Raw genomic sequence first — 56254 nt, 5'->3', positions numbered from 1 at the left:
CTGACCGTGGACTTCCAGTCCGAGACCACGCCCAACGACGTGGTCACGGTGATCGCCACCGAGCCGCTGACCGACAACGAGCACTGGTCGGTGCAGCAGAGCGGCGAGTGGATGCTCTGGTGGCGCGGCGAGATTCTCGACCAGGGCCGCGTCTGAGAGGGGGACCCCCATGTTGCGCAGCTACATCCGCCTGGTGCTTTTCGCTCTCGGCCTGCTGGTCGGGGTGCAGGTGCCGGGCTTCATCAAGGACTATTCGATCCGCGTCGACGCCCACCGCCAGGAGGCGCTGCAGGCCCTGGAGGGCTACCGCAACACCGCCGGCCAGTACTTCCAGGGCGACCTCGACGCCCTGGTGGCGCACTACCGCGGCAGCCCGGACCCGGTGTTCCAGCGCGACGGCGACAACGTCGAGCGCCTGCTGCGCCGCGCCAAGCTGTTCGACAACGAATGGCAGGCCCTGCAGGGCCCCTGGTACGCCCGCGCCTGGCACCTGCTGAGCGCGCCGAACCGCGAGCTGCTGCAGGAAACCCTGGACGGCTACAGCTACCAGGTGGTGCTGGCGCCGGAAGCCATCGGCTGGGCCCTGGGCGGCGGCTTGCTGCTGGCCTGGATCGTCGAGCTGCTGATCGTTTCGGTCGGGGCCCTGGCGGGGTTGGGTGACAACCGCAATGTGGCGCGCCGGCATTGGAGTTGAACGCCGCGCGGGACGGGGAGTGCGGTCAGGCGGCGGATAACCGCGAACGGTTATTCGCCCTACGTCCATGATGGTCCTCGCGTAGGGCGAATAATGCCACGGCGTTATCCGCCGTTTCCTCAGCCCCGCGCCGCGAGGGCCCGTTGGTTGGAGGCGTAGATGTTGTCGCGCTCCAGGGCCTTGCCGCTTTCCACGGCCGCCAGCCATTGCGCCGTGCTGCCCACGGCGGCGAAGGACGACTGCAGCACCACGCTGAACACCCGGTGGATTTCCTCGGCGCTGGCCGCGCCCGCGCTGTTGGCGTAGGGCAGCGAGCCGCTGGCGTCGTCGAGGAACTCCACCTGCCAGCCTTCGTGGGCGGCCTGGCGGGCGGTGGAGTCGTCGCAGTTGTGCGTCATGTAGCCGACGATCGTCAGGGTGTCGACGCCGCGCTCGCGCAGCCAGTCGCCCAGCCCGGTGCCGCTGAGGGCGCTGGCCTTGCTCTTGTCCAGCAGCAGGTCGCGGGGGCGCTCGGCCACCTGCGGGTGCAGTTCCACGCCGTGGCTGCCGGGGGCGAAGATGGGCGCGCCGGCGGGGGCCTGGTGGCGCACCACCACCACCGGGATGCCGGCGGCGTGGGCGGCGTCCATGGCGCGCAGGATGTTCGGCAGCGAGTCGCCGACCGGCGGGTATTCGATGCGCAGGTTGCCGCTGAAGTACTCGTTCTGCACGTCGACGACGATCAGGGCGCGTTTCGGGGCGTTGCTCATGCTGGGTGTCTCCGCTGGAGTGGGGGTGGGGCCATTCTGCGCAGGGGCCGGCGGTCGGCGTGAGTGGCCCGCAAGACAGCTTTCGCTAGAATCGGGCCAAACCCTTGCCCGGAGGATGCCCATGCAAACCCACCGCGTGGCCGTGGTGGCCTTCGACCAGATCAGCCCCTTCCACCTCTCGGTGCCCTGCCTGGTGTTCGGCGAGGGCGACCCGGGCGGGGCGCGTATTCGCTTCGAACTGCAGGTCTGCGCTGCCGAGCCGGGGCCGCTGAACACCACGGCCGGTTTCGCCATCGATACGCGCCACGGCCTGGAGGCGCTGGAGAGCGCCGATACCCTGATAGTGCCGAGCTGGCGCGACCCCGCGGAGCCGGCGCCGCCGGCCCTGCTCGATGCCCTGGTGGCCGCCGAGGCCCGCGGCGCGCAGCTGGTGGGCCTGTGCCTGGGCGCCTTCGTCCTGGCCGAGGCCGGCCTGCTCGACGGGCGCCGCGCCACCACCCATTGGCTGTGGGCGGAATTCTTCGCCCGGCACTATCCGCGGGTGCAGGTGGAGCCGGACGTGCTCTACGTCGACGATGGCCCGATCCTCACCTCCGCCGGCACCGTGGCCGGCATCGACTGCTGCCTGCACCTGCTGCGCCAGCGCTGCGGCGCCGGCCTGAGCAACCAGCAGGCCCGCCGCCTGGTGGTGGCGCCACACCGCCAGGGCGGCCAGGCGCAGTTCATCGAGCAGCCGCTGCCGGCCACCGCGCGGGACAACCGCCTGTCCGGCCTGCTCGACTGGGTGCGCGAGCGCCTGGACCAGCCCCACGACCTGAACAGCCTGGCCGAGCGCGCGCTGATGAGCCGGCGCAGCTTCAGCCGGCACTTCCGCCAGCTTACCGGCAGCACCCTGGGCGACTGGCTGCGCGGCGAACGCCTGGCCCTGGCGCAGCGGCTGCTGGAATCCACCGAGCAACCGATTCCGGAGGTGGCGAGCCTGGCGGGCTTCGGTTCGGTGGCTTCGCTGCGGCAGCATTTCAGCGCGGCGCTGGGGGTGTCGCCGAGCGCCTATCGGCAGGCGTTTCGGGGGTGAGGTCGCTGTAGGCGCGGATTTATCTGCAATCGGTGCGCGGGATCGGCCCATCGCGGACGGAGTCCGCTCCTACGATCGTGCTTTCCTGGAGCTGTAGGAGCGGGCCCTGCCCGCGAATCGCGCGCAGGGCGCGCTCCTACAGGGAATGGCGTAGGTGGGGCAGCGTAGGAGCGGACTCCGTCCGCGATTATCCGCCCCGCGGGGCGCACGCCCCTGGCTCATTCCGCCAGCGCCTTCTCCGGCAGCTCATTGCGCCGGTAAGGGAACACGTCTATCACCTTGCCCGCCCGTATCTGCGCCTGCAGGCCCTTCCAGTAATCGGCGTCGTAGAGGTCGCCGTGCAGCTTGGCGAACAGCCGGCGCAGCTTCAGGTCGACGAACAGGAAGCGCGGGAACTCCTCGGGGAACACGTCCATCGGTCCCACCGAGTACCAGGGCTCGGACGACATCTCGTCCTCCTCGTAGCGCGGCGGCGGGATGTGGCGGAAGTTCACCTCGGTGAGGTAGCTGATCTCGTCGTAGTCGTAGAACACCACGCGGCCGTGGCGGGTGACGCCGAAGTTCTTCAGAAGCATGTCGCCGGGGAAGATGTTCGCCGCCGCCAGCTGCTTGATGGCCAGGCCGTAGTCGTACAGCGCCTCGTGCACCTGGGCCTCGGTGGCGTGCTCCAGGTAGAGGTTGAGCGGGGTCATGCGGCGTTCGGTCCAGCAGTGGCGGATCAGCACCACGTCGCCCTCCAGCACCACGGTGGAGGGCGCCACCTCCAGCAGCTCGGCCAGGCAGTCGGGGTCGAACTTGCCCACCGGGAAGCGGAAGTCGGCGAACTGCTGGGTGTCGGCCAGGCGGCCGACGCGGTCGTGGTTCTTCACCAGCTGGTATTTCTGCACCACGGTGGCGTGGTCGACGGTCTTGGCCGGGTTGAAGTTGTCCTTGATGATCTTGAACACGGTGTTGAAGCCGGGCAGGGTGAACACGCTCATCACCATGCCGCGCACCCCGGGGGCCATGACGAAGCGGTCGTCGGTGGTCGCCAGGTGGTTGATCAGGGCGCGGTAGAACTCGCTCTTGCCCTGCTTGTAGAAGCCGATGGAGGTGTACAGCTCGGCGATGTGCTTGCCCGGCAGCAGGCGCTTGAGGAAGGCCACCAGCTCCGCCGGCACCGGCACGTCGACCATGAAGTAGGAGCGGGTGAAGGAGAAGATGATCGACACCTCCGCCTCGTCGGTGATCACGGTGTCGAAGCGGATGCCCTGGCCCTCGCGGTGGATCAGCGGGAACACCAGCGGCCACTGCTCGTCGGGGGTGTACAGGCGGCCCACCAGGTAGGCGCCCTTGTTGCGGTAGAACACCGAGCCGATCAGCTCCAGGGCCAGGTCCGGGTCCTTGCACACCCAGTCGGGCAGGTTGCTGTGCAGCAGGGCGTCCAGGCGCGCCAGGTCGCCTTCGGCGTCCTCGTAGGGCACCTGGAAGCGGTAGTCGGCGAAAACCTGCTGCAGCGCCCGCCGCAGGTTGCCCTGGGGCCGGTAGAGGCGGGTGTGCGGGTCGCGGGTGTGGGCGCGCAGCGACGGCCGCGTGGTGTGCACGAACATGGTGCCGTCGCTGATGTTGTCGTGGCTGAACAGCCCGCAGAAGATCGAGTTGAACCAGGTTTCCGCCAGCTCGTCGTCGTTGCGCGGGTCGATCAGGCCGATGTAGGCGCTCTTGATCAGCGGCCAGCGCTCCACGTCCAGCAATGCCCCCGGGTCGAAGTCGGCGGTGACGCGGGCCACGGTCTCGCCGACCTTTTCCTCGTAGAGGTTGATGCGCTCGGCGGAGGTGCGCTGGATTTCCTGCCACTGCGCCCGCTCGAAGCGTTCCTGGGCGTCGTCGGTGATCTGCTTGAAGCGCTCGCGGTAGATGTCGAAGCCGTCGAGGATGGTCTGGGCGATCTGGGCGTGGAGCATGGCGCGCCTCTCGTGCGAGTCCTGTGCAGCGAGCTTAGCCAGACTCCGGGGGCGGCGAAAGCGCCGTGGGTGACCGGGCGGTCGGGGAAGCGGGGGCGCTGCCGCCCCCGTCCGTTCAGCGTCGCTCGGCCAGTGCCTCGGCGCGCTCCGGCCGCGGGCGGAACACCAGCAGCAGGCCGAGCACGATCAGCCCCATGCCCAGCAGGCTGAGGGCGCCCAGGCGGTTGCCGAAGGCCAGGTAGTCCAGCAGCGCGGTCACCGCCGGCACCAGGTAGAACAGGCTGGTGACCTGCACCAGGTTGCCGCGCGCGATCAGCCGGTAGAGCAGCAGGGTGGCGCCCACCGAGATCAGCAGGCCCATCCACAGCAGGCTGGCGATCAGCTCCAGGCTCCAGTCGAAGTGCAGCGGCTGCGTCGGCAGCAGCACCAGGCACAGCGCGAGGCCGGCCACGTACTGCAGCGGCAGGCTGCCCAGCGGGCTTTCGCTCAGGCCCTTCTGCAGGAGGGTGCCGAGGGTGATGCCCAGCAGCGCCAGCAGCGCGCAGCCCAGGCCGGCGAAGGACAGCCCGGCGAGGCCCATGCCTTGCCAGACCACCAGTACCAGCCCGCCCAGGCCGAGCAGCAGCCCGGCCAGGCGGGTGGCGCCGAAGCGCCGTTCGGTGAGCAGGCCGGTGAGGATCGGCTGCACGCCGAGCAGGGTGGCGATCATCCCCGGGGTGACCTGCAGTTGCAGGGCCCAGACGTAGAAGATCGGGTAGAAGCCCAGCAGCACCAGGCCGGTGAGCAGGGCGCGGCGGCGCTCGCGCGGCTGCCGCGGCAGGCGCAGGCCGAGCAGCGGGCCGAGGGCCAGCAGGGCGGCCAGGGCGATGGCGAAGCGGCCGATGAGGAAGGCCAGCGGCGAGGCATGGGCCAGGCCCCACTTGGAGGCGATGGCGGCGCTGCTCCAGAGCAGCACGAAGAGGCTGGAGCTGGTCACGCCGACCAGGGTGGAAGCGTTGATTCGGGACATGTCGTCACCTGTCTTGCAAGCGGTGGCCGGCTGGCGGGCAGGCGGCCGGGTGCAGTCCGCGGCGCGCGGACGCGGCGGCGATGCGTTCAGGAAAGGCGCTGGGGCGCTGTCAGAAAGCGCTGGCGCCCGGCGGCGGGCAGGCCGCTACGCACGGGGGCGGAGGCGCTGCGACAGCAGCGGCGACGGGAGGCGACAGGTGGGCGACGGCACCACGCGGGCGCGCACCGGCCTCGCCGCGGGCGGCGATGGAGAGGGCGAGGTTCGCGTGGGAGAGGGGCATGGCCGGGCTCTGGCTGGTGGTGGCGTCGAGGCAGACTATAGCGGCGCCTGTGGGCGAAGGCGAGGGGGAACGAGAGTTTCGCGCCAGGCGCGCGAGCCCGGCGACGATTCGCCAGGCAACGGGCCCCCGCCGCGGCGGGAGCCCGTGGGGCCTTACTTGCCGGTCTTGACGTTGGTCCAGATGCGGGTGCGCAGGCGGTCGATCTTCATCGGCATGGACTGCAGGGCGAACAGCTTGGCCATCTTGTCCTGCGGCGGGTAGATCGCCGGGTCGGCCTTGATCGCCGCGTCCACCAGCGGCTCGGCGGCCAGGTTGCCGTTGGCGTAGTGCACGTAGTTGCTGATGCCGGCCATGACGTCGGGGCGCAGCAGGTAGTTCATGAAGGCGTAGGCGGCCTTCTCGTCGGGCGCGTCGGCCGGCATGGCGACCATGTCGAACCACAGCGGCGAGCCTTCCTTGGGCGTGGAGTAGTGGATCTCGATGCCGTTGTTGGCTTCCTTGGCGCGGGTGGCGGCCTGCAGGATGTCGCCGGAGAAGCCGACGGCCACGCAGATGTTGCCGTTGGCCAGGTCGCTGACGTACTTCGAGGAGTGGAAGTAGGCGATGTAGGGGCGCACCTTCAGCAGCGCCGCCTCGGCCTTCTTGTAGTCCTCGGGGTTCTGGCTGTGGTGCGGCAGGCCCAGGTAGTTCAGGGCGATGGGCAGCAGCTCGGGGCCGTTGTCCAGCACGGCGACGCCGCACTTGGCCAGCTTCTGCATGTACTCGGGCTTGAAGAACAGGTCCCAGGAGTCGACCGGTGCATCTGCGCCCAGCACTTCCCTGACCTTGGCCGGGTTGTAGCCGATGCCGGTGGTGCCCCACAGGTAGGGGAAGCCGTACTGGTTGCCCGGATCGTTGACCTCCAGGGCCTTCATCAGCACCGGGTTGAGGTTCTTCCAGTTGGGCAACTGGCTCTTGTCCAGCTTCTTCAGCGCGCCGGCCTGGATCTGCTTGGCCATGAAGTGGTTGGACGGCACCACGATGTCGTAGCCGGACTTGCCGGTCATCAGCTTGCCATCCAGCGTCTCGTTGCTGTCGTAGACGTCGTAGGTGGTCTGGATGCCGGTTTCCTTGCCGAAGGTGGCGACGGTGTCCGGGGCGATGTAGTCGGACCAGTTGTAGATCTTCAGTGTCTCGGCCTGTGCGCCGGCGGCGCCCAGGGTGAAGGAAAGCGCGAGGGCACTGGACAGCGGTGCGGTCGTTTTCATTGTTGTTTCCTGACGGCAAGCGGTAGTGGCGCGGCCGGGGTTGGGCCACGGCTGCTCAAGGAATAACCGGATTGCCGGAGGATGTGGAGGGGGCGCGGTTGCCCGCGGGTCCGCAGACAGTGGCAAAGGGCCGCCGGGCGGGGCGCCGCCCCGGAGCGGGGCGGCGCGCAGGGCCTACTGGACCATTTCCTGTTCTTCGAACACGCCCTCGAAGAGCATGCTCGACAGGTAGCGCTCGGCCGAGTCGGGCAGGATGACCACGATGGTCTTGCCCTGCATCGTCGGCTCCTCGGCCAGGCGCACGGCGGCGGCCATGGCGGCGCCGCAGGAGATGCCGCAGAGGATGCCTTCCTCGTGCATCAGGCGCTGGGCCATGCTGCGGGCCTCGTCGTCGCCGACCAGCTCGACGCGGTCGACCATGGCCAGGTCGAGGTTCTTCGGCACGAAGCCGGCGCCGATGCCCTGGATCTTGTGCGGTGAGGGCTTGACCTCCTCGCCGGCGAGGGTCTGGCTGATCACCGGCGAGCTGGTCGGCTCCACCGCCACCGAGAGGATCGGCTTGCCCCTGGTGTTCTTGATGAAGCGCGACACGCCGGTGATGGTGCCGCCGGTGCCGACGCCGGCCACCAGCACGTCCACCGCGCCGTCGGTGTCGTTCCAGATCTCCGGGCCGGTGGTCTTCTCGTGGATCGCCGGGTTGGCCGGGTTGTCGAACTGCGCCGGCATGAAGTACTGCCCGGGGTTCTCGGCCACCAGTTCCTCGGCCTTGGCGATGGCGCCCTTCATACCCTTGGCCGGCTCGGTGAGGACCAGTTCGGCGCCCAGGGCCTTGAGCACCTTGCGCCGCTCCAGGCTCATGGAGGCGGGCATGGTCAGCACCAGCCTGTAGCCGCGTGCGGCGGCGACGAAGGCCAGGCCGATGCCGGTGTTGCCGGAGGTCGGCTCGACGATGGTCATGCCCGGTTTCAGCCGGCCGCTGGACTCGGCATCCCAGATCATGCTGGCGCCGATGCGGCACTTCACCGAGTAGCCGGGGTTGCGGCCCTCGATCTTGGCCAGGATGGTGACGCCGCGCGGGGCCAGGCGGTTGATCTGGACCAGCGGCGTGTTGCCGATGGACTGCGCGTTGTCTGCGAAGATGCGGCTCATGATGGGTGTCCTTGTGGATCGATGCTGACCCACCAGCCTATTCCCCGGCGCCCTGGCCGTAAAGCCGTGAAACCGGCGGAAAGATCGGTCCCGCGACGGCGGCGGGATGCGAGGGTGGAGCGGCGCCGACGGCGTTCGACGAATGGATTGGCGGCCGTGCATTCAGTGACTGAATGCCATGCCTGCGTTCACACTCGCCCGAACTGCGCGGTATAGTCGCAGTCTGTCTCCCTGTTCCCGCAGCCCGGGCCGCGGCCCGGCCGATACCGTTCGAGGATTCCCCGATGAAGTTCGAAGGCACCCAGTCCTACGTCGCCACCGACGACCTCAAGCTGGCGGTCAACGCCTCCATCACCCTGCAGCGCCCGCTGCTGGTGAAGGGCGAGCCGGGCACCGGCAAGACCATGCTCGCCGAGCAGCTGGCCGAAGCCTTCGGCGCCAAGCTGATCACCTGGCACATCAAGTCCACCACCAAGGCCCACCAGGGCCTCTACGAGTACGACGCGGTGAGCCGCCTGCGCGACTCGCAGCTGGGCGTGGACAAGGTCCACGACGTGCGCAACTACATCAAGAAGGGCAAGCTCTGGGAGGCCTTCGAGGCCGACGAGCGCGTCATCCTGCTGATCGACGAGATCGACAAGGCCGACATCGAGTTCCCCAACGACCTGCTGCAGGAACTCGACAAGATGGAGTTCTACGTCTACGAGACCAACGAGACCATCAAGGCCAGGCAGCGCCCGATCATCATCATCACCTCGAACAACGAGAAGGAGCTGCCCGACGCCTTCCTGCGCCGCTGCTTCTTCCACTACATCGCCTTCCCCGACCGCGAGACGCTGCAGAAGATCGTCGACGTGCACTACCCGGGCATCAAGGCCTCGCTGGTCAGCGAGGCGCTGGACATCTTCTTCGACGTGCGCAAGGTGCCGGGCCTGAAGAAGAAGCCCTCCACCAGCGAGTTGGTGGACTGGCTGAAGCTGCTGATGGCCGACGACATCGGCGAGGCGGTGCTGCGCGAGCGCGACCCGACCAAGGCCATCCCGCCGCTGGCCGGGGCCCTGGTGAAGAACGAGCAGGACGTACAGCTGCTGGAACGTCTCGCCTTCATGAGCCGCCGCGCTTCGCGCTGAATTTGACCGGCTCTTCGTAGGAGCGAGCTTGCTCGCGAAGCTCTTTGCGGGTTCGCAGGGTTCGCGAGCAAGCTCGCTCCTACAAGAGCAATGCTTCATGAGAGGGTGCAGCCATGCTGCTCAACCTGTTCAACGAAATGCGCGCGACCAAGGTGCCGGTGTCGGTGCGCGAGCTGCTGGACCTGATCAATGCGCTCCAGCAGCGCGTGGTGTTCGCCGACATGGACGAGTTCTACTACCTCGCCCGCACCATCATGGTGAAGGACGAGCGCCATTTCGATAAGTTCGACCGGGCCTTCGGCGCCTACTTCAAGGGCCTGGAGAAGCTCGACGACCACCTCAAGGCGCTGATCCCCGAGGAATGGCTGCGCAAGGAGTTCGAGCGCCTGCTGACCGACGAGGAGCGCGCGCAGATCCAGTCCCTGGGCGGCCTGGACAAGCTCATCGAGGAGTTCAGGAAGCGTCTCGAGGAGCAGAAGGAACGCCACGCCGGCGGCAACAAGTGGATCGGCACCGGCGGCACCAGCCCGTTCGGCTCCGGCGGTTTCAACCCCGAGGGCATCCGCGTGGGCGATGCCGGCAAGCGCCAGGGCAAGGCGGCCAAGGTGTGGGACCAGCGCGAGTACAAGAACCTCGACGACCAGGTCGAGCTGGGCACCCGCAACATCAAGATCGCCCTGCGCCGCCTGCGCAAGTTCGCCCGCGAGGGCGCGGCGGAAGAGCTGGACATCGACGGCACCATCGACCACACGGCGAAGGACGCCGGGCTGCTGAACATCCAGATGCGCCCGGAGCGGCGCAACACCGTGAAGCTCCTGCTGCTGCTGGACATCGGCGGCTCGATGGACGCCCACGTGAAGGTCTGCGAGGAGCTGTTCTCGGCCTGCAAGACCGAGTTCAAGCACCTGGAGTACTTCTACTTCCACAACTTCATCTACGAATCGGTGTGGAAGAACAACCTGCGCCGCGGCAACGAGCGCACCGCCACCTTCGACCTGCTGCACAAGTACGGGCCGGACTACAAGGTGGTGTTCGTCGGCGACGCGGCCATGGCGCCCTACGAGATCACCCAGGCCGGCGGCAGCGTCGAGCACTGGAACGAGGAGGCCGGCTACGTGTGGATGCAGCGCTTCATGGAGAAGTACAAGAAGCTCATCTGGATCAACCCCTACCCGAAGGACACCTGGAACTACACCGCCTCCACCAACCTGGTGCGCGAGCTGGTGAAGGACCAGATGTACCCGCTGACCCTGCGCGGGCTGGAAGAGGGGATGCGCTTCCTTTCGCGTGGGTGAGCCCACTGCACTGCGCCAACCATCGCGCTCCCCTGTAGGAGCGCGCCCTGCGCGCGAATCGCGGGCAGGGCCCGTTCCTACAATTGCCGCCTTTGCCTTGCCAAATCCCATGCCCGCGACGGTAACATCGCGGGCACGGCGCAGCGCACCGATGGGCAAGACATGACTGGAACCAGCTTCTCCCGCAACACCTGGCTCAACTCCCTGCACATGACCACGCTGACGGTTTCCCTGCTGGAAGCCGAAGGCCATGAACGCGACAGCATCCTCGAAGGCAGCGGCATCACCGCCGCCGACCTGGTGGACCTGCGCCGGCTGGTCAGCCCCTGGCAGGAGCAGCAGGTGTTCGCCAACGCCGAGCGCCTGGCTGCCGAGCCCGCCCTGGGCCTGCGCCTGGGCCTGCGCACGCGGATTTCCGCCTACGGCCTGCTGGGCTATGCGCTGCTCTCGGCGCCGACCCTGGGCGAGGCCCTGCGCATCGGCCTGAGCTACCCGGTGCTGCTGGGCACCTACTTCCACCTGTCGCTGCAGGTGGAGGGCGAGGTGGCCTGGCTGGTGGCCACCGGCTACAGCGAGGACGAGGCCCTGCGGCCGTTCAACACCGAGCTGTGCCTGGGTTCGATGAAGGTCACCTGCGGCGACCTGCTGGGCCAGCCGCTGGAGCTACTGTGCGCGGAGTTCGACTATGCCGGCCCGCCCGAGCGCGAGGCCGCCTACGCCGAGGGCTTCGCCTGCGACCTGCGCTTCGGCGCCTCGCGCAGCGCCTTCGGCTTCCCCGCCACCTGGCTGGAGCGCCGCCTGCCACTGGCCGACCCGGTGACGCACCGCGAGATGCTCGAACAGTGCCGCCGCCAGAACGTCGACCTGGCCGCCCGCCGCGCCTGGCTGGACAAGGTCCGCGGCATCCTCGGCGAGCGCCTGCAGTCGCCGCCGGGCCTGGAGGAACTGGCGCGGCGCCTGAACTGCTCCTCGCGCAGCCTGCGCCGCCACCTGCAGCAACAGCAGACCAGCTACCAGCAACTGCTCGACGAACTGCGCTTCGCCCGCGCCAAGGAGCTGCTGCAGGACGGCGACATGCCCATCTACCGCATCGCCGAGGAACTCGGCTTCAGCGAAACCGCCAGCCTGCGCCACGCCTTCCAGCGCTGGAGCGGCCAGCCGCCGAGCCATTTCCGGGCCTGAGTGGCACCCACCCACGCCATTCCAACCCGTAGGGCGGATAACGCCTATGGCGTTATCCGCCGTTGTCGTCGGGCAGCGGTGTTTCGGCCAACGGCGGATAACCGCGAACGGTTATTCGCCCTACGCAATTCCACCTGCGCCATTCCCATGTAGGAGCGCGCCCTGCGCGCGATTCGCGGGCAGGGCCCGCTCCTACAGGAGGCACGGTGCCGGGAATGGCGTAGGAGCGGATCTTATCCGCGATAGCCGAACGTACCGGCGGGCACGGCTTCTCGTAGGAGCGAGCTTGCTCGCGAACGGAACCCCGCAGCGGAATCTGTTCGCGAGCAAGCTCGCTCCTACGAAGAGCAGCCCGGCGCGGCCTGCAAGACAGTTGTTCCTACGACCGACCCCTCATGGCCGCGCTTCGAGGATCAGGTTGAACGGCGTTTCCGCCGCCCGGCGGAAGCGCCTGAAGCCGGCTTCCTCGAACACCGCGCGCAGCCTTGCCTCGCCGGCCTGGGCGCCCAGGCCCAGGCCCACTTCCTGGGACAGCGAGTTGGGTGTGCAGATGAAGGTCGAGGCGGCGTAGAACAGCTTGCCGATGGGCGTCAGGTTGTCCTCCAGGCGGTCGCCGGCGTAGGGCTCCACCAGCAGCACCGTGCCGTCCGGCGCCAGGTGGCGCAGGGCGTGGCGGGCGGCGCCCACCGGGTCGCCCATGTCGTGCAGGCAGTCGAAGTAGCAGATCAGGTCGTACTCGCCCAGGTAGTCCTTGGCGCTGGCCCTGGCGAAGCTCACCCGGTCCTCGACGCCGGCCTCGCGGGCGCGCTGGCTGGCGGTTTCCACCGAGGGGGCGTGGTAGTCGAAGCCGGCGAAGCGCGAGGCCGGGAAGGCCTGGGCCATGATCACCGTGGAGGCGCCGTGGCCGCAGCCGATGTCGGCCACCTGGGCGCCGCGCTGCAGCTTGGCCACCACGTCGTCCAGCGCCGGCAGCCACTCCTCTACAAGATGCGCGCGGTAGCCGGGGCGGAAGAAGCGTTCGGTGCCGCGGAACAGGCAGGGGTGGTGGTCGCCCCAGGGCAGGGCGCCGTCGCCGCGCATGGCGGCCACCAGCTTGTCCTTGTCCTGGTACAGCGAGGCCAGCACGCCGGCGCCGCCGGCCACGTACACCGGCGAGTCCTCGACGGCCAGGGCCATGGCCTGTTCCTCGGGCAGGCGGAAGTTGCCGCCTTCGTGTTCCAGGTAGCCGGCGGCGGCCTGGGCGCTGAGCCATTCGCGCAGCAGCCGCGGGTTGCAGCCGGTGCGTTCGGCCAGGGCCTGCGGGCTTACCGGCTGGTTGTCGGCCATGGCCCGGTACAGGCCCAGTTCGTCGCCGAGGATGACGTTCGCCAGCATGGCCGCGCCGCCCATGTCGGCGACCAGGCGGCCCATGAAGTCGTTGAGTTTGGCTTCGTCCATGGTAGCTCCTCCGCTGTCGGGCGCCCGCGCGGCGGCGGGGCTCCGGGTGGATGGCGGGAGGTGCCGGTTCTCCGTACGCGAGGCGAACGACGGGGCAGGGCAGGCGCCGGCCCGGGACGGGCGCGTGCCGGCAGCCGCGGTTCGCGCGTCATTGCCGGCCCGGGGCGGGCGGCCCCTCGGCGGGGCGTCGTTTCAGTCTAGCGCTGCGGCCGCGGCGGGTGGCGCCGGCCGACGCCCGGCGTCAGCGGGCGGCTTCGCCCAGACCGCCGTTGCGCATGATCTGCGCGATGATCGGCACCGGCGTCATCAGGTGGTTGCGCATCATCTCGCTGGCGCGCGCGGCGTCGCGGGCGAGGATCGCCTCGACCAGCGCGGCGTGTTCCTGGCGCTTGAGCTCCAGGGCTTCCTCCGAGAACACCGTGTGCGTCAGCCACAGGTGGCGGTAGCGCTCGGCCTGGTCGAACAGGTAGGTGCGCGCCTGCAGCAGGTGCTTGGAGCCGCAGCCCTGGGCGATGGCCGTGTGGAAGGCCTTGTGCCGCTCGTCCCAGACGTCCAGGCGCTGCTCGCGGGTCTTCACCTCCACCACCTTGGCCAGGGTGTGCGAATGCGCCAGCACCTGCGCTTCCCAGGCGTCGTCGCCGCGCTGGATGGCTAGGCCGACGATCATCGCCTCCAGGTTGGCGCGGGCGTCGTAGATGTCCTTCATCTCCTCCAGCGACATGGGCGCGACGCGGTAGCCCTTCTGGCTGATGGCGACCACCAGGTGCTCGGCCACCAGTTGCGACAGGGCCTCGCGCAGCGGGCCCACGCCCAGGTCGTAGCGCTCCTTCAGGGTGCTCATCAGCAGCTTCTCGCCCGGTTTGAAGACACCGCGGATGATGTCCTTCTTGAGCCACTCGTAACCGCTGACGGCGGAGTTCTGTCGGGGGGCGATCGCTTCCAAATCCAGCTCCTGTGGGGATTTGCGCTGGATCATACCCAAATGTCGTATGGACGAAAAACAATAGACAAGGCGAGTGTTTGTCGCTGAAAAATAAAAATGTAGACATTTTTAGTTTGTGGCGATATTTTTCTCCTGCCCGCCTGATCCAGGTCATTGCCGGACGGCGCCAACCCATCATTGCCAGGACACCGCCATGAACGCCTTCACCTCCATCCAGGACCTCGCCATGCCCCTGCCGCTGGAGACCCGCGGCTACTCGGTAGCGCCTTCGGCGCAGTCGCCGCGCCTGCTCGAGCTGACCTTCGCCCGCGAGACCGTGCAGGCCTTCGTCGAGGCGGTGGCGCAGTGGCCGGTGCAGGCCCTGGAGTACAAGTCGTTCCTGCGCTTCCGCGTCGCCCAGATCCTCGACGAGCTGTGCGAAGGCACCCTGCGCCCGGTGCTGCTGAACACCATTCTCGACCGCGCCACCGGCGGCATGCTGGTCAAGCCCGAGGGCCTGGACGACGTGGCCCAGGCCGAGGACATGGTCAAGTTCTCCACCGCCATCGCGCACCTGGTCGGCCGTTCCAACTACGACGCCATGAGCGGCCAGTTCTACGCCCGCTTCGTGGTGGTCAACAGCGACAACTCCGACAGCTACCTGCGCCAGCCGCACCGCGTGATGGAGCTGCACAACGACGGCACCTTCGTCAACCAGATCACCGACTACGTGCTGATGATGAAGATCGAAGAAAAGAACATGGAAGGCGGCAACTCCCTGCTGCTGCACCTGGACGACTGGGCCGAGCTGGACGAGTTCTACCGCCACCCGCTGGCCCGCCGCGAGATGCGCTGGACCGCGCCGCCGAGCAAGAAGGTCAGCGAGGACGTGTTCCACGCGGTGTTCGACTGCGACGCCGAAGGCCGCCCGACCATGCGCTACATCGACCAGTTCGTGCAGCCGAAGGACTTCGAGGAGGGCATCTGGCTGAACGCCCTGTCCGACTCCCTGGAGACCAGCCCGGCCAAGCTCTCGGTGCCGGTGCCCCAGGGCTGCTTCCTGCTGATCAACAACCTGTTCTGGCTGCACGGCCGCGACCGCTTCACCCCGCACGAGGGCCTGCGCCGCGAGCTGATGCGCCAGCGCGGCTACATCGCCTACCAGAAACCGCTGTACCAGCGCGGCCAGTAATCCCCAACGCGTCACCCTTTCCACAGGGGAGGGCCGGCTGGCGAAGCGTCCGCGCACGACCTCCGCCGCCGGCCCCTCCTGTGGAGTTTTTTCAGCTGAGCCAGTGCGCGAGGTAATGGCTGTGTACGATTTCATCATCATCGGCGGCGGCATCGTCGGCATGTCCACCGCGATGCAACTCACCCAGGTCTACCCGGACGCGAAGATCCTCCTGCTGGAGAAGGAATCCGGCCCGGCGCGCCACCAGACCGGGCACAACAGCGGCGTGATCCACGCCGGTGTCTACTACACCCCCGGCAGCCTCAAGGCGAAGTTCTGCCTGGCCGGCAACAAGGCCACCAAGGCCTTCTGCGACAAGCACGGCATCCGCTACGACGAATGCGGCAAGCTGCTGGTGGCTACCAACGAGCTGGAGATGGAGCGCATGAAGGCGCTCTGGGAGCGCACCGCCGCCAACGGCCTGGAGCGCCACTGGCTGAGCGCCGGCGAGCTGCGCGAACGCGAGCCGAACATCGTCGGCCTGGGCGGCATCTTCGTGCCCTCCAGCGGCATCGTCAGCTACGCCGAAGTCACCGCCGCCATGGGCCGCGAGTTCCAGGCCGCCGGTGGCGAGATCCGCTACAACGCCGAGGTGACGGCGCTGGACGAGCGCGCCGACGAGGTGGTGGTGCGCACCACCGACAACGAGTTCCGTGGCCGCTACCTGGTCACCTGCTCGGGCCTGATGGCCGACCGCATCGTGCGCATGCTCGGCCTGCAGCCGCAGTTCATCATCTGCCCGTTCCGTGGCGAGTACTACCTGCTGCCCAAGCAGCACAACCAGATCGTCAACCACCTGATCTACCCGATCCCCGATCCGTCCATGCCGTTCCTCGGCGTGCACCTGACGCGGATGATCGACGGCACCGTCACCGTCGGCCCCAACGCCGTGCTGGCGATGAAGCGCGAGGGCTACCGCAAGCGCGACATCAGCCTCTCCGACATGTTCGAGACCCTGACCACGCCGGGCATCCTCAAGGTGCTGGCGAAGAACCTGCGCCCGGGCCTGATCGAGATGAAGAACTCGCTGTTCAAGGGCGGCTACCTGAAGGAAGTGCAGAAGTACTGCCCGAGCATCGTCAAGGCCGATCTCACCGAGTACCCGGCCGGCGTGCGCGCCCAGGCGGTGTCGCGCGACGGCAAGCTGATCGACGACTTCCTCTTCGTGAATACCAAGCGCAGCGTCAACGTCTGTAACGCGCCGTCGCCGGCCGCCACTTCGGCCATCCCGATCGGCGCCTACATCGTCGAGAAGGTTCGCGAACAGGTCGCCGCGCAGGGCGGCAACTTCGTCAAGGCCGCCACCCCGGACATCACCCTGGACAGCAACCTGCGGGCCGCCGGCTGAGCCGCCCGCCACCGATAACGAGGAAGACAGCGTGCAACTCAAAGACTCCAGCCTGTTCCGCCAGCAGGCCTATATCGACGGCGCCTGGGTGGATGCCGACAACGGCCAGACCCTGAAGGTCAACAACCCGGCCACCAACGAAACCATCGGCAGCGTGCCGAAGATGGGCGCCGCCGAGACCCGCCGCGCCATCGAAGCCGCCGACCGCGCCCTGCCGGCCTGGCGCGCGCTGACCGCCAAGGACCGCGCCAACCGCCTGCGCCGCTGGTTCGAGCTGATGATCGAGAACCAGGATGACCTGGCCCGCCTGATGACCATCGAGCAGGGCAAGCCGCTGGCCGAAGCCAAGGGCGAGATCGCCTACGCCGCGTCGTTCCTGGAGTGGTTCGCCGAGGAAGCCAAGCGCGTCTACGGCGACATGATCCCCGGCCACCAGCCGGACAAGCGCCTGATGGTGATCAAGCAGCCGATCGGCGTCACCGCGGCCATCACCCCGTGGAACTTCCCTTCCGCGATGATCACCCGTAAAGCCGGCCCGGCCCTGGCCGCCGGTTGCACCATGGTGCTCAAGCCCGCTTCGCAGACCCCGTATTCCGCCCTGGCCCTGGCCGAGCTGGCCGAGCGCGCCGGCATCCCCAAAGGTGTGTTCAGCGTGGTCACTGGCAGCGCCGGCGAAGTCGGCGGCGAGCTGACCGGCAACCCGATCGTGCGCAAGCTGACCTTCACCGGCTCCACCGAAATCGGTCGCCAACTGATGGCCGAGTGCGCCAAGGACATCAAGAAGGTCTCCCTGGAGCTGGGCGGCAACGCGCCCTTCATCGTTTTCGACGATGCCGACCTGGATGCCGCCGTCGAAGGCGCGCTGGTTTCCAAGTACCGCAACAACGGCCAGACCTGCGTCTGCGCCAACCGCCTGTACATCCAGGACGGCGTGTACGACGCCTTCGTCGACAAGCTCAAGGCCGCCGTGGCCAAGCTGAACATCGGCAATGGCCTGGAGCAGGGCGTGACCACCGGCCCGCTGATCGACGCCAAGGCGGTGGCCAAGGTCGAGGAGCACATCGCCGATGCCGTGAGCAAGGGTGCCAGGGTCGTCTCCGGCGGCAAGCCCCACGCCCTGGGCGGCACCTTCTTCGAACCGACCATCCTGGTCGACGTGCCGAAGAACGCCCTGGTTTCCAAGGACGAGACCTTCGGCCCGCTGGCGCCGCTGTTCCGCTTCAAGGACGAGGCCGAGGTGATCGAGCTGTCCAACGACACCGAGTACGGCCTGGCCGCCTACTTCTACGCCCGCGACCTGGGCCGCGTGTTCCGCGTCGGCGAGGCGCTGGAGTACGGCATCGTCGGCATCAACACCGGGATCATCTCCAACGAGGTCGCCCCCTTCGGCGGCATCAAGGCCTCGGGCCTGGGCCGCGAAGGTTCGAAGTACGGCATCGAGGACTACCTGGAAATCAAATACCTGTGCATCGGCGTGTAACGCGCGTCCATCCACCCCATTCCTGACCTGGAGACAGCATGAACAGCAACCAGAGCCTGCAACAACGGCGCATGGCCGCCATCCCGCGCGGCGTCGGCCAGATCCACCAGATCTACGCCGAGCGCGCCGAGAACGCCACCATCTGGGACGTGGAAGGCCGCGAGTACCTGGACTTCGCCGGCGGCATCGCCGTGCTCAACACCGGCCACCTGCACCCGAAGGTGATGGCCGCCGTGCAGGCGCAGATGGCCAAGCTGACCCACACCTGTTTCCACGTGTTCGGCTACGAGGGCTACGTGGCCCTGGCTGAGAAGATCAACGGCATGCTGCCGGGCGACTTCGAGAAGAAGACCCTGCTGGTGACCACCGGTGCCGAAGCCGTGGAGAACGCCATCAAGATCGCCCGCGCCGCCACCGGCCGCAGCGGCGTGATCGCCTTCACCGGCGCCTACCACGGCCGCACCCACTACACCCTGGCGCTGACCGGCAAGGTGGTGCCGTACTCCGCCGGCCTGGGCCTGATGCCCGGCGGCGTGTTCCGCGCGCAGTACCCGAATGCGCTGCACGGCGTGTCGGTGGACGAGTCGATCGCCAGCATCGAGCGCATCTTCAAGAACGACGCGCAGCCGCGCGACATCGCCGCGATCATCCTCGAGCCGGTGCAGGGCGAGGGTGGCTTCAACCCGGCGCCGAAGGACTTCATGCAGCGCCTGCGCGCCCTCTGCGACGAGCACGGCATCGTGCTGATCGCCGACGAAGTGCAGACCGGCGCCGGCCGCACCGGCACCTTCTTCGCCATGGAGCAGATGGGCGTCGCCGCCGACCTGACCACCTTCGCCAAGTCCATCGCCGGCGGCTTCCCGCTGGCCGGCGTGGCTGGCCGCGCCGAACTGATGGACGCGGTGGCCCCGGGCGGCCTGGGCGGCACCTACGCCGGCAACCCGATCTCCTGCGCCGCCGCCCTGGCGGTGATCGAGGCCTTCGAGGAAGAGAACCTGCTGGACCGCGCCAAGGCCGTGGGCGAAATCCTCGGCGCCGGCCTGCGCCAGATCGGCGAGCGCCACGCCAGCATCGGCGAAGTGCGCATCCTCGGCGCCATGGTCGCGGTGGAGCTGTTCGAAGCCGACGGCCAGAGCCCGGCCGCCGAGCTGACCGCCAAGATCGTCGCCAAGGCCCGCGACAAGGGCCTGGTGCTGCTGTCCTGCGGTACCTACTACAACGTCCTGCGCATCCTCGTGCCGCTGACCGTCAGCGACGCCGACCTGCAGCGCGGCCTGGGCATCATCGGCGAGTGCTTCGACGAACTGGCCTGATTCCGCTTGCGCGTGCGCCGCGGCCCCTTTCCCTGAAGGGGCCGCGCCGAAGAGAACAAAGACGGACCCCGTACCCGCCCGTGCCCACGCACGGGCGGGCCGGGCCACTTCCGCCGCAGGGACGCAGCTCTACAAGGTGAGACCATGCAACAGCTCAACAAGAACAACCTGAGCCATGGGTTGAAATCGCGGCATGTGACCATGCTGTCCATCGCTGGCGTAATCGGCGCCGGCCTCTTCGTCGGCTCCGGCCGCGCCATCGCCGAGGCGGGCCCGGCGGCCATCCTCGCGTACATCCTGGCCGGCGCCCTGGTGGTGATCGTCATGCGTATGCTGGCCGAGATGGCCGTGGCGTCGCCCGACACCGGCTCCTTCTCCACCTACGCCGACCGCGCCATCGGCAAATGGGCCGGCTACACCATCGGCTGGCTGTACTGGTGGTTCTGGGTCCTGGTGATCCCGATCGAGGCGAACATCGCCGCCACCATCATCAACAGCTGGGTGCCGCAGCTGGACATCTGGGTGCTGTCCCTGGCCATCACCCTGCTGCTCACCGTGACCAATCTGTTCAGCGTGAAGAACTACGGCGAGTTCGAGTTCTGGCTGGCGCTGGTCAAGGTGATCGCCATTGTCGGCTTCATCATCCTCGGCGCCTGCGCCATCCTCGGCCTGCTGCCCAACACCGGGGTCAGCGGCGTGTCGCGCCTGTGGGACAACGGCGGCTTCATGCCCAACGGCTTCGGCGCGGTGCTCAGCGCCATGCTGATCACCATGTTCTCGTTCCTCGGCGCGGAAGTGGTGACCATCGCCGCAGCCGAGTCCGACGCGGCCGAGAAGCAGATCTCCAAGGCCACCAACTCGGTGATCTGGCGGATCACCCTGTTCTACATCCTGTCGATCTTCATCGTCGTCGCCCTGGTGCCCTGGACCGACCCGCGCCTCGCCGCCGACGGCTCCTACGTGACCGTGCTGGAAATCCTCGGCGTGCCCAACGCCAAGGCGCTGATCGACGTGGTGGTGCTGACTTCGGTGACCAGCTGCCTGAACTCCTCGCTGTACACCGCCTCGCGCATGCTGTTCTCGCTGAGCAGCCGCGGTGACGCGCCGGCAGTCGCGCGGGTGACCAGCCGTGCCGGTACCCCGGTGGTGGCGGTGCTGCTGTCGACCGCCGCGGCCTTCGCCACGGTGATCGCCAACTACCTGGTTCCGGCCCAGGTGTTCGGCTTCCTCATGGCCAGCTCCGGCGCCATCGCCCTGCTGGTGTACCTGGTGATCGCCATCTCGCAACTGCGCATGCGCAAGCGCATGGATGTCGAGGGCAAGGCGCCGCAGTACCGCATGTGGCTGTTCCCGTGGCTGACCTGGGGCGTGATCCTGTTCATCGTCGGCGTACTGGTGCTGATGCTGCTGCGCCCGGACCACCGCGTGGAAGTGACCGCCACCGCGCTGCTCAGCGTGCTGATCGTCTGCTCCGGCCTGCTGGTCACCCGCCGCCGTGCGCGTAGCGAGCAGGGCTCCACACGCCTGAGCGTGGCTGAGCGCTGATGGCTCTTCGTAGGAGCGAGCTTGCTCGCGAACGGCTCCTCGCTCCTACAGGTTTCCGTGAGGCACGTAGCTCAACCGTAGGAGCGGACCTTGTCCGCGATAGCCAGCCATCCCGGCGCGATTCGCGGATGAGATCCGCTCCTACAGGTTGCCCGTATGCCGTGCCCTTGTAGGAGCGCGCCCTGCGCGCGAAATCGCGGGCAGGGCCCGCTCCTACAGGTATCTGTTAGTCCCAAATGAAAACGGGGCGCCCAAGGGCGCCCCGTTTTTCGTTTCGTCAGGCCAGCTTCAGCAGCACCATGCCCGCCACCAGCAGGCCCAGCCCAAGCCAGCCGCGCCACACCAGGCGCTGGCCGAACAGGGCCCAGCCCATGGCCACGGTGGCGAGGATGCCGAAGCCGCCCCACACCGCGTAGGCCACCGACAGCTCGATGTCCTTCACCGCCTGGGCCAGGGCCGAGAAGGCGCCCAGCACGCAGAGGATGGAGGTGACGCCGAGGGCGCGCCTGCGGAAGCCGTCGGAATACTTCAGCAGCAGGTTGGCGATCACCTCCAGCACTATCGCCAGGCCCAGCCAGGCGAACGGAATCCAGTTCAGGCTCGGCATGTGACGGCCTCCTCTGCGGACGGCTCGCGCTTGCTGCGGGTGCCGGACTTGACCAGCAGGATGCCGGCGATCATCACGGCCAGGCCCAGGACCTTCTCCGGGGCCAGTTGCTCGCCCAGCCAGGCGACGCTGACCAGGGTGATGAGGACGATGCCGATGCCCTCCCAGAGGGCGTAGGCCACGCCCACAGGCACGCGCTTGATGGCCAGCGACAGGAAGTAGTACGACAGGCCGACCATGGCGTACATCAGCAGGTGGCCGTACAGCGGGGCCAGGGTGGTGGTGAGTTTCATCGAGGTGGTGCCGACCACTTCGAAACCGATGGCGGCGAACAGATAGATCCAGGAACGCATGATCGAGCCCTCCCTTGGGCAAGCCGCCGCCCTCGCGAATGGACGCGGGGCCAGGCGGAAAAGTCGGAACGGGGAGGTGACGCTGGGCGAGCGGCGAGACGCGCGTGCGCATCGTCACCAAAGACGTGACTTCGGGGAGGGCGCTAGAGGTCGCCGGTCCAGTGGCGCTCGCGGGAGACCAGGCGGGAAGTGAAGCGGGTTTGGATCGTTGTGTTCAACATAATGAACACTATATTGCCTGAGTTTAGGATGATTGGCAAATCGATAGGCTCAGACAATGGGCTGATGGCGATCGGTTCCCTTGTTTCTTGACGTGGGCCGTATGTGGGATAGCGGGTGTTCAAAGTGGCTGTGCAATATTTTGTTCATTCGCCCGGCGCCCTCGTTCCCGCCATCCCGCTGGGCAAAACCGCCAGAAAGGAGTAGCCTTCATTTGATGGTTAGTTTTTCATCATTTGAGGAGGTCGCATGTTGGCCATCAAGACGGAAGATCGTCGTCGCAGCGACTCGCCGTCCCCGGTGTTCTGGCACCTGGTGCACGGCCATGCCAGCCTCACCGAGAGCCAGCGGCTGCAGCACATCCGCCACGGCTTGAGCTGGCGCTGGGTCGAATCGGTGCGGGACACCTTCCGCATCAGCGGCCCGGGCTTCGTCGAGCTGTTCAACATTTCCCTGTCCACCTACGAGCGCAAGAAGAAGGCGGACCAGGACCTGGACGCGGTGACCTCGGAACGCCTCGACCGCCTGGCTTCGGTGGCCGTACTGGCCGAGCAGGTGCTCGAGGACAAGGACGCCGCGACCCAGTGGCTGGGGCGCCCCAACGACGCCCTCGGCGGCCAGACGCCGCTGAGCCTCTGCGATACCGAAATAGGCGCCAACCAGGTACGCCGCGTGCTGCACGCGCTGGAGTGGGGCGGGGTCGCCTGATGCGGGCCTGGCGAGTCGCGAAAGCGACGCGGGCCACCGACCTCTCCGGCCAGGGCGCGGCCATCCTCGGCGGGCGCTGGAACGACCGTGACCTGCCCGTGGTGTACCTGGGCCTGACGCCGGCCATCTGCTGCCTGGAAACCTTCGTGCACGCCAGCGGGCGGCCGGCCTTCGCGCTGAAGATCACCGCTTTCCGGCTCCCGGAAGGCGACGACCTCTACCTCAGGCCCGACCCCCGCGAACTGCCCGATGGCTGGAACAGCCTGCCGGCGGACCGCCCGAGCATGGACTACGGAACCCGCTGGCTGCGGGCCGGCGAGCAACTCGGGCTGATGGTGCCCTCGGCCGTGCTGCCGCTGGAGTGGAACATCCTGCTCAACCCGCGGCACCCGGCGATCGCCCAGGTGAAGGTCGAGGACAGCTACGACTTCCTCTATGACGAGCGGATGTTCCAGGGGCGTGCCTGAGCCGATGGGGAAGGTGAGTCAGCCGTCGTAGTGGTAGCGGCATTGCACGATGAAGAGTTGGCCGTCTTCGAACAGATAGACCAGCCGGTGTTCGTGGGTTATGCGGCGGGACCAGAACCCGGTGAGGTTACCCTTCAGCGCTTCGGGCTTGCCGGTGCCGCTGAAGGGGGTACGCAGGCATTCGCCGATGAGCCGGTCCAGGGCTGCGGATATCTTCGGATCCTGGCCCTTCCAGTACTGGTAGTCGTCCCAGCCGTGATCGGTGAAAGCCACCGAAACCGTCTTGCGGGCGCCGGCCTTGTTACGTTTCTTCTGCGTTGTCACTGATGCTCAATTCCCTTGGCGCGCTCTTGCCGGCTCGCAACTGCTCGATGGATTCATGCAGCCGTTGTGCGTTGGCCGAGGACTGCAGCAGGTACATGGTCTCGCGCATGCCGTTGTAGTCCTCCAGCGAAAGCAGGACGACAGGTTCGCCTCTTTGCCGGGTGATGACAGTCGGCTCATGGTCGCGGCATACGTCATCCATGGCCTGTTTCAGGCTGGCTCGCGCTTGGCTGAATGTCAGAATTTGCATGGCGGGTACCTTCTGGCGAAGCCAGGGCTGATTGAATCTTCCGACGGGAAAAGAGTGCGGAGGGCGGGTCCGGTGCTGGACGAGATGATTGTACAGAACGTTGTACTTTGATCAAGCGCAGCCATTGGTGCCCGCCAGTCCCGCTGCGTGCTATGGCTGATCCACCAGCCCCGCCGCCAGCCGCCCAACCTCCGCCAGCACCGCTTCGCGCTTTTCCGCCGAGGCCGGGCTGCCGGTGAGGTAGGCCGCCACCAGGATCGGCGCGCGGCCCGGCGGCCGGAGGATGGCTACGTCGTTGCTGGTGCCGCGCTCGCCGGTGCCGGTCTTGTCGCCGACCTTCCAGAGCGGCGGCAGGCCGGCGCGGATGCGCTTGTCGCCGGTCTTGTTGGCCGCCAGCCAGGCGTCCAGCTGGGCGCGTGAGGCGGGTTGCAGGACGTCGCCCAGCAGCAGGCGCTGCAGGGTGGCGACCATCGCCCGCGGGGTGCTGGTGTCGCGCGGGTCGCCGGGGAGGGCTTCGTTGAGCGTGGGCTCGTTGCGGTCCAGGCGGCTGACCTCGTCGCCCGTGCTGCGCAGCCAGTCGGTCAGCCCGGCTGGGCCGCCCAGGCTGGCCAGCAGCAGGTTGGCGGCGCCGTTGTCGCTGAGGGTGATCGCCGCCTCGCAGAGTTCGGCGACGCTCAGGCCCGGCTTGCCGACGTGGCGTTCGCTGACCGGCGAGTAGGGCACCAGGTCGCCGCGGCCGTAGACGATGCGCCGCGCCAGCTGCTCCTCGCCACGGTCGACGCGGGCCAGCACGGCGGCGGCGAGCAGCAGCTTGAAGGTGCTGCACAGCGGGAAGCGCTCGTCCTCGCGCAGGCCGAAGCGGCGGCCGTCGCCGCTGTCGAGCACGGCCACGCCCAGGCGCCCGCCGCTGTCGCGTTCCAGTTGCTTCAGGCGCTCCACGGCCGGCACGGCGCCGGCCCGCGCGCCGCCGGGGAGCAGCCCGGCCAGTGGCGCCAGCAGCAGCGCACGGTTGATCTGTCTTCTGTTGAACATGCTGCCTCCTGGTCGAGGGGCGACTATCGGCCAGCCGGGCAGGGCGCGGCAAGCGGCCACGCCCATCGGTTTTTCCCGGCCGCCGCCGTAGCGCTTCTACCCTCAAGGGAGGCAGGCGCCGAAGGCAGATTCTTGCAACCTTTGCTCCGGGCCGTGGCTCGAACCCGATGACTGCCGTCGCAGCGGCGCCTTCTCCCCGGCGAAGGTCGACCGCCCGCGTGCCGAACCCGCCCACGGAAAAGGGGACCACCCCATGTCCAGCAAGGCCCCGTCGTTGCTCGACGCCTACCGCCAGGTGCGGCGGCGCAGCGAAGAACTGATCGCCCCCCTCAGCGCCGAGGATGCGGTCACCCAGTCGATGCCCGATGCCAGCCCGGCCAAGTGGCACATCGCGCATACCACCTGGTTCTTCGAGACTTTCCTGCTGCAGCCGCACCTGCCCGGCTACCAGCTGTTCGACGCCCACTTCGGCTACCTGTTCAACTCCTACTACGAGGCCCTGGGCGCGCGCCAGCCCCGGCCGCAGCGGGGGATGCTGACGCGGCCGCCGCTGCACCGGGTGCTCGACTACCGGCTGCACGTCGACGAGCACATGCACAAGTTGCTGGCCCGGGCGCCGGATGCCGGGCTGGAGGCCCTGGTGCGCCTGGGCCTGGCCCACGAGGAGCAGCACCAGGAACTGCTGCTGATGGACATCCTCCACCTGTTCAGCCTGTCGCCGCTGGCACCGGCCTATGGCGAGGGGCATGCGCCCTCGGCCTGCGGGCCGCAGCGCTTCCTGGCGATCCAGGGCGGGCTGCTGGGCATCGGCCATGACGGCGAGGGCTTCGCCTTCGACAACGAGGCGCCGGCGCACCGCTGTTTCCTGGCGCCGTTCGAGATCGCCGAGTCCCTGGTGAGCAACGGCCAGTGGCTGGCGTTCATCGAGGATGACGGCTATCGCCGCCCCGAGCTGTGGTTGTCCGACGGCTGGGCGAAAATCCAGGAGGAGGGCTGGCAGGCCCCGCTGTACTGGCGCCGGCAGGACGACGGCTGGCACGAATTCGGCCTGGCCGGCCTGCGCCCGCTGGACCTGCAGGCGCCAGTGCTGCACGTCAGCTACTACGAGGCCTGCGCCTACGCCAGCTGGGCCGGCGCGCGCCTGCCCACGGAAATGGAATGGGAGGTGGCCGCCCGCGACGGCCGCCTGCGCCAGCTCTACGACGCCGCCTGGCAGTGGACGCAGAGCGCCTATGCGCCTTACCCCGGCTTCCGCCCCGGCGCCGGTGCGGTGGGCGAGTACAACGGCAAGTTCATGGTCAGCCAGATGGTCCTGCGCGGCGGCGCCTGCATCACCCCGGGCGGGCACTCGCGGCCCAGCTACCGCAACTTCTTCCACCCGGAAAAGCGCTGGATGTTCGCCGGCCTGCGCCTGGCCCGCGACCTGCCGGAGCAGGCCGCGCTGGACCCGCGCGCCCGCGAGCTGGCCGAGGACCTGGAGGCGGGCTTCTCGCTGACGCCGCGGCAACTGTCGCCCAAGTACTTCTACGATGCCGCCGGCTCCGAGCTGTTCGAGGCCATCTGCCGCACCCGCGAGTACTACCCCACGCGCAGCGAGACTGCCCTGCTCAAGCGCATCGCCCCGGCCCTCGCCGAGCGCGTCCCGGCCGACTGCACCCTGGTGGAGTTCGGCAGCGGCGCCAGCGAGAAGACCTGCCTGCTGCTGGACGCGGCGCCGCGGATCGGCCGCTACGTGCCCATCGACATCAGCCCGGCGGCCCTGGACAAGGCCGCCGCCCGCCTGCAGCGCGACTACCCGGCGCTGCGCGTGGAGCCGCTGTGCGCCGACTTCACCCGCCTGGAAGCGCTGCCCCCGGCGCTGGCCGATGGCCCGCGGCTGGGTTTCTTCCCCGGCTCCACCATCGGCAACTTCGACCCGCAGCAGGCCCTGGCCTTCCTCCAGGGCGCCCACGAACTGCTGGGGCCGGGCGCCGGCTTCATCGTCGGGGTGGACCTGCGCAAGGACGTGGCCGTGCTGGAGGCCGCCTACAACGATGCCGAAGGCGTCACCGCGCGCTTCAACCTCAACCTGCTGGGGCGCATCAACCGCGAACTGGGCGCCGACTTCCAGCCCGACCGCTTCGACCACCTGGCCTTCTGGAACGCCGAACACGGCCGCATCGAGATGCACCTGGTCAGCCGCGTCGAGCAGCGCGTGCGCATCGCCGGCATGGAGTACCTGTTCCGCGCCGGCGAACGCCTGCACACGGAGAACTCCTACAAATACGCCATCGACGACTTCCGCGAGCTGGCCGAGCGCGGCGGCTGGCTGGTGCGCGAGCAGTGGACCAGCCCCGAGCCGGCCTTCGCGGTGTTCCGCCTGCAGGCCTAGCGCTCCAGCCCCAGGCGCTGGTGCCAGTCGGCGATGGACTCCTCGGGGTAGCCGTCGAAGTACCGGTCGCGTGGGTGCTTCTCCACCTCCACCCAGGGGGCCCTGGAGTCCAGCAGCAGGTGGGTGTGTTCCGGCGGCACCGGCAAGGGGGTGTCGATGGCCGAGGCGAAGGGGTGGATCAGTTCCGGCCACTCCGGGCTGAACAGCCACAGGGCGCTGCCGCACTCGCCGCAGAAGTTGCGCTCGGCGGTACTGGTGCGGGTGCGTTGGCCCGGCTCGCGCAGCTTGGCGTGGTACACGCGCAGGTGCTTGCGCCCGCGCACCTTGAGGCTGGCGGCGGCGCCGCCCAGGTTGATGGCGTAGCCTCCGCCGCCCTGGGTCTTGCGGCAGATCGAGCAGTAGCAGCGCTGGTAGGGGTAGGGATGGGCGCTCTCCAGGCTGAAGGTCACGGCGCCGCAATGGCAGGAACCTTCCAGTCGCATGGCGAATCTCCTCTATACGGATCGGGACCCGGGCAAGGGTGGTCGATCGCCTCCCGCCGCGCCGGGCGCGACGACGGATGGTCAGGTTGCCCGGGATGTTATATGTTGACCGTAATTCAATGATGGCGAAGCCATCCTCATGCAGGTGAAGTCATGGCCGTACAACGCATAGTGGTAACCGGGACCGGGGTGGTCAGCCCCCTGGGGTGTGGCACCGAGACGGTCTGGCAGCGCCTGCTGCAGGGGCGCTCCGGCATCGTCCGGCTGGCCGACGAATTCGTCCGCGACCTGCCCTGCGCGGTGGGTGGCCGGGTACCGGGCATCGGCGAGGACGCCGAGGCCGGCTTCGACGCCGAGCGCGCCGCGCCGGCCAAGGAACAGAAGAAGATGCACCGCTTCATCCTCTTCGCCCTGGCCGCCGCCGAGCAGGCCCTGGCCCAGGCCGGCTGGGCGCCCCAGGATGAACGCGGGCAGACGCGCACCGCCACGCTGATCGGCTCCGGCATCGGCGGCTTCAGCGCCATCGCCGATGCCGTGCGCACCACCGACGAGCGCGGGCCGCGGCGCCTGTCGCCGTTCACCATCCCGTCGTTCCTGGTCAACCTGGCGGCCGGCCACGTGTCCATCCGCTACGGCTTCAAGGGGCCGATAGGCGCGCCGGTGACCGCCTGCGCCGCCAGCGTCCAGGCCATCGGCGACGCCGCGCGGCTGATCCGCGCCGGCGAGGCGGACATCGCCCTGTGCGGTGGCGCCGAGGCCTCCATCGACCGCGTCGCCCTGGGCGGCTTCGCCGCGGCGCGGGCGCTGTCCAGCGGCTTCAACGACCATCCGCAGCAGGCCTCGCGGCCCTTCGACCGCCAGCGCGACGGCTTCGTCATGGGCGAGGGCGCCGGGGTGCTGGTGATCGAATCGCTGGAACACGCCCTGGCCCGCGGCGCGCAGCCGCTGGCCGAGCTGGTCGGCTACGGCACCAGCGCCGACGCCTACCACCTGACCGCCGGCCCCGAGGACGGCAGCGGCGCGCGCCGGGCCATGCAGCTGGCCATCGCCCAGGCCGGCATCGACCCGGCGTCGATCGGCCACCTCAATGCCCACGCCACCTCCACGCCGGTGGGCGACAAGGGCGAGCTGGCGGCCATCCGCGCGGTGTTCGGCGACACCGGCTCGGTGGCGGTGAGCGCCACCAAGTCCGCCACCGGCCACCTGCTGGGCGCGGCCGGCGGGCTGGAGGCGGTCTTCACCCTGCTGGCCCTGCGCGACCAGTTGGCCCCGGCGACCCTCAACCTGGAGGAACCGGACGAAGCCGCCGCCGGCATCGACCTGGTGCGGGGTGCGCCACGCGCGCTGCAGACGGACTATGCGCTGTCCAACGGTTTCGGCTTCGGCGGCGTCAACGCCAGCGTGCTGTTCAGGCGCTGGACCGGCGCCTGAGGCGAACGCGAGGCGCCCGGCGCTGTCGGATCGTCACTGAAACCCCTTATCATTCAGCGACATCCTCCAGGGCCGGAGCCTTCCGATGCTGTCTGCCGTAAGGCGCTACAAACTGCTGCTGTCCGAATCCCTGGCGCGGTACTTCCCGCGCACCACCGCCTACCTGCGCGAGCAGAACGAGGTCGCCCAGGCGCCGGCGTCGAAGAAGCCGCGCGCCACGGCGAGGAAGCAGGGCGGCGCCGAGGCCAAGCCCCGCGCGCCGCGCAAGCCCAAGGCCGCCGAGGGCGAGAAGGCCCCGGCGAAGCCTGCGGCGCAGGGCCCCGCCGGCATCTACCCGGCGCGCGCCCTGGCGGTGCGCCCGGAGCAGGTCGAGGCGATGCGCGAGCGGGTGCGCCAGGCGGTCAGCGCCGGCGTGATCAGCCCGCCGTCGGACGAGCAGTGGGCGATGATCCTCTGCCGCCAGCCGCTGGCGCGCATCTTCGCCGGCGCCGGCTCCGGCAAGTCGACCACCCTGGTGCTGCGCCTGGTGTTCATGCTCTGCCACCTTGGCATCGAGGCGGACAAGGTCACGGTGATCTCCTTCACCAACGCTTCCTGCGCGCAGCTGCGCGAACAGCTGGTGCGCGTCCTGGCCTTCTGGCAATACCCCTTCGACATGGCCCGCGCCCGCGAATGCGTGCGCACCTTCCATTCGGCCATGGGCGTGCAGGCCCGCGAACTGCTGGGCAAGCAGCGCTGGTTCGAGCAACTGGAGGAGAGGAACCCCGACGAGCCGGACAACCCCCTCACCGGCGGCCGCCTGCGCCCGGCGCAGCAGCGCCTGCTGCTGGAGGCCTACGAGGAATGCTACGCGGTGAACGGCGCCTTCCGCGCCAAGGTGCACCGCCTGCTGGGCCTGGAGAAGCCGGAGGAAGTGCCGGGCCCCGCGCCGGTCCAGCCGTTCCGCCTGCCCGGCGAGTTCGTCGAGGCGCCGCTGGTGGAGGTCTTCCACACCCAGGCCGGCTTCATGGAAAGCCTCGGCCTGCGCCCGCAGGACCTGAAGGTGGCCGAGCTGGACTGCTCGACGCGCGAGAAGATCTTCCTCGAGGCCCTGGCCATCTACTGGAGCTTCTTCCTGGCCCTGCTCAAGCGCCAGCGCCTGACCACCTTCAACGCCGCCTTCCAGCAGCTCACCAAACGCTTTGCCGAAGGCGAGGCGAAGCTGGAAGCGGCCGAGCCGATGACGCACCTGCTGATCGACGAATTCCAGGACATCTCGCCGCAGATCGTCCTCTGGCTGCAGGCCCTGCACCGCTTCCTGGCGCGCAGCGGCAAGGCGCCGAGCCTGATGGCCATCGGCGACGACTGGCAGTCGATCTACGGCTGGCGCGGCAGCTCGCCGGAGCTGTTCATGGACTTCGACAGGCACTTCCCCAGCAAGGGCCGCAACCGCCAGAGCACGGTGCTGCTGCTGGAGACCAACTACCGCAGCATCGAGCCGGTGATCCGCGACGCCGAGGCGGTGCTGGCCGAGGTGAACTTCAAGCAGGCCAAGACCTGCCGCGCCTTCAAGCCGATGCAGCCGGGCGACCACGGCGTGCGCGTGGAAACCCGCTTCGACCTGGCCCGCGACCTGCCCAGGCTGGTGGCGGACATCCGCGCCCAGTGCGAGCACGTGGCCCAGCGCGGCAGCCGCGAGAGCACCGCGGTGATGCTGCTGAGCCGGCGCAACGAACCGCTGCAGCAGATCCAGGCGCAGCTCGACGCCAAGCTGCCGGTGAAGGCCATGAGTATCCACCGCGCCAAGGGCCTGCAGGCGGAGGTGGCGATCATCGTCGACGACTGCGCGCCACCCGAGCGCCACCCGCTGCGCAACGTGCTGTATGCCCACAGCGGGTTCTTCCGCAACAGCTACGACCAGGCGATGCAGGACGAGAGCCTGCGCCTGGCCTACGTGGCAGTTACCCGCGGGGTAAGCCGGGTGTTCTGGTATTCGCGCAAGGCGCAGGGGGCGGCGGCGGTGTTGGCGAGGAAGGGCTGAGGGGGTTCTGGCTTTTCGTAGGAGCGAGCTCGCTCGCGAACGGATGTTCGCTGGAGATTCCGCTGCGTCGTTTGACTCCGCTCCCTCTCCCTAACCCTCTCCCTGAAGGGAGAGGGGACCGTTCGGAGTGAAGCGGTACCTCGATGCACGCCTGAAACAGCAGAGTTGCAGGATGACTCTGTCCTCGCCGCCGGCACGGACAAGCTCCCTCACCCTTCATGGGGGGACGCCTAGTCAGAGGGCTGGGGAGAGGGGCTCTCAGGCTTTGGCTTTTCACCCGAAGCAGAATCCTCCACCAACCGCCCATCACCCCCCACCAACCGCAAGCTCCTTGGCGCCACCAGGCTGATGCCTTCCTCGCGCAACCTGCCGAAGATGGTGAACAGCAGATCGCTCCGGGCGCTGGAAACCCCGCGGGGGCTGCTGACGCTGCCGCTGGCGGCCAGGGTCAGGCCCTGGTCGGTGAGCTGGGTGAAGCTCACCGAGGGCCTGGGCGTCTCGAGGATCGCCGGGTGCTCGGCGTAGGCCGCCAGCATCAGTTCACGGACCTTGTGCACGTCGGTGTCCAGCGGCAGCGTCAGGCTGATGCCGACGCTGCCCAGGGCGCCGCCCATGGTCACGTTGCGCACGTTCTGGGTAATCATCTGGGAGTTGGGCACTATCACCGTGGAATTGTCCGCCTGCTGGATTTCCGTGGCGCGCACATTGATCCGGCGGATGTCGCCCTCCACGCCGCTCAGGCTGACCCAGTCGCCGACCTTCACCGGGCGCTCGGTGAGCAGGATCAGGCCGCTGATGAAGTTCTGCACGATGGCCTGCAGGCCGAAGCCGATGCCCACCGACAGGGCGCTGACCACCCAGGTCAGGCTGGTCAGGTTGATGCGCAGCGCCGACAGCGTCAGCAGTCCGAGCAGGACGAAGCCGAGGTAGCCCACCAGTGTCACCAGGGAGGCGCGCATGCCGGCGTCCATGCTGGTTTCCGGCAGCAGTTCCTCGGCCAGCCAGCGCTTGAGCAGGCGCAGGGCGAACAGCCCGCCGAGCAGGGTGAGCAGGGCCAGCAGGATGTCCTGCGGGACGATGTTGAGGTTGCCCAGGGCCTGGCCGCCCTGGGCCAGGCGCTCGACGCCGGCGAGCAGTTCGTCGGGGCTGCTGGCGGTGGGCGAGAGCACCACCATCAGCGTCATCAGCACCAGCAGGGTGCGGCCCACCCCGGCCAGCAGGGTGGCGGCCTGGGCCTGGTGCTGCGGCGCAAGGCCCAGGGCGCGGGCGAGGGTCTTGCCGGCGGCCTGGCGGGGCGACAGCAGGGTGTCGCAGAGGTCGCCGAAGAAGGCCGTGAGCAGGTAGCCGATCACCGCCACGGCGCTGACCCACAGCAGCTTGGTGGCGAGGAAGAAGGCCAGCGACAGGTAGCCGCTGAGCAGCGCCAGGACGATCAGCGCCACCACCAGCAGGGCGGCGAAGTGGATCACCCCGGCCAGTGCCGGGCGCGGGTGTTCCTCGTCCTCCTCGCCGCTGCGGCGCAGGCGCAGCAGGGCGATGCCGAAGAGCACGGCGATCAGCAGCGCGGTGAGCCCATTGACCGCCACGGTCAGCGCCAGGCTGGCGCCGATGTTGCTGTTGATGCGGTCCTGGGCGCCGAGCAGCATGACCACGATGGCCAGCAGGCCGGGGAAGTGCGCCACCGCCTGGGCGGCGTGGTCGGGGATCGGCAGCAGGCGCCAGGACGGCCGATCGACCATCAGCAGGGCGCGGCCGAGGCCGGTGATGAAGGCGCTGAACACCGCCAGGGTGACCATCTGGTCGGCCAGCGCAGCCAGGCCGTTGTCGAGGCTGCCGTTCCCGCCCAGGCCCTGGCGGGCCAGCGCGGCGCCGCCGCCGAGGGCGACCACGCTGGCCAGGGTCGTGGCCAGGGCCAGGCTGCTGCGGCGCAGGCGGCCCTCGGGGATGAAGCGGCTGACCAGGTAGCCGGCGAACCTTTCCAGCAGCCGCCGGCCCGGCGTCCACAGCAGCACGGCGGCGACCAGGCAGACCAGCAGCGCCAGGCGCGCGTCGTGCCAGGTGGCGGCCAGGCTGGCGCTGAGCCGGTCGCCCAGGTTGCGCAGGCGCGCCAGGTCGTCGTCGGTGGGGCGCGTCAGGGTGGACCAGAAGGTCGGGCTGAAGGGCGGCGGCGAGCGCATGGCGATCTGCGAGTTGAACAGGCTGCGGCGCAGGTTGACGATCTGCGCCGCCAGGTCCTGGGCCGAGCGCAGGATGTCCGCCGCCTGGGTGGCCTGGGCCTGCAACTCGGCCTTCTGCCGGCTCAGCTCGACGCGCTGCACCGCCAGCGCGGCGGCCTCGCCCTCGGCCGGCGGGCCGAGCACGTTGAGCTGGTCGGACAGGCGGTCCAGGCGCGCCTGCAGTTCTTCGCCGTGCTGGCCGGCCAGCTTCTGCACGTCCAGGGTGGCCAGGCGCAGGCGTGCCAGGTCATCGTCGCCGACCTGGTCGGAGACGCCCTGGCGGATGCTTTCCAGGCGTTCGGCCAGGGCCGGCAGGCCGGCGTCCTCGGCCAGCACCGGCAGTTCGGCCGGCACCTGCGGGGCGGGCGCGGCCAGGGCCCAGCCGGCGCAGAACAGGCTGAGGATCAACAGGCAACGGAGTAGGATCTTGCGGTCCCCCGACATCTTTCCTTCCTTACGTTCAACAGGTGCACGCCGGCCGGCCGACAAGGCCGGCAGCCATTCTCCAGAGCATAGCGAGCCGATGGGAAATGGTAAGGGGCGCTGTGGTAAAGGGCCATAAATGTTGGCCATATCTATCCCCTTTTGGCCGCTGCCACCGTTCAGCCGAGGCCGCCCGAATGGGCAGAATCCCCCCACCAAGAACAACAAAGCCGAGAGGTTTTATTCATGTTGACCGTCTACAGCGACGATCATCGCCTGCATTTCGGCCAGTCCGAACTGGTCGATGGCAAGCTCCAGCCCTGCTTCGAAATGCCCAGCCGCGCCGACACCGTGCTGGCCCGGGTGCAGTCGCAGAACCTCGGCGAGATCATCGCGCCGAAGGATTTCGGCCTGGATGCGATCCACCGCGTGCACGATCCGAAGTACGTCGCCTTCCTCAAGGGCGCCTGGGCCCGCTGGGCCGCCGAGGGCCACACCGGCGACCTGGTCTCCACCACCTTCCCGGGCCGCCGCCTGCGCCGCGACGGGCCCATCCCCACCGCGCTGATGGGCGAGTTGGGCCACTACAGCTTCGACACCGAGGCGCCGATCACCGCCGGCACCTGGCAGGCCATCTACAGTTCGGCGCAGGTCGCGCTGACCGCCCAGGACCACATGCGCCAGGGCGCGCGTACCGCCTTCGGCCTGTGCCGCCCGCCGGGCCACCACGCCGGCAGCGATTTCATGGGCGGCTACTGCTTCATCAACAACGCCTCCGTCGTCGCCCAGGCCTTCCTCGACCAGGGCGCCAGGCGCGTGGCCATCCTCGACGTCGACTACCACCACGGCAACGGCACCCAGGAGCTGTTCTACGATCGCGGCGACGTGCTCTTCGCCTCCATCCACGGCGACCCGCTGGTGGAGTACCCGTACTTCCTCGGCCACGCCGACGAGCGCGGCGAAGGGGCGGGCGAGGGCTTCAACCACAACTACCCGCTGGCCCACGGCACCGGCTGGGACGGCTGGTCCGCCGCCCTGGAGGATGCCTGCCGCAAGATCGCCGCCTACGCGCCGGACGCGGTGGTGGTATCCCTCGGCGTGGACACCTACAAGGACGACCCGATCTCCCAGTTCAAGCTGGACTCCCCGGACTACCTGCGCATGGGCGAACGCATCGCCGCCCTGGGCCTGCCGACGCTGTTCATCATGGAAGGCGGCTACGCGGTGGAAGCCATCGGGGTGAACGCGGTCAATGTCCTGCAGGGTTACGAAGGAGCCGCCCGCTGAGGGCGCGCCATTTCGAGGAGCGAGTCATGCGCCAGAACAAGAAGATCATCCGCGGCCTGCTCGGCGTGGCATTGCTGGCTGCCGCCGGCGTGGCCAGCGCCGAGCCGGCGGTGCGCATCTACAACTGGTTCGACTACATCGGCCCGGACACCCTCAAGGGCTTCCAGAAGGACACGGGCATCGCGCCCAAGTACGACGTCTACGACAGCAACGAGGTGCTGGAGGCCAAGCTGCTCTCCGGGCATTCGGGCTACGACCTGGTGGTGCCCAGCGACAGCTTCCTGCCCAACTACCTCAAGGCCGGCGTGTTCCAGCCGCTGGACAAGAGCAAGCTGCCGAACTGGAAGAACCTCAACCCGGCGCTGCTCAAGGTGCTGGAGAGCAAGGACCCGGGCAACCAGTACGCCATGCCCTACATGTGGGGCACCAACGGCATCGCCTACAACGTCGACAAGGTGAAGGCGGTGCTCGGCGACAACGCGCCGGTGGATTCCTGGGACCTGATCTTCAAGCCGGAGAACCTCGCCAAGCTCAAGCAGTGCGGCGTGGCCTTCCTCGACTCGCCCACCGAGGTGATCCCCGAGGCCCTGCACTACCTGGGGCTGTCGCCGAACAGCCACGACCCGGCGGACTACGCCAAGGCCGAGGCGTTGCTGAGCAGCCTGCGCCCGTACATCACCTACTTCAGCTCCTCGAAGTTCGTCACTGACCTGGCCAACGGCGACGTCTGCGTGGCCATGGCCTGGTCCGGCGGCGCCATGCAGGCGGCCAACCGCGCCAGGGAGGCGAAGAACGGCATCCACATCGAATACCGCATTCCCAGGGAGGGCACCGCGGCCTGGTTCGACGTGCTGGCCATTCCGAAGGACGCGCAGAACGTCGAGCAGGCCCACGCCTTCCTCAACTACCTGCTGCGCCCGGAGGTGGTGGCGCCGATCTCCGACTACGTGGCCTACGCCAACCCCAACCAGGCGGCGGACAAGCTGATCTCCGCCGACCTGCGCGACAACCCCAACGTCTACCCGCCGGCCGAGGTGCAGGCCAGGTTGTACTCGGTGGAGATGCTGCCGCCCAAGCTGGAGCGCATCCGCACCCGTACCTGGAGCAAGGTCAAGACCGGGCAGTGAGTTGACGCTGTGACGGCCGGCGGTGTCGGATTTGTGCTGGTACCGTTCGTCGCTTGGCTGGAATAATCGGCGGTACTACTTTTGAGTACCGCCGTTTTCCTTGCGAGTCGGTACCCGTTTCGCCATTGCCGAGCCTGCCATGAAACTGCCTGATCGCCGTTGCACCCTTCCTTCGTCCCGACAGCGGAGGTGCGCATGATGCCGCCGACGCGCAAGGGCGCCGATGCCTTCGCCCTGCAGGTGATGCTGGGGCTGTGCCTGATCTGGGGCATGCAGCAGGTGGCGGTGAAGTTCGCCGCCGGCGACATCGCCCCCATCATGCAGGCCTTCGGCCGCAACCTGGTGGCCGCGCTGCTGGTGGGCGCGTTGGTGCTCTGGCGCGGCGACTGGAGGGCCATGGGCCAGGGCACCCTGGCCGGCGGCGCGCTGGCCGGGCTGCTGTTCGCCGTGGAGTTCCTGTTCATCGCCCAGGGGCTGGTGTACACCAGCGCCTCGCACATGGCGGTGTTCATCTACACGGCGCCGATCTTCTCCGCCCTGGGCCTGCACTTCCTGCTGCCCAGCGAGCGCCTGCGGCCGCTGCAGTGGCTGGGCATCGCGGTGTGCTTCGGCGGCATCGCCCTGTGCTTCGGCGGCGGCTTCGACCTGCAGCACATGGACGCGCGCATGCTGCTGGGCGACTTCTTCGGCGTGCTGGCCGGGGCGGCGTGGGGCGCCACCACGGTGGTGGTGCGTACCACCCGCCTGTCGGAGGCGCCGGCCAGCCTGACGCTGTTCTACCAGTTGTTCGCCGCCGCGCTGCTGCTGCCGTTCCTCGCCCTGGCCCTGGGCGAGTTCGGCAACGTGCGCTTCACCGCGGTGGGCGTGGGCAGCGTGCTGTTCCAGGGCGTGGTGGTGTCCTTCTTCAGCTATTTCACCTGGTTCTGGCTGCTGCGCCGCTACCTGGCCTCGAACCTGGCGGTGTTCTCCTTCATGACGCCGGTGTTCGGCATCGCCTTCGGCGTGCTGCTGCTGCACGAGCCGCTGGCCTGGAACTTCGTCGCCGGCGCGGTGCTGGTGCTGGCGGGGATTTCCCTGGTCAGCGGCGAGGCGTGGATCCGTCGGACATTGCGCGGCAAGCGTGCCTGATCTTGATCCAGGTCAGCGGCCGGAGGCCGGCCGACGCGTAGTCTTTGTTGCAAGGAGTGAGTGGCACGGGCGGAGAGTGGGACGCCGGGCTACTCTACTCTGAGGGCGGCCCGGGTCAGTGGGCCGCCCGACCTCTTCCACCGCAAAGGAGGCATCCCATGAAATTCTGGCTGCAAACCCTGGCATGGAAACTGGGTGTAACGCTCGGCCTCATCGAGCCTCCGCGCCTGCAACCCATTCCCATTCCCAGCGACGAGCAAAGGCGTTACACGGAGCAACGCCGGCGCTGAGTGCTCCTGAAAGCTCCTGTTGCGACACAGCCTCTGCCCGCCTCGTGCGGGCAGATTGCATTCCGTACCCGGCGTTTCAGCCGTGGGCCGCGAACCATTCGTCGATGATCACGCGCAGGCGTTCCCCGGAGAAGCTCGGGAAATGCCCGCCGTGCACGGTGCGCACCGGCAACTGGCGCAGGCGCTCCAGGCTGCGGGCGTAGTCGTCCAGGTTGGAGTGGTAGGCATCCTCGATCAGCGGGCCGTCGTAGACGATGTCGCCGGAGAACAGCGTCTGCGTGCCGGCTTCCCACAGGCTGATGCCGCCCGGCGAATGGCCGGGGGTGTGCAGCACTTCCAGCACGCGGTCGCCCAGGTCCAGCACGTCGCCCTCGTCGATGGTGCGCGTGGCCGGCGCCGCCTTCACCCGGTACTCGGCGTAGCACAGCGGGCAGTCCGGGTGGGCCTCGAACATCTCGTCGCCGACGAAGGCCGTGGCCAGGGTGCGCTCGCCGTCGGGGCTGGCGAGGATGTCGGCCTCGGCCGGGTGGCACAGGCGCTCGGCGAACTCGTGGTGGCCGGCGATGTGGTCGAAGTGGGTGTGGCTGGCCACCGCCAGCAGCGGCCGCTCGGTGAGCCAGGGCAACTGCTCGCGCAGGCTGACCAGGCCGGAACCGCTGTCCACCAGCAGGTCGCGCTCGCGGCCCTGGATGTGCCACATGTTGCAGCGGTAGAAGGGGCGCACCCAGGGCTCGTGAATGAGGCTGACGCCGTCGTAGCAGTGGCGGACTTCGAACCAGCGGTCGCGGGTGACGATTTTCATGGGCGGGGCCTGTTCCGGGGCGTTGATCTTGGCGTAGGAGCGGACCTTGTCCGCGATAGCCGGGTGTCACGGCGCGATTCGCGGACAAGGTCCGCTCCTACAGGGTGGCATAGCTGCGGCGCTGATGTAGGGCGAATAACCGTTCGCGGTTATCCGCCGCTGGCCGTGCTACCGGGGTGTCCGGCGTGCCCGGTGCATCCAGTCGCGGACTCTGTCCGCGATCATGGCGGATAACGCCGTAGGCGTTATGCGCCCTACGGGTCAGGGCGCGAAAGGCGCGGCTTCCATCACTTCCACGATCAGCGGGCGGTCGCTCGGGGCATTGCGCAGCAGTTCCTGCAGGTGCCCGTGGTCGCGGGCGCGTTCGGCTTCGCAGCCGAAGCCACGGGCGATGGCGAGGAAGTCCGGGGTGTAGATATCCACACCCAGCGGGGTGATGTCGCGGCGTTCCATGTAGCGCTTGATCTCGCCGTAGCCGTGGTTGTTCCACAGCAGCACCACTATGCCCACCTTGGCTTCCACGGCGCTGGCCAGTTCGGTCAGGGTGAACTGCAGGCCGCCGTCGCCCATCAGGCTGATCACCGGGCGGCTCGGGTCGCCCAGTTTGGCGCCGATGGCCGCCGGCAGGCCGTAGCCGAGGGTGCCGTAGCCGGTGGAGGCGTTGAACCAGCGGCGGCCGCCGTCCAGTTCCACCAGGTGGTTGCCGCTGTACACGGTTTGCGTGGAGTCGCCGACGAAGCGGGCGTCCGGCAGCACTTCGAGGATCTTGCCGAACAGCGTGCGGTAGTGCGCCCAGCCGCCGAAGTCCTCGGCCAGTTGCGCGCGTACCTTGGCCGCGCGCTGGGCGCCGGGGCTGTCCGGGCTGGCCTCGCGGGCCGGCAGCAGCTCCAGCAGGGCGCGCATGGCGGTGCGGGCGTCGGCGTGGATGGCCACGCTCGGCGTGTAGTTGCGCATCAGCTGCTGCGGGTCGATGTCGATGCGGATCAGCTCGCCGCCGATGCGGAAGTTGCCGTCGAATACCACGTCGTAGTCGGTCTCGCCCAGCTCGGTGCCGATGGCCAGGACCACGTCGGCCTCTTGCGCGAGTTCACGCACCGGGACCAGCGACTGGTTGCTGCCGATCAGCAGCGGGTGTTCCGGCTGCAGCAGGCCCTTGGCGTTGATGGTCAGCGCGGTGGGGGCGTCCAGCGCGGTGGCCAGGGCGCGGGCTTCGGCCTGGGCCTCGACGCAGCCGCCGCCGAGCAACAGCAGCGGCTTCTGCGCCTTGGCCAGCTTGGCCGCCGCCTCGTGCAGCGGCGAGCGCGCCGGGGCCGGGCGGGCCAGTTGCACGCGCGGGCGCACCTGCATGTGGTCGGCCGGGGCGGTGATGATGTCCAGCGGCAGCTCGATGTGCACCGGGCGCGGGCGTTCGCTGTCGAACACGGCGAAGGCGCGGGCCAGCACCGCCGGCAGTTCCTCGACGCTCATCAGGGTGTGGCTGAAGGCGCTCACCCCGGCGGTCATGGCGCGCTGGTTGGGCAGCTCGTGCAGGTAGCCGTTGCCGTGGGCCAGGCGCGAGCGCTCGTTGACGCTGGAAATCACCAGCATGGGGATGGAGTCGGCGTAGGCCTGGCCCATGGCGGTGAGGATGTTGGTCATGCCCGGGCCGGTGATGATGAAGCACACGCCCGGCTTGCCGGTGACGCGGGCGTAGCCGTCGGCCATGAAGCCGGCGCCCTGCTCGTGGCGCGGGGTGACGTGGCGGATGGCGCTGCCCGGCAGGCCGCGGTACAGCTCGACGGTGTGCACGCCGGGGATGCCGAAGACGGTATCCACGCCCCAGGCTTCGAGTTGCTTGACGAGGAATTCGCCGCAGGTGGTCATGGCAGTTCCTTTTGTTCGTGGGTGAGGAAGTGGGGAAAACGAAGAGGGCGCGGAGATCGACTCGCCGCGCCCTTGTTCATCGCACCGTGCGCGTCAGGCGACGCTGGCGGCCGCCGCCGGGCGGCGCGACAGCAGGCTGACCACGACGAAGCTCACCAGGCCGACGGCCAGGCTGTAGTAGATCGGGGTGTTGGCGTCGAAGCCATCCTTGAGCATGAACACCAGGGCGGTGACGAAGCCCAGGCTCATGCTGCTGATGGCGCCGGCGGTGGTGGCGCGCTTCCAGTAGATGGCGCCGATCAGCGGGATCAGCATGCCGCCCACCAGCAGGTTGTAGGCCAGGGTCAGGGCGCTGATCACGTCGTTCACCACCAGGGCGATGGCCAGTACCACCAGGCCGGTGAGGGCGGTGAACAGGCGGTTGATGCCAAGGCTCGAGGTCTTGCCGCCACGCAGTTTCGGCAGCAGGTCCTCGGTCAGGGTGGTGGAGGCGGCGAGCAGGCCGGCGCTGGCGGTGGACATCATCGCGGCCAGGGCGGCGGCGATCACCAGGCCGCGGATGCCGTCCGGCAGCGAGGCCTGGACGATGGCGGCGAAGGCATTGTTGACGTTGTCCAGGTTGGGCAGCAGGACCTTGGCGCACATGCCGATCAGCGCGCCGACCAGGCCGTAGATCACGCAGTACACGCCGGCTACGGTGCCGGCGTACTTGGCCACGCCCTCGCTGCGCGCGGTGAACACGCGCTGCCAGATGTCCTGGCCGATGAGGATGCCGAAGAAGTAGATCAGGAAGTAGGTGATGATGGTGTCGTAGCCGATGGTGTGGAAGCTGAAGGCGCTCGCCGGCAGCTTGGCCACCAGCTCGTCCCAGCCGCCGACGCGGTACAGGCAGATCGGCAGCAGCAGGAACATCAGGCCGACGGTCTTGATGATGAACTGGACGATGTCGGTGAGGGTCAGCGACCACATGCCGCCGATGGTCGAGTAGACCACCACCACGCCACCGCCGAGCAGCACCGAGACCCAGAACGGCAGGCCGAACAGCACCTGCATCACGGTGCCGATGGCCAGGGTGGAGACGGTGCCGATCATCAGCGCGTAGGCGAACATGATCACCGCGCTGGCCTGGCGCGCCATGGGGTTGTAGCGGCGCTCCAGGACCTGGGTGACGGTGAAGATGCGCAGCTTCAGCAGCGGCTTGGCCAGGAACAGGTTCAGCGCGATGATGCCGGCGCCCAGCGCGGCGCACAGCCAGAAGCCGGAGATGCCGTGGACGTAGCCCAGGCGCACGGTGCCGACGGTGGAGGCGCCGCCGAGCACGGTGGCGGCCATGGTGCCCATGTAGAACGACGGGCCAAGGTTGCGTCCTGCTACCAGAAAGTCCTCGTGGGTCTTCGCCCGGCGCATGCCGTACCAGCCCAGTACCAGCATGCCGGCGGCATAGATCAGAACGACGATTATATCCAAGGCCATGATCGGCTCCTCACACTCGAATTGTCATTGTTGCCGGCCGCGGGTGGCGGACGGTAGGCCTGCGGACCGGTGGCAACCGGCCCGTCGGCGTCTTACAGGTACTTGCTTGGTGCTGCGCCCAGGCAGGGGGCGCGGGTTCAGGCCGCCGGCTCGTTGATGCCGAGTACCGGGCGGTCGTGGCTGCCGACCCAGCGCGGGCCTTGTGGGCCGTAGACCCCGGCGGATTCCGGGAAGGTGCGCAGCAGTGTCAGGTAGAGCAGGGCGGCCAGGCCCAGGGTCACCGGCAGGCTGATGTCGATGCCGCCGGCCAGGTCGCCCAGCGGGCCGACGAACTGGCCCGGCAGGTTGACGAAGCACAGGCCGAGGATCGCGCTGGGGATCCAGGCGCCCATGCCGCGCCAGTTCCAGCCATGGTGGAACCAGTAGGCGCCGCCTTGCTGGCCGCGGGTGAACACCTGCAGGTCGTCGGCGTGGTAGAAGCCGCGGCGGGTGATCAGGCCGAGGATCATGATCACCATCCAGGGGCTGGTGCAGGTGATGATCAGCACGGCGAAGGTGGACACGCTCTGCACCAGGTTGGCGGCGAAGCGGCCGATGAAGATGAAGGCGATGGACAGCAGGCCGATGAACAGGGTGGCCTGCACGCGGTTGAGCAGCCGCGGGAACACGCTGGACATGTCCAGGCCGGTGCCGTACAGCGAGGTGGTGCCGGTGGACATGCCGCCGATGGTGGCGATCAGGCACACCGGCAGGAAGAACCAGCTCGGCGAGATGGCCAGCAGGCCGCCGACGTAGTTGTTCGCGGCGATGTAGTCCGGCGCCTTGACGGCCACGATGGTGGCGGTGACCAGGCCGAAGAAGAACGGGATCAGCGTGGCCAGCTGCGACAGCAGCACCGCCAGCATGATGCGCTGCTTGGAGGCCTGGCGCGGGATGTAGCGGGCCCAGTCGCCGAGGAAGGCGCCGAAGGACACCGGGTTGCTCATGGCCAGCAGGGTGGCGCCGATGAAGGCGGCCCAGAAGCCCTCGCTACCCAGCTGCACGCTGCCGGCGTAGCCGGCGTCGAAGGGGCCGGCGAAGGCGAACACGCCCAGCAGGAACAGCAGGCTGGCGGCCCACACGGCGATCTTGTTGACCAGCAGCATGAAGCGGAAGCCATAGATGCACACGGTCAGCACCAGCACCGCGAACAGGCCGTAGGCCAGGCCCAGGGTCAGGTCGGTTTCCGGCAGGCCGAACAGGCGCTTGGCGCCGCCGACCAGGGCATCGCCCGAGCTCCATACGGACAGCGAGAAGAAGGCGATGGCGGTGAGCAGCGACAGGAACGAACCGACGATCCGCCCGTGCACGCCGAAGTGCGCACCCGAGGAGACCGCGTTGTTGGTGCCGTTGATCGGGCCGAACAGGCCCATGGGCGCCAGGATCAGCGCGCCGACCAGCACGCCCAGGACGATGGCCCAGGCGCCGGCCTGGAACGACAGCCCGAAGAGCACCGGGAAGCTGCCGAGCACGGCGGTGGCGAAGGTGTTGGCGCCACCGAAGATCATGCGGAACAGGTCGGTGGGCGTGGCGTTGCGCTCGGCGTCGGGAATCTGTTCGACGCCGAAGGTCTCGATGGTCGTGATTGCGTGTGCGTTGTTCTTGTTATCCATGACTTCCTCCCGGGAAAGTCCTGCCTCATGGCGTCGGCGACAGGTGCTCGTGGACGGCCAGCCAGCGGCCTTGTTGTTGTTCACGGCGGAAGACGATGGTCTCCCGCTCGTGGTTCAGGCTCTCCGTTCCCTGGATGCGCAGCCGCGTGGCGACGTCGTGGCTGAAGATCGCCACGTCCTCGCCCTGCAGGCTGACAAAGGTGTTGCTGGACTGGCAGTCGAGGACCTCGAAGCCGTCGTCACGCAACCAGCCCTCCCACACCTCGCGGTAGGCCGCGCGGGTGCGCAGCGGCTGCGGCCAGTTGTGGAAGATGAAGCTGGCGTCTTCGCTGAAGGCCGCGAAGTAGGCCTCGGTGTCGGTGCGCGCGAAGGCTGCCACGAGCGCGCGGGCAGCCTCCAGCACCTGTGCTACGCAGGCGTCTTTGTGCATTTGTGGTCACTCAGCGGCGCTGTACGCCCGGGAGGATGCAGAGCATTTCGTACAGCAGGTTGGCGCCGAGCAACGAGGTGTTGCCGGTGGTGTCGTAGGGCGGGGAGACCTCGACCAGGTCGCAGCCGATGATGTCCAGGCCCTGGCAGCCACGCACGATCTCCATCGCCTGGATGGTGGTCAGGCCGCCGATTTCCGGGGTGCCGGTACCGGGCGCCCAGGCCGGGTCGATGCCGTCGATGTCGAAGGACAGGTACACCGGGCCGCCGCCGACCTTCTCGCGCACCTCGGCCATCAGCGGGGCCAGCGACTGGTGCCAGCACTCTTCGGCCTGCACCACGCGGAAGCCCTGCTTGCGGCTCCAGTTGAAGTCCTCGGCGGTGTAGCCCTGGGCGCGCAGGCCGATCTGCACCACGCGGTCGCAGTCCAGCAGGCCCTCTTCCACGGCGCGGCGGAAGGTGGTGCCGTGGGCGATCTTCTCGCCGAACATGTGGTCGTTGACGTCGGCGTGGGCGTCGATGTGGACCAGGCCGACCTTGCCATGCTTCTTGTGGATGGCGCGCAGGATCGGCAGGGTGATGGTGTGGTCGCCGCCAAGGGTCAGCGGGACGATGCCGTGGTCGAGGATCTTGTCGTAGGCCTCCTCGATGATGCGCACCGCCTCCAGCAGGTTGAAGGTGTTGATCGCCACGTCACCGATGTCGGCGATGTTCAGCGAGTCGAAGGGCGCAGCGCCAGTGGCCATGTTGTACGGGCGGATCATCACCGATTCGGCGCGGATCTCGCGGGGCCCGAAACGGGTGCCGGAGCGCAGGGAGGTGCCGATGTCCAGGGGCACGCCGACGAAGGCGGCGTCGAGCTCGTTGAGCGCTTCCGGAGCCTGGATATGCGGCAGGCGCATCATGGTGGCGATGCCGCCGAAGCGCGGCATTTCGTTTCCGCCCAGGGGCTGGTGGAGTTTCTTGTCCATGGGTAGGCCTCACGGGATTCGCTGTTTTCGTGGAAACAGGCTTGTTGATACTGGGGCCGGATTCTGGTCATGCCCGGTAGTTGGAAAAATCGCTGGCTACAAATAATCAGTTCAGAGTTTTCTAAACTTATTTCCGCGGCTAGACTGCGTTGCCCTGTCGCAGCCCCCTCGGCGCCGGGCCCGCCGCATGTGACTTGCAGGTCGGGCGACGACGAACGGTCTGGCCCGGTGCCAGTCCACGGACGGCTGAACTGGAGCCTCTTCACCCCGAATTCCGGAGCCCTTCATGAGCGCCAGCGCCCTGCCCGACGTCAAGCTTCTGCGGATTTTCGCCTGCGTGGTGCGCAACCAGGGCTTCGCCTCGGCGCAGCAGGAGCTGAACCTGTCCACCTCGGCCATCAGCACCTACATGAGCCAGTTGGAGAACCAGCTGGGCATCGTGCTCTGCCACCGCGGCCGCGGCGGCTTCGGCCTGACCAGCAAGGGCGAGCTGTTCCACCAGGAAACCCTGCGCATCCTCGGCGAACTGGAAGGCTTCGAGCGCTATGCGGCCACCCTCAAGGGCGAGTTGCGCGGCACCCTCAACCTCGGCGTGCTGGACTCCACCGTGAGCGACCCGGCGCTGCCGCTGGCCGACGTCATCGGCTCCTTCAGCGGCCTGCACCCGGCGGTGCACCTGCACCTGCAGGTGCAGAGCCCCTACGAACTGCAACTGGCGGTGCTGGATAACCGCCTGGACCTCGCCATCGGCTCCTTCTTCAGCCGCATGAACGGCCTGGTCTACCAGCCGCTGTACCGCGAGCAGCACTGGCTGTACTGCAGCGACCGCCACCCGCTGTTCGACGGCCGGCGCATTCCCGCCGAGCTGATCACCCAGCAACGCATGGTCGGCCGCGGCTACTGGAGCCAGGCGGAACTGGCGCGCCACGGCTTCAAGCACAGTGCGGCGACGGTGGAGAGCATGGAGGCGCAACTGATCCTGATCCTCTCCGGCGGCTACATCGGCTACCTGCCCGAACACTACGCGCACCCCTGGGTGGAGCAGGGCAGGCTGCGCGCGCTGCTGCCGGCCACCTTCGGCTACCAGGCGCCGTTCTCGCTGATCCTGCGCCGCGGCCGCTCCCGCGAGCCGCTGATCCAGAACTTCCGCGACCTGCTGCGCACGCAGCCGGGCAAACCATGAGCCGCGCCCGCTGCGAACGCTGCCTGCGGCCGCAGGGCCATTGCCTGTGCGCGCTGATCCCGCATCTGGACAACCGCACCCGCATACTCCTGCTGCAGCACCCCAGCGAAGTCGGCCACGCCCTGAACACCGCGCGCCTGGCGGCCCTCGGCCTGGCCAATGCCGAACTGCGGGTGGGTGAGGATTTCAGTGACCTCGACCTCTCCGCCGAGGACGCCTGGCTGCTGTTCCCCGGCGAAAGCGCCATCCCCCTCGCCGAACTGGCCGCCCGCCCGACCACCCGACCGCGCCTGCTGGTGGTGCCCGACGGCACCTGGCGCAAGGCGCGCAAGCTGCTGCACCTCAACCCGCACCTGGCGGCCCTGCCGCGGGTGGTCCTACCCGAGGGCCTGAGCTCGCGCTACCGCCTGCGCAAGGCGCCGGCCGAAGGCGCGTTGTCGACCATCGAGGCGGTGGTACATGCATTGAACGCGCTGGATGCACCGCAATCCTTCGACGCGCTGCTGCGCCCGTTCGAGGCGCTGATCGACGGGCAGATCGCGGCGATGGGAGAGGAGACTTTCAGGCGCAATCACCAGCGCGAGTTGAAGCCCCGGCATGAATCGTAGGGCGCATAACCGTTTGCGGTTATCCGCCGACACACTGCGGCCACAGCCAACGCCAAGGTCGGCCCCGGAGCCGCCGGGAACCGAGGCCAAACGGCGGATAACGCCTCAGGCGTTATGCGCCCTACAAGACAGGATGCAATCATGCTCATTCGCCAGCGCTTCGCCGCGGACAACCCGACCCTGCTGGACATCTGGCTGCGCGCAGTGCGCGCCACCCACGACTTCATCGGCGAGAGCGACATCGCCGAACTGCTGCCCCAGGTGCGCGACCTCTACCTGCCGGCGGTGGAGGTGTGGGTTGCCGTGGACAGCGACGACCAGCCCCTGGGCTTCATCGGCCTCAATGAAAACCATGTGGAAATGCTCTTCATCGACCCCGAGCGCCGCGGGCAGGGCATAGGTACCGCGCTGCTCGACTTCCTGCGCGAGACGCGCGGTGTGCTGACTGTCGACGTCAACGAGCAGAACCTGCAGGCGGTGGGGTTCTACCGGCACTACGGCTTCCACGACACCGGCCGCTCCGAGACCGACGGGCAGGGCCGGCCGTTTCCGCTGCTGCACATGAGCCTGTAGGGAAGAACCGGCCTGGCGGCCGGATCGCGGACGGAGTCCGCTCCTACGCCCGTGCCTCTTGGAACCGTAGGAGCAACTGTCTTGCAGTCCGCGCCGGGGTGCTCTTTGTAGGAGCGGGCCCTGCCCGCGATTTCGCGCGCAGGGCGCGCTCCTACAGGGGAATGGCACGACTCGGGCTGCGTAGGAGCGGACTCTGTCCGCGATCATGGCGGATAACGCCGTAGGCGTTATGCGCCCTACGAGCTATTGCGAACGCGGGAGCCTGGGTTCGCGAGCAAGCTCGCTCCTACAACTTCAGGGAGGTACGGTCGTAGGACCTTGTCCGCGATCGCCGGACGCCCTGGCGCGGACAAGGTCCTACGCCGTCCCACCCATGCCGTTCCCCTGTAGGCGCGCGCCCATGGGAAGCACCCTCGTAGGATGGGTGGAGCGAAGCGATACCCATCGTCACGGCCGCATGGGTTTCGCCAAGGCTCAACCCATCCTACGAAGAGCCCCGCTGTGCAAGCGATGGCGCCCAACCCCCTTGTAGGAGCGCGCCCTGCGCGCGAATCGCGGGCAGGGCCCGCCCTCAGGCCAACTGCTCCGCCACCAGGAAGCTGTCGAAGTGGATGCTCCTGGCGCCCAGCCGCAGCAGGCTGTCGCTGAACAGTTCGCTGCGGGTGGCGCCGCAGTCCCAGGCGGCTTCCCAGTCCTCGCGGCTGCGCCAGTGCACGCAGCCGAGCAGGTGGCGGCCATCGTCGCTGGCGCGCAGTTCCGCGCCCAGGTAGCCCGGGGCCTGGTGGAACAGCTCGCGCAGCTGTTCCAGGTAGCGGCCCAGGCGCTCGGCGATGTCGGCCTGCTGCGCCGTCGCCACCTCGATGTCGATCAACAGGGCGAAATGCGCCGGGCTCTCGGCGTGTTGGGCGTCGGTGCTGCAGTAGGCGCTGGGAATGATCATGGATGGCTCCTGGGCTTGAAGGCAGACGCAGGCGAGGGTAAAACCTCAACTTAACTTGAGGTCAAGCCCGCCATGCCGAGAAAACCTTCGAACCCGCACGTACCCCATGAGCTGAGCGTCGGCGAGCTGGCCAGGCGCGCCGGCGTGGCCGTGTCCGCGCTGCATTTCTACGAGGCCAGGGGGCTGATCCATAGCACCCGCAACGCCGGCAACCAGCGCCGCTACCCGCGCGACGTGCTGCGCCGGGTGGCGGTGATCAAGGTGGCGCAGCGCGTCGGAATTCCGCTGAACGAGATCGCCGAGGCCCTGGCCAGCCTGCCCAGCGCTCGCGCGCCCATGGCCGCCGACTGGGCGCGGCTGTCGGCGCGCTGGCGCGACGACCTGGACGAACGCATCGCCAAGCTGGTGCTGCTGCGCGACCAGCTCAACGGCTGCATTGGTTGCGGTTGCCTGTCGCTGGAGAGCTGCCCGCTGCGCAACCCCGGCGACAGGCTGGCGCAGGAAGGGCCGGGGGCGCACTGGCAGGGGCCGGCTCAGCCGCCGGACAGTTCCCGGGCGTAGACCTCGCGGTCGACGTTGCCGCCGCTGAGCACCAGGCCCACCTTCAGCCCGCGCAGCGTCTCGCGCTCCTGCAGGGCCGCGGCCAGCGCAGCGGCGCCGGCGCCCTCGGCGACGTTGTGGGTGGCGGTGAACAGCAGGCGCATGGCAGCGCCGACTTCCGCATCGCTGACCTGGACGAAATGGTCGGCGCCGCCGCGGATCATCGCCACCGCATTCGGCTCCGGCGTGGTGCAGGCCATGCCGTCGGCCAACTGCGTGCTGGTCGCGTGGAACACCGGCTCGCCGGCGGCGAAGGACAGCGCGTAGGCCGGCGCATGGCTGGAGACCACGCCGACGATGCGCGTCTTCAGGCCCAGGGCGTCGCGCGCGGCGATCATCCCGCAGATGCCCGAGCCCATGCCCACCGGCACGTAGCACACGTCCAGGCCGGGCAGGGCGCGCAGCAGTTCCAGGCTGTAGCTGGCCACCCCGGCCACCAGCCAGGGGTGGAACGAGGGGATCAGGTGCAGGCCGTCGCGCTCGGCCAGTTCGCCGGCGTATTCGCGGGCGGCCTGGAAGTCCTCGCCGTGCTCGATCAGGTTGGCGCCCAGGGCGCGCATGGCGGCGTTCTTCTCGCGGCTGTTGCCGTGGGGCACGACTATGGTCGCCGGCATGCCCAGGCGCGCCGCGGCGAAGGCGATGGACTGGCCGTGGTTGCCGCGGGTGGCGCTGATCACCCCGGCCGGGCAGGGGGCCTGGGCCGCCAGGTGGTGGAAGTAGACCAGCCCGCCGCGCAGTTTGAAGGCGCCCACCGGCGAATGGTTCTCGTGCTTCACCCAGGCTTCGCAGCCCAGGGCTTCCACCAGCAGGGGCCAGCGGATCTGCGGGGTGGGCGGCAGGCTGCGGTGGACGATGGCGGCGGCGGCTTCGAGGGCGGGCAGGCTGAGCGGCATGGGGGTTCTCCTATGGGAAGAAGCCAGTCTAGGGCGGCGTGCCGAAGATGCGACAGGTACAGCTGGGAAGAGGATTTTTCGCCGGCCCGTAGCGGGGCTTCCGACCATGAGCGTCCGAGTGTGCCGCCGGACCGGTACAGTTGTGCCGCCGAACTGTTCCTGTCGAGCGCCCCCGGCGCTGGCATAGCATGGCTGACCGCACACGCGAAGGGCTGTCCTCCATGCACGTTTCCTCCGGCCGCTGGCAATTCGGCCTGTTCCTCTCCCTGGTCACCGCCGTGCTCTGGGGCATCCTGCCGATCAAGCTGAAGGAAGTTCTGAAGGTGATGGATCCGGTGACCGTCACCTGGTTCCGCCTGGTGGCCGCCGGCGGCGTGCTGTTCGTCTGGCTGGCCGTGCGCGGGCAGCTGCCGCGCTTCCGCCCGCTGGGCCGGCGCGGCGGCGGCCTGGTGCTGCTGGCGGTGCTGGGGCTGACCGGCAACTACGTGTTCTACCTGGTCGGCCTGCGCCTGCTCACCCCGGGGACTACCCAGCTGGTGATCCAGATCGCGCCCATCCTGCTGCTGCTCGGCAGCCTGTTCGTCTTCAAGGAAAGCTTCAGCCTCGGCCAGGGGCTGGGCCTGCTGGTGCTGCTGGGCGGCTTCGCGCTGTTCTTCAACCAGCGCCTCGGGGAGCTGTTCGGCTCGCTGGGCGACTACACCCTGGGCGTACTGGTGGTGGTGTTCGCGGCTTTCGTCTGGACCTTCTACGGCCTGGCGCAGAAGCAACTGCTGACGCAGTGGAACTCGCTGCAGGTGATGATGGTGATCTACCTCGGCTGTGCGCTGCTGCTCAGCCCCTGGGCGCAGCCGCAGCAGGTGCTGCTGCTGAACGGCGTGCAGGCCTGGCTGCTGCTGGCCTGCTGCCTGAACACCCTGGTGGCCTATGGCGCCTTCGCCGAGGCCCTGGCCCACTGGGAAGCCTCGCGGGTCAGCGCGACCCTGGCGCTGACGCCCCTGGTGACCATCGCCAGCGTGGCCGTGGCGGCCAGCCTGTGGCCCGGGCACCTGCAGCCGGAAAGCCTCAACGGCCTGGCCTACCTGGGGGCGCTGCTGGTGGTCTCGGGCTCGGCGCTGACCGCGCTGGCGCCGTCGCTGCTGCGCAGCTACCGGGCGCGGCGGGCGAGGGCGGCGCTGTCGTCCTGAGTCGTCTCTTTAATTTTGCGAGTGATATGCATTATCATTTGCGAAATTGCAGCAGTGGTCCGGCGCGGATGAAGCCGGTGCGGGGACGTTATCGTGAATGCGGGAAGGGTGGCCGACAGGGCCGCGAGGCAGTGGGGGCGGGGCCGTGGATGAAGGCTTCCGCCACTCGGTGGCGCAGGCCTACCAGGCCTTCCATGGCGAGCTGCTGCGCTTTCTGCACCGCAACCTGGGCAGTTCGGCCGATGCCGCGGACCTGGCCCAGGACACTTTCGCCCAGTGGCTGAAGTCCGCCTCGCGCCAGCAGGTGCGGCAACCGCGCGCCTTCCTCTTCCAGATCGCCCGTAACCTGCTGCGCGACCACTGGCGCCGCCAGGACGGCCGGCGCCCGTCCGCCGCCGACGGCCAGGCGCAGGAAACCGCCGAGCCGGCCAGCGAGGGCCGCGAACCCATGCTGCAACTGGAGCGCCAGCGCTACCTGCGCCACCTGGCCACGGCCCTGGACAGCCTGCCGCCGCGCCGCCGCGAGGCCTTCGTGCTGCACAAGTTCGACGGCCTGTCCCAGGCCGAGGTGGCGCAGCGCATGGGGATATCCCTGAGCATGGTGGAGAAGCACGTGGCCGCCGCCCTGCTGCATTGCAAGCGGCAGATGCAAGGAGAGGACGAGGCATGAGCCCGCAGCAGGAGCGACAGAGGATCATCGACGAACTGGCCGCCAAGTGGTTCAGCCGCCTGCGCGCCGGCGCCGACGAGCGCGAGCGCCAGGCCTGGCGCCAGTGGCTGGCCGAGGACGCGGCGCACGAGCGCGCCTACCGCGCCATCGAAAGCCTGTGGGACGACTTCGACCTGCTGCCGCGCCCGGCCCTGGCGCCGGCTCGCCGTATGCCGCACTGGCGCGGCCTGGCGACTGCCGCGGCGGTGCTGGCTGCCGTGCTGCTCGGCGCCATGCCCTGGGGGCGGCCGCTGGTGGACCCGCAACTGAGCCAGGCCAGCGCCCCCGGCGAGCAGCGCGAGCTGCGCCTGGCCGACGGCTCGCGGCTGTTCCTGGCCGGCGACTCCGCGGTGCGGGTGGACTTCAGCGGCGCCTACCGCGAGGTACGGCTGCTGCGCGGCGAAGCCTATTTCGAGGTAGCCCATGACAGCGCCCGGCCGTTCCGCGTGCGCGCCGGCGACAGCCGCGTGCGCGTGGTGGGCACGCGCTTCGACCTGCGCCTGGCGGAGGACGGCCTGCAGGTGGCGGTCAACGACGGCAAGGTGGCCCTGCAGCCGCGGTTGGACCAGGCGCGGGAACAGCCCCTGGTGCGCGGCGACCTGGCTCAGGTGGCCGCCGACGGCGCGCTGCGGCTCGACCGCATCGACCCCGCCCGGGTGGCCGACTGGCGCGACGGCCTGCTGCGTTTCCGCGAGCGGCCGCTGGGCGAGCTGGTGGAGGAACTCTCGCGCTACCGCGGCGCGCCTATCCGCCTGGGCGACCCGCGCCTGGCCCAGCGGCGGTTGTCCGGCAGCGTGCGCATCGCCCGCCTGGACGACTTCCTCGCCGCCTTGCCGGCGCTGGCGGACGTGCGCGTGCGCCGGCAGGCCGATGGCAGTGCCCTGGTCCTGCCGCGCTGACGGCAAAGAAGAAATATTTTCATTCGCAGGTGTGGGTTCTTCGCATTTTCGCGTCTTCCCCGTCGTTCGCCGCGATCGTGCGGCCCTATCGTCCCCGGGGAGGACTCGCCATGTTGTCTCGCTTCACCCTTCCGCTTTCCCGCCCGCTGGCCTGCGCGGCGCTGCTCGGCGGCCTGCTGCTGGCCGAATACAGCCGCGGTGCCGACCTGCAACTGGCGCTGCCGGCGCAGCCGCTGAGCGCGGCGCTGGGCCAGTTGGCCGAGCAGGCGCAGGTCCAGGTGCTGTTCGACGAGGCCCAGCTGCAGGGCCTGCAGGCGCCGGCGGTGCAGGGCCGCTACGGCGTGCGCGAAGCCCTGGAGCGCCTGCTGCAGGGTACCTCGCTGGAGCTGGTGGAGGCCGGCCAGGGCTTCGTGGTGCGCCGCCGCGGCAAGGTCGACGCCTTCCAGGACAACGCCCTGCAACTGGACGCGCAGACCATCGTCGGTACCGGCCAGTCGGTGGATGCCAGCAGCGTCGGGCGCTCGACCCTGACGCGCAAGGACATCGAGCGCATCCAGGCCGACAACATCCCCAGCCTGCTCGACACCCTGCCCGGGGTGAGCATGGGCGGCTCGCCCAAGCCCGGCGGGCAGACCGTCAACATCTGGGGCCTGGGCGACGCCGAGGACGTGCCCTTCACCCTCGACGGCGCGCCCAAGAGCGGCTTCGAGCGCTACCAGCAGGGCACCGTGTTCATCGAGCCGGAGCTGATCAAGCGCATCGAGGTGGAGAAGGGCCCGCACTCGGTGTTCAACGGCAACGGCGGCTTCGGCGGCACCGTGCACATGGAGACCAAGGACGCCGGCGAGCTGCTGCGCGACGGCAAGGACGTCGGCGCCATGCTCAAGTACGGCTACCACTCCAACGACCAGCAGAAGATCTACAGTGGCGCCGTCTACGGCCGCACAGAGGACCGCAAGGTCGACGCCCTGGCCTACTACACCGTGCGCGACGGCCGCGACATCAAGCTGGCCGGGCACATTCCCGACCCGGAGGGGCGCTACCCGATCAACCCGCAGCGCTTGCCCAACAGCGCCCAGGACCTGGACGCCGGGCTGTTCAAGCTGAACCTGCACCCCAACCCGGACAACGACCTGGGCTTCTCCTACAGCCGCTCGCAAAGCACGCGCTGGACGCCGTTCTCCTCGGCCAGCTACCCGACCCCGCCGACCCAGTCGAGCATCGACAAGTACGGCTACGAGGCTGCGCTCAAGCGCCTGCTGGCGCACCGCGACACCACCGACACCACCTGGTCCGGCAAGTACCAGTACCACCCCATCGACAACCCGCTGGTGGACCTGCTGCTGCAGTATTCCGAGTCCCACGTCGAGCAGACCGACGAGCGCAACCCCGATGCCTTCTTCCAGGTCGCCACCGGCGGGCAGAAGATGGACACCGACTACCGCGACAAGGTGCTGGAGCTGCGCAACACCAGCCTGTTCGACACCGGGCCGCTGCAACACGCCTTCACCGTCGGCGCGCAACTGCACAAGCACACTCGCGACACGCAGATGTACATCCCCGGCTCCACCTACGACACCGCGCGCTACAACTACGGCCGCTTCCAGCCGGCCTTCATGCCCAGCGGCAAGCAGCTCACCCGCAGCGCCTACGTGCAGGACGCGCTGACCTGGGGCAGCGTGACCGTCACCCCGTCGCTGCGCTTCGACCAGGTGCGCAACGCCGGCAAGGCCAATGACGCGCCGCTCTACGACAACCCGGCCCAGGGCCACGACTACAGCTCGCAGACCTACAGCGGTTGGTCGCCGCGCCTGTCGCTGTTCTGGACCGCCACCGAGCGCGTGGCCTTCTTCGCCGACTACTCGCGCACCTGGCGCGCGCCGGTGATCGACGAGCAGTACGAGGTGCAGAACAGCAGCACCATCAGCGCCACCAGCCGCGACCTGGACGCCGAGCGCATCCACGCCCTGCGCCTGGGCAACATCGTCAACCTGCCGGACCTGTTCGTCGCCGGCGACAACCTGCAGGTGCGCACCACGCTGTTCCAGAACAAGATCAAGGACGAGATCTTCCGCACCCGCAGCGTGGCCTGCGAACAGCAGTCCATCGACGACGGCAGCATCGGTGGCAGTTGCGCCGGCATGCTGCCGCTGAGCAACTACCGCAACCTGCCGGGGGCGACCTACAAGGGCTTCGAGATCGAGAGCTTCTACGACAGCGAGCGGCTGTTCGCCGGGCTGTCGTACAGCTGGGTGGAAGGCAGGCACGACGGCGCCTACAGCAACCCCTGGGGGCCCAACGTCTGGGCCCGCGACGTGCCGCCGGCCAAATGGGTGGCGACCCTCGGCGTGAAGTTCCCCGACTGGGACGCGCAGATGGGCTGGCAGGGCGAGTTCGTCCGCCAGACCGACCGCCTGCCCAGCGACAAGTATTCCGGCGGCATGGGCACCCTGGCCGGCGACGTCTACTGGAACCAGACGGTCAACGACAGCTACGACACCCAGCGCGTCTTCGCCAGCTGGAAGCCGCGCCGCCTGGGCCTGGAGAATACCGAGCTGAACCTCACGGTGGATAACCTGTTCAACCGCGACTACCACCCGGCGCTATCGGGGGACAACGTGTACAGCCAGGGGCGTAATGCGAAGTTCAGTGTGACCCAGTATTTCTGAGACCTGGCGCGCGGCGTCAACCCGTAGGAGCGGATCTCATCCGCGAATCGCGCCGGAATCTCCGGCTATCGCGGACAAGGTCCTCCTACGACCATGCTCGACCGTAGGGCGAATAACCGTTCGCGGTTATCCGCCGCCGGTCGGAACTCCGGTGCCCGACGGCGGCGGCGGATAACGCCGTAGGCGTTATCCGCCCTACGGGTTGCAAGGGGGCGGCGTAGGATGGGTTGAGCTAAGCGATACCCATCGCCACGACCGTGTTTCCCTGGAACCGTAGGAGCGGACTCCGTCCGCGATTCACGCGCCAGGGGCGCTCAACGCCCGCGGATCAGCCGCCAGGCCAGCGCGCCCAGCACCCCGCCGGCCAGCGGCGCGACCCAGAACGCCCACAGTTGCTGCAGCGCCCAGGGATCGGTGAAGGGGGCCACGCCCAGGCTGCGCGCCGGGTTCACCGAGGTGTTGCTGACCGGGATGCTGACCAGGTGGATCAGCGCCAGGGCCAGGCCGATGGCCAGCGGCGCGAAGCCGGCCGGGGCGTCGCGGTCGGTGGCGCCCATGATGATGAACAGGAAGACCGCGCTCATCAGCACCTCGCACAGCAGCACCGCCTGCAGGCTGTAGCCGCCCGGCGAGTGCTCGGCGTAGCCGTTGGCGGCGAAGCCCTTGAGCGGGTCGAAGCCGGCGGCGCCGCTGGCGATGCAGTAGAGCGCCGCGCCCGCCAGCAGGCCGCCGGCCACCTGGGCCAGCACGTAGGGCAGCAGTTGATGGGCGGGAAAGCGGCCGCCGACGCACAGCCCCAGGCTCACCGCCGGGTTGAAGTGGCCGCCGGAGATCGGCCCCACGGCGTAGGCCATGGTCACCACGGTCAGGCCGAAGGCCAGCGACACCCCCAGCAGGCCGATGCCGACGCTGCCGAATTGCGCGGCCAGCACGGCGCTGCCGCAGCCGCCGAAGACCAGCCAGAAGGTTCCGAGCAGTTCGGCACCGAGTTTGCGAAACATGTTTCCTCCCTAGACAGGCAATGCGCCGCTGGAATGGCGGC

51 protein-coding genes (1 of these 51 cut by a window edge) are annotated in these 56254 nt (G+C 68.6%); 28 read left to right on the top strand and 23 right to left on the bottom strand.

Annotated features, from left to right (window positions below):
- Together DK254_RS26090 and DK254_RS26085 are read left to right on the top strand one after the other, a co-directional pair.
- A protein-coding gene (locus DK254_RS26090) for a class II glutamine amidotransferase (RefSeq protein WP_109936149.1) crosses the window boundary here: on the top strand, positions 1–156 show its 3' end. 618 nt of this gene lie to the left of the window's left edge; the window shows 156 of its 774 coding nt (coding positions 619–774); its start codon lies beyond the left edge, outside the window; it ends in the stop codon at positions 154–156.
- Positions 157–169: 13 nt separating this feature from the next.
- Complete coding sequence (locus DK254_RS26085) at positions 170–694, top strand: DUF2937 family protein (RefSeq protein ID WP_009623586.1); 525 nt, start codon at positions 170–172, stop codon at positions 692–694.
- A 119-nt stretch (positions 695–813) separates the two neighbouring features.
- Here DK254_RS26085 and DK254_RS26080 read toward each other — a convergent pair whose 3' ends face one another.
- On the bottom strand, positions 814–1443 hold the full coding sequence (locus DK254_RS26080; RefSeq protein ID WP_109936148.1) for a cysteine hydrolase family protein: 630 nt from the start codon (positions 1441–1443) through the stop codon (positions 814–816).
- 121 nt (positions 1444–1564) lie between these two features.
- Here DK254_RS26080 and DK254_RS26075 point away from each other — a divergent pair, with 121 nt between their 5' ends.
- Positions 1565–2518, top strand: coding sequence for a GlxA family transcriptional regulator (locus DK254_RS26075; RefSeq protein ID WP_109936147.1), 954 nt, complete (start codon positions 1565–1567; stop codon positions 2516–2518).
- A gap of 218 nt (positions 2519–2736) precedes the next feature.
- Here the strand turns inward: DK254_RS26075 and aceK are convergent, their stop codons facing one another.
- The 4 genes from aceK to cysK form a co-directional block, all read right to left on the bottom strand.
- A complete protein-coding gene (aceK, locus tag DK254_RS26070) occupies positions 2737–4461 on the bottom strand; it encodes a bifunctional isocitrate dehydrogenase kinase/phosphatase (RefSeq protein WP_109936146.1) in 1725 nt (574 codons plus the stop codon).
- Positions 4462–4576: 115 nt separating this feature from the next.
- A complete protein-coding gene (locus tag DK254_RS26065) occupies positions 4577–5470 on the bottom strand; it encodes a DMT family transporter (protein ID WP_109936145.1) in 894 nt (297 codons plus the stop codon).
- Between the two features lie 432 nt (positions 5471–5902).
- Positions 5903–6997 (bottom strand): polyamine ABC transporter substrate-binding protein, encoded by a 1095-nt coding sequence (locus DK254_RS26060; protein ID WP_109936144.1) that lies wholly within the window; start codon positions 6995–6997, stop codon positions 5903–5905.
- Between the two features lie 174 nt (positions 6998–7171).
- A complete protein-coding gene (cysK, locus tag DK254_RS26055; protein ID WP_109936143.1) occupies positions 7172–8146 on the bottom strand; it encodes a cysteine synthase A in 975 nt (324 codons plus the stop codon).
- A gap of 284 nt (positions 8147–8430) precedes the next feature.
- On the opposite strand from cysK, the gene DK254_RS26050 reads away from it, so the two are divergent.
- The 3 genes from DK254_RS26050 (at position 8431) to DK254_RS26040 (ending at position 11753) form a co-directional block, all read left to right on the top strand.
- The gene (locus DK254_RS26050) at positions 8431–9276 is read left to right on the top strand and encodes a MoxR family ATPase (RefSeq protein ID WP_009623574.1); all 846 of its coding nucleotides are present in this window, start codon (positions 8431–8433) and stop codon (positions 9274–9276) included.
- A 113-nt stretch (positions 9277–9389) separates the two neighbouring features.
- Positions 9390–10571, top strand: a complete 1182-nt coding sequence (locus tag DK254_RS26045; RefSeq protein WP_109936142.1) for a VWA domain-containing protein — start codon at positions 9390–9392, stop codon at positions 10569–10571.
- Between the two features lie 162 nt (positions 10572–10733).
- Positions 10734–11753, top strand: coding sequence for an AraC family transcriptional regulator (locus DK254_RS26040; protein WP_109936141.1), 1020 nt, complete (start codon positions 10734–10736; stop codon positions 11751–11753).
- Between the two features lie 393 nt (positions 11754–12146).
- On the opposite strand, the gene DK254_RS26035 is transcribed toward DK254_RS26040, so the two are convergent.
- Positions 12147–13190 (bottom strand): class I SAM-dependent methyltransferase, encoded by a 1044-nt coding sequence (locus DK254_RS26035; RefSeq protein WP_109936140.1) that lies wholly within the window; start codon positions 13188–13190, stop codon positions 12147–12149.
- Between the two features lie 241 nt (positions 13191–13431).
- Entirely contained in the window at positions 13432–14133 is a 702-nt protein-coding gene (gene csiR / locus DK254_RS26030; protein ID WP_176450341.1) for a DNA-binding transcriptional regulator CsiR, read from the bottom strand.
- A 193-nt stretch (positions 14134–14326) separates the two neighbouring features.
- On the opposite strand from csiR, the gene glaH reads away from it, so the two are divergent.
- The 5 genes from glaH (at position 14327) to gabP (ending at position 21029) form a co-directional block, all read left to right on the top strand.
- The gene (glaH, locus tag DK254_RS26025; RefSeq protein WP_109936139.1) at positions 14327–15304 is read left to right on the top strand and encodes a glutarate dioxygenase GlaH; all 978 of its coding nucleotides are present in this window, start codon (positions 14327–14329) and stop codon (positions 15302–15304) included.
- Between the two features lie 121 nt (positions 15305–15425).
- Positions 15426–16691, top strand: a complete 1266-nt coding sequence (gene lhgO, locus DK254_RS26020; RefSeq protein WP_109937302.1) for an L-2-hydroxyglutarate oxidase — start codon at positions 15426–15428, stop codon at positions 16689–16691.
- Between the two features lie 31 nt (positions 16692–16722).
- Positions 16723–18171, top strand: coding sequence for an NADP-dependent succinate-semialdehyde dehydrogenase (gene gabD / locus DK254_RS26015; RefSeq protein WP_109936138.1), 1449 nt, complete (start codon positions 16723–16725; stop codon positions 18169–18171).
- Between the two features lie 38 nt (positions 18172–18209).
- A complete protein-coding gene (gene gabT / locus DK254_RS26010; RefSeq protein WP_109936137.1) occupies positions 18210–19484 on the top strand; it encodes a 4-aminobutyrate--2-oxoglutarate transaminase in 1275 nt (424 codons plus the stop codon).
- Positions 19485–19628: 144 nt separating this feature from the next.
- Positions 19629–21029 carry a GABA permease gene (gene gabP / locus DK254_RS26005; RefSeq protein ID WP_109936136.1) on the top strand — a complete coding sequence of 467 codons (1401 nt, stop codon included), beginning with the start codon at positions 19629–19631 and terminating at the stop codon, positions 21027–21029.
- A 277-nt stretch (positions 21030–21306) separates the two neighbouring features.
- On the opposite strand, the gene mdtI is transcribed toward gabP, so the two are convergent.
- Positions 21307–21636, bottom strand: coding sequence for a multidrug/spermidine efflux SMR transporter subunit MdtI (mdtI, locus tag DK254_RS26000; RefSeq protein ID WP_109936135.1), 330 nt, complete (start codon positions 21634–21636; stop codon positions 21307–21309).
- Positions 21624–21989: a multidrug/spermidine efflux SMR transporter subunit MdtJ gene (locus DK254_RS25995; RefSeq protein WP_109936134.1), complete on the bottom strand. Its 366-nt coding sequence runs from the start codon at positions 21987–21989 to the stop codon at positions 21624–21626. Before DK254_RS25995 ends, mdtI begins: the two co-directional genes overlap by 13 nt.
- Before the next feature lie 468 nt (positions 21990–22457).
- On the opposite strand from DK254_RS25995, the gene DK254_RS25990 reads away from it, so the two are divergent.
- Together DK254_RS25990 and DK254_RS25985 are read left to right on the top strand one after the other, a co-directional pair.
- Positions 22458–22916, top strand: coding sequence for an antitoxin Xre/MbcA/ParS toxin-binding domain-containing protein (locus DK254_RS25990; protein WP_109936133.1), 459 nt, complete (start codon positions 22458–22460; stop codon positions 22914–22916).
- Positions 22916–23383, top strand: a complete 468-nt coding sequence (locus DK254_RS25985) for an RES family NAD+ phosphorylase (RefSeq protein WP_109936132.1) — start codon at positions 22916–22918, stop codon at positions 23381–23383. Before DK254_RS25990 ends, DK254_RS25985 begins: the two co-directional genes overlap by 1 nt.
- A gap of 18 nt (positions 23384–23401) precedes the next feature.
- On the opposite strand, the gene DK254_RS25980 is transcribed toward DK254_RS25985, so the two are convergent.
- From DK254_RS25980 to bla, 3 genes are all read right to left on the bottom strand, one after another.
- Positions 23402–23707 carry a Txe/YoeB family addiction module toxin gene (locus DK254_RS25980; protein ID WP_244160949.1) on the bottom strand — a complete coding sequence of 102 codons (306 nt, stop codon included), beginning with the start codon at positions 23705–23707 and terminating at the stop codon, positions 23402–23404.
- Positions 23685–23957 carry a type II toxin-antitoxin system Phd/YefM family antitoxin gene (locus DK254_RS25975; protein ID WP_109936131.1) on the bottom strand — a complete coding sequence of 91 codons (273 nt, stop codon included), beginning with the start codon at positions 23955–23957 and terminating at the stop codon, positions 23685–23687. Before DK254_RS25975 ends, DK254_RS25980 begins: the two co-directional genes overlap by 23 nt.
- 150 nt (positions 23958–24107) lie before the next feature.
- Positions 24108–24989 carry a class A beta-lactamase gene (bla, locus tag DK254_RS25970; protein ID WP_109936130.1) on the bottom strand — a complete coding sequence of 294 codons (882 nt, stop codon included), beginning with the start codon at positions 24987–24989 and terminating at the stop codon, positions 24108–24110.
- A 253-nt stretch (positions 24990–25242) separates the two neighbouring features.
- Here bla and egtB point away from each other — a divergent pair, with 253 nt between their 5' ends.
- Complete coding sequence (egtB, locus tag DK254_RS25965; RefSeq protein ID WP_109936129.1) at positions 25243–27360, top strand: ergothioneine biosynthesis protein EgtB; 2118 nt, start codon at positions 25243–25245, stop codon at positions 27358–27360.
- Here the strand turns inward: egtB and DK254_RS25960 are convergent.
- On the bottom strand, positions 27357–27842 hold the full coding sequence (locus DK254_RS25960; RefSeq protein ID WP_089393613.1) for a GFA family protein: 486 nt from the start codon (positions 27840–27842) through the stop codon (positions 27357–27359). The two genes, egtB and DK254_RS25960, sit on opposite strands and share 4 nt — an antisense overlap.
- Positions 27843–27995: 153 nt before the next feature.
- On the opposite strand from DK254_RS25960, the gene fabF reads away from it, so the two are divergent.
- Together fabF and DK254_RS25950 are read left to right on the top strand one after the other, a co-directional pair.
- Positions 27996–29273 carry a beta-ketoacyl-ACP synthase II gene (gene fabF, locus DK254_RS25955; protein ID WP_109936128.1) on the top strand — a complete coding sequence of 426 codons (1278 nt, stop codon included), beginning with the start codon at positions 27996–27998 and terminating at the stop codon, positions 29271–29273.
- Between the two features lie 85 nt (positions 29274–29358).
- Positions 29359–31293 carry a DEAD/DEAH box helicase gene (locus DK254_RS25950; protein WP_109936127.1) on the top strand — a complete coding sequence of 645 codons (1935 nt, stop codon included), beginning with the start codon at positions 29359–29361 and terminating at the stop codon, positions 31291–31293.
- Between the two features lie 230 nt (positions 31294–31523).
- Here DK254_RS25950 and DK254_RS25945 read toward each other — a convergent pair whose 3' ends face one another.
- Positions 31524–33953 carry a DUF3772 domain-containing protein gene (locus tag DK254_RS25945; RefSeq protein WP_109936126.1) on the bottom strand — a complete coding sequence of 810 codons (2430 nt, stop codon included), beginning with the start codon at positions 33951–33953 and terminating at the stop codon, positions 31524–31526.
- 225 nt (positions 33954–34178) lie between these two features.
- Here DK254_RS25945 and DK254_RS25940 point away from each other — a divergent pair, with 225 nt between their 5' ends.
- The 4 genes from DK254_RS25940 to DK254_RS34925 all read left to right on the top strand — a co-directional run bounded on the left by DK254_RS25940 (position 34179) and on the right by DK254_RS34925 (position 37764).
- Complete coding sequence (locus DK254_RS25940) at positions 34179–35219, top strand: histone deacetylase family protein (RefSeq protein ID WP_089393609.1); 1041 nt, start codon at positions 34179–34181, stop codon at positions 35217–35219.
- A gap of 26 nt (positions 35220–35245) precedes the next feature.
- Entirely contained in the window at positions 35246–36346 is a 1101-nt protein-coding gene (locus DK254_RS25935; RefSeq protein ID WP_109936125.1) for an extracellular solute-binding protein, read from the top strand.
- A gap of 198 nt (positions 36347–36544) precedes the next feature.
- Entirely contained in the window at positions 36545–37474 is a 930-nt protein-coding gene (locus DK254_RS25930; RefSeq protein ID WP_177412129.1) for a DMT family transporter, read from the top strand.
- A gap of 158 nt (positions 37475–37632) precedes the next feature.
- Positions 37633–37764 carry a PA1414 family protein gene (locus DK254_RS34925; RefSeq protein WP_256595960.1) on the top strand — a complete coding sequence of 44 codons (132 nt, stop codon included), beginning with the start codon at positions 37633–37635 and terminating at the stop codon, positions 37762–37764.
- Between the two features lie 76 nt (positions 37765–37840).
- Here DK254_RS34925 and DK254_RS25925 read toward each other — a convergent pair whose 3' ends face one another.
- The 6 genes from DK254_RS25925 to speB all read right to left on the bottom strand — a co-directional run bounded on the left by DK254_RS25925 (position 37841) and on the right by speB (position 44954).
- On the bottom strand, positions 37841–38566 hold the full coding sequence (locus DK254_RS25925) for an MBL fold metallo-hydrolase (protein WP_109936123.1): 726 nt from the start codon (positions 38564–38566) through the stop codon (positions 37841–37843).
- A 261-nt stretch (positions 38567–38827) separates the two neighbouring features.
- Positions 38828–40429 (bottom strand): 5-guanidino-2-oxopentanoate decarboxylase, encoded by a 1602-nt coding sequence (locus tag DK254_RS25920; RefSeq protein WP_109936122.1) that lies wholly within the window; start codon positions 40427–40429, stop codon positions 38828–38830.
- A gap of 93 nt (positions 40430–40522) precedes the next feature.
- On the bottom strand, positions 40523–41902 hold the full coding sequence (locus DK254_RS25915; RefSeq protein WP_109936121.1) for a sodium:solute symporter: 1380 nt from the start codon (positions 41900–41902) through the stop codon (positions 40523–40525).
- A 137-nt stretch (positions 41903–42039) separates the two neighbouring features.
- Positions 42040–43554 carry a cytosine permease gene (locus DK254_RS25910; protein ID WP_109936120.1) on the bottom strand — a complete coding sequence of 505 codons (1515 nt, stop codon included), beginning with the start codon at positions 43552–43554 and terminating at the stop codon, positions 42040–42042.
- 25 nt (positions 43555–43579) lie between these two features.
- Positions 43580–43984: a nuclear transport factor 2 family protein gene (locus DK254_RS25905; protein WP_109936119.1), complete on the bottom strand. Its 405-nt coding sequence runs from the start codon at positions 43982–43984 to the stop codon at positions 43580–43582.
- 10 nt (positions 43985–43994) lie between these two features.
- Positions 43995–44954 (bottom strand): agmatinase, encoded by a 960-nt coding sequence (gene speB / locus DK254_RS25900; protein WP_109936118.1) that lies wholly within the window; start codon positions 44952–44954, stop codon positions 43995–43997.
- 286 nt (positions 44955–45240) lie between these two features.
- Between speB and DK254_RS25895 the strand changes: the two genes are divergently transcribed.
- From DK254_RS25895 to DK254_RS25885, 3 genes are all read left to right on the top strand, one after another.
- A complete protein-coding gene (locus DK254_RS25895) occupies positions 45241–46137 on the top strand; it encodes a LysR family transcriptional regulator (protein WP_089393600.1) in 897 nt (298 codons plus the stop codon).
- The gene (locus DK254_RS25890) at positions 46134–46745 is read left to right on the top strand and encodes a tRNA-uridine aminocarboxypropyltransferase (protein ID WP_109936117.1); all 612 of its coding nucleotides are present in this window, start codon (positions 46134–46136) and stop codon (positions 46743–46745) included. Before DK254_RS25895 ends, DK254_RS25890 begins: the two co-directional genes overlap by 4 nt.
- Positions 46746–46886: 141 nt before the next feature.
- Positions 46887–47318, top strand: coding sequence for an acetyltransferase (locus DK254_RS25885; RefSeq protein ID WP_109936116.1), 432 nt, complete (start codon positions 46887–46889; stop codon positions 47316–47318).
- A gap of 571 nt (positions 47319–47889) precedes the next feature.
- On the opposite strand, the gene DK254_RS25880 is transcribed toward DK254_RS25885, so the two are convergent.
- Positions 47890–48258 carry an antibiotic biosynthesis monooxygenase gene (locus tag DK254_RS25880; RefSeq protein WP_109936115.1) on the bottom strand — a complete coding sequence of 123 codons (369 nt, stop codon included), beginning with the start codon at positions 48256–48258 and terminating at the stop codon, positions 47890–47892.
- Positions 48259–48330: 72 nt separating this feature from the next.
- Here DK254_RS25880 and soxR point away from each other — a divergent pair, with 72 nt between their 5' ends.
- On the top strand, positions 48331–48819 hold the full coding sequence (gene soxR, locus DK254_RS25875) for a redox-sensitive transcriptional activator SoxR (RefSeq protein ID WP_109936114.1): 489 nt from the start codon (positions 48331–48333) through the stop codon (positions 48817–48819).
- Here the strand turns inward: soxR and DK254_RS25870 are convergent.
- Positions 48792–49751 (bottom strand): threonine dehydratase, encoded by a 960-nt coding sequence (locus DK254_RS25870; protein ID WP_109936113.1) that lies wholly within the window; start codon positions 49749–49751, stop codon positions 48792–48794. The genes soxR and DK254_RS25870 overlap by 28 nt on opposite strands.
- A 221-nt stretch (positions 49752–49972) precedes the next feature.
- Between DK254_RS25870 and DK254_RS25865 the strand changes: the two genes are divergently transcribed.
- The 4 genes from DK254_RS25865 to DK254_RS25850 all read left to right on the top strand — a co-directional run bounded on the left by DK254_RS25865 (position 49973) and on the right by DK254_RS25850 (position 55212).
- Positions 49973–50935, top strand: a complete 963-nt coding sequence (locus tag DK254_RS25865; RefSeq protein WP_109936112.1) for a DMT family transporter — start codon at positions 49973–49975, stop codon at positions 50933–50935.
- A gap of 145 nt (positions 50936–51080) precedes the next feature.
- Positions 51081–51605, top strand: coding sequence for an RNA polymerase sigma factor (locus DK254_RS25860; protein ID WP_109936111.1), 525 nt, complete (start codon positions 51081–51083; stop codon positions 51603–51605).
- Complete coding sequence (locus tag DK254_RS25855) at positions 51602–52543, top strand: FecR family protein (RefSeq protein ID WP_109936110.1); 942 nt, start codon at positions 51602–51604, stop codon at positions 52541–52543. Before DK254_RS25860 ends, DK254_RS25855 begins: the two co-directional genes overlap by 4 nt.
- Before the next feature lie 110 nt (positions 52544–52653).
- Positions 52654–55212, top strand: a complete 2559-nt coding sequence (locus DK254_RS25850; protein ID WP_109936109.1) for a TonB-dependent receptor — start codon at positions 52654–52656, stop codon at positions 55210–55212.
- A 314-nt stretch (positions 55213–55526) separates the two neighbouring features.
- Here DK254_RS25850 and aqpZ read toward each other — a convergent pair whose 3' ends face one another.
- Positions 55527–56213, bottom strand: a complete 687-nt coding sequence (gene aqpZ, locus DK254_RS25845) for an aquaporin Z (protein WP_109936108.1) — start codon at positions 56211–56213, stop codon at positions 55527–55529.
- Positions 56214–56254: the final 41 nt, after the last annotated feature.

It is taken from the genome of Pseudomonas sp. RW407 (assembly GCF_003176655.1).
GTDB classification, from domain to species: Bacteria; Pseudomonadota; Gammaproteobacteria; order Pseudomonadales; family Pseudomonadaceae; genus Pseudomonas; species Pseudomonas delhiensis.
This window is presented reverse-complemented; position numbering and strand designations above follow the sequence as displayed.

Coding starts and splice junctions, on each gene's coding strand:
- DK254_RS25940 (WP_089393609.1), top strand. CDS start 34,179: ATGTTGACCGTCTACAGCGACGATCATCGCCTGCATTTCGGCCAGTCC.
- DK254_RS25850 (WP_109936109.1), top strand. CDS start 52,654: ATGTTGTCTCGCTTCACCCTTCCGCTTTCCCGCCCGCTGGCCTGCGCG.
- aceK (WP_109936146.1), bottom strand. CDS start 4,461: ATGCTCCACGCCCAGATCGCCCAGACCATCCTCGACGGCTTCGACATC.
- DK254_RS26085 (WP_009623586.1), top strand. CDS start 170: ATGTTGCGCAGCTACATCCGCCTGGTGCTTTTCGCTCTCGGCCTGCTG.
- DK254_RS25920 (WP_109936122.1), bottom strand. CDS start 40,429: ATGACCACCTGCGGCGAATTCCTCGTCAAGCAACTCGAAGCCTGGGGC.
- mdtI (WP_109936135.1), bottom strand. CDS start 21,636: ATGCCGAGCCTGAACTGGATTCCGTTCGCCTGGCTGGGCCTGGCGATA.
- DK254_RS25865 (WP_109936112.1), top strand. CDS start 49,973: ATGCACGTTTCCTCCGGCCGCTGGCAATTCGGCCTGTTCCTCTCCCTG.
- DK254_RS26060 (WP_109936144.1), bottom strand. CDS start 6,997: ATGAAAACGACCGCACCGCTGTCCAGTGCCCTCGCGCTTTCCTTCACC.
- DK254_RS26035 (WP_109936140.1), bottom strand. CDS start 13,190: ATGGACGAAGCCAAACTCAACGACTTCATGGGCCGCCTGGTCGCCGAC.
- DK254_RS25935 (WP_109936125.1), top strand. CDS start 35,246: ATGCGCCAGAACAAGAAGATCATCCGCGGCCTGCTCGGCGTGGCATTG.
- egtB (WP_109936129.1), top strand. CDS start 25,243: ATGTCCAGCAAGGCCCCGTCGTTGCTCGACGCCTACCGCCAGGTGCGG.
- DK254_RS26045 (WP_109936142.1), top strand. CDS start 9,390: ATGCTGCTCAACCTGTTCAACGAAATGCGCGCGACCAAGGTGCCGGTG.
- DK254_RS25885 (WP_109936116.1), top strand. CDS start 46,887: ATGCTCATTCGCCAGCGCTTCGCCGCGGACAACCCGACCCTGCTGGAC.
- DK254_RS25990 (WP_109936133.1), top strand. CDS start 22,458: ATGTTGGCCATCAAGACGGAAGATCGTCGTCGCAGCGACTCGCCGTCC.
- DK254_RS25985 (WP_109936132.1), top strand. CDS start 22,916: ATGCGGGCCTGGCGAGTCGCGAAAGCGACGCGGGCCACCGACCTCTCC.
- aqpZ (WP_109936108.1), bottom strand. CDS start 56,213: ATGTTTCGCAAACTCGGTGCCGAACTGCTCGGAACCTTCTGGCTGGTC.
- DK254_RS25895 (WP_089393600.1), top strand. CDS start 45,241: ATGAGCGCCAGCGCCCTGCCCGACGTCAAGCTTCTGCGGATTTTCGCC.
- gabT (WP_109936137.1), top strand. CDS start 18,210: ATGAACAGCAACCAGAGCCTGCAACAACGGCGCATGGCCGCCATCCCG.
- soxR (WP_109936114.1), top strand. CDS start 48,331: ATGCCGAGAAAACCTTCGAACCCGCACGTACCCCATGAGCTGAGCGTC.
- speB (WP_109936118.1), bottom strand. CDS start 44,954: ATGGACAAGAAACTCCACCAGCCCCTGGGCGGAAACGAAATGCCGCGC.
- DK254_RS25890 (WP_109936117.1), top strand. CDS start 46,134: ATGAGCCGCGCCCGCTGCGAACGCTGCCTGCGGCCGCAGGGCCATTGC.
- DK254_RS25905 (WP_109936119.1), bottom strand. CDS start 43,984: ATGCACAAAGACGCCTGCGTAGCACAGGTGCTGGAGGCTGCCCGCGCG.
- glaH (WP_109936139.1), top strand. CDS start 14,327: ATGAACGCCTTCACCTCCATCCAGGACCTCGCCATGCCCCTGCCGCTG.
- DK254_RS25915 (WP_109936121.1), bottom strand. CDS start 41,902: ATGGCCTTGGATATAATCGTCGTTCTGATCTATGCCGCCGGCATGCTG.
- DK254_RS25960 (WP_089393613.1), bottom strand. CDS start 27,842: ATGCGACTGGAAGGTTCCTGCCATTGCGGCGCCGTGACCTTCAGCCTG.
- DK254_RS34925 (WP_256595960.1), top strand. CDS start 37,633: ATGAAATTCTGGCTGCAAACCCTGGCATGGAAACTGGGTGTAACGCTC.
- gabP (WP_109936136.1), top strand. CDS start 19,629: ATGCAACAGCTCAACAAGAACAACCTGAGCCATGGGTTGAAATCGCGG.
- DK254_RS26080 (WP_109936148.1), bottom strand. CDS start 1,443: ATGAGCAACGCCCCGAAACGCGCCCTGATCGTCGTCGACGTGCAGAAC.
- DK254_RS25930 (WP_177412129.1), top strand. CDS start 36,545: ATGCCGCCGACGCGCAAGGGCGCCGATGCCTTCGCCCTGCAGGTGATG.
- DK254_RS25880 (WP_109936115.1), bottom strand. CDS start 48,258: ATGATCATTCCCAGCGCCTACTGCAGCACCGACGCCCAACACGCCGAG.
- DK254_RS25950 (WP_109936127.1), top strand. CDS start 29,359: ATGCTGTCTGCCGTAAGGCGCTACAAACTGCTGCTGTCCGAATCCCTG.
- DK254_RS25995 (WP_109936134.1), bottom strand. CDS start 21,989: ATGCGTTCCTGGATCTATCTGTTCGCCGCCATCGGTTTCGAAGTGGTC.
- DK254_RS25975 (WP_109936131.1), bottom strand. CDS start 23,957: ATGCAAATTCTGACATTCAGCCAAGCGCGAGCCAGCCTGAAACAGGCC.
- DK254_RS25945 (WP_109936126.1), bottom strand. CDS start 33,953: ATGTCGGGGGACCGCAAGATCCTACTCCGTTGCCTGTTGATCCTCAGC.
- DK254_RS26065 (WP_109936145.1), bottom strand. CDS start 5,470: ATGTCCCGAATCAACGCTTCCACCCTGGTCGGCGTGACCAGCTCCAGC.
- DK254_RS25925 (WP_109936123.1), bottom strand. CDS start 38,566: ATGAAAATCGTCACCCGCGACCGCTGGTTCGAAGTCCGCCACTGCTAC.
- DK254_RS26075 (WP_109936147.1), top strand. CDS start 1,565: ATGCAAACCCACCGCGTGGCCGTGGTGGCCTTCGACCAGATCAGCCCC.
- DK254_RS25910 (WP_109936120.1), bottom strand. CDS start 43,554: ATGGATAACAAGAACAACGCACACGCAATCACGACCATCGAGACCTTC.
- cysK (WP_109936143.1), bottom strand. CDS start 8,146: ATGAGCCGCATCTTCGCAGACAACGCGCAGTCCATCGGCAACACGCCG.
- bla (WP_109936130.1), bottom strand. CDS start 24,989: ATGTTCAACAGAAGACAGATCAACCGTGCGCTGCTGCTGGCGCCACTG.
- DK254_RS26050 (WP_009623574.1), top strand. CDS start 8,431: ATGAAGTTCGAAGGCACCCAGTCCTACGTCGCCACCGACGACCTCAAG.
- fabF (WP_109936128.1), top strand. CDS start 27,996: ATGGCCGTACAACGCATAGTGGTAACCGGGACCGGGGTGGTCAGCCCC.
- DK254_RS25870 (WP_109936113.1), bottom strand. CDS start 49,751: ATGCCGCTCAGCCTGCCCGCCCTCGAAGCCGCCGCCGCCATCGTCCAC.
- DK254_RS26040 (WP_109936141.1), top strand. CDS start 10,734: ATGACTGGAACCAGCTTCTCCCGCAACACCTGGCTCAACTCCCTGCAC.
- DK254_RS25855 (WP_109936110.1), top strand. CDS start 51,602: ATGAGCCCGCAGCAGGAGCGACAGAGGATCATCGACGAACTGGCCGCC.